Source organism: Luteibacter sp. NPDC031894, assembly GCF_050273135.1.
Lineage (GTDB): Bacteria > Pseudomonadota > Gammaproteobacteria > Xanthomonadales > Rhodanobacteraceae > Luteibacter.
Genome location: NZ_JBNNMV010000003.1, coordinates 1 through 50,916, shown reverse-complemented (window position 1 = coordinate 50,916; position 50,916 = coordinate 1). Strand labels below are relative to the sequence as shown.

The 50,916-nt window shown below is 65.3% G+C and carries 73 protein-coding genes, 1 tRNA gene and 1 pseudogene (1 of these 75 only partly in view); 26 read left to right on the top strand and 49 right to left on the bottom strand.

All coding sequences use genetic code 11. From position 1 onward, the window contains the following. The 12 genes from ACQKIE_RS10135 to ACQKIE_RS10080 all read left to right on the top strand — a co-directional run. A protein-coding gene (locus ACQKIE_RS10135) for a glutamine--tRNA ligase/YqeY domain fusion protein (protein WP_427458591.1) crosses the window boundary here: on the top strand, nucleotides 1-662 show its 3' portion. It extends 1,066 nt beyond the left edge of the window; 662 of the gene's 1,728 nt are visible here — the last part of the coding sequence; the start codon falls outside the window, past its left edge; its stop codon occupies nucleotides 660-662. Then, on the top strand, nucleotides 662-1,219 hold the full coding sequence (locus ACQKIE_RS10130) for a nucleoside deaminase (RefSeq protein ID WP_427458589.1): 558 nt from the start codon (nucleotides 662-664) through the stop codon (nucleotides 1,217-1,219). Before ACQKIE_RS10135 ends, ACQKIE_RS10130 begins: the two co-directional genes overlap by 1 nt. A 16-nt stretch (nucleotides 1,220-1,235) precedes the next feature. Then, nucleotides 1,236-1,943: a TVP38/TMEM64 family protein gene (locus ACQKIE_RS10125; protein ID WP_427458587.1), complete on the top strand. Its 708-nt coding sequence runs from the start codon at nucleotides 1,236-1,238 to the stop codon at nucleotides 1,941-1,943. 75 nt (nucleotides 1,944-2,018) lie between these two features. Then, a complete protein-coding gene (locus tag ACQKIE_RS10120; protein WP_427458585.1) occupies nucleotides 2,019-3,935 on the top strand; it encodes an ATP-binding protein in 1,917 nt (638 codons plus the stop codon). Between the two features lie 88 nt (nucleotides 3,936-4,023). Continuing rightward, complete coding sequence (locus ACQKIE_RS10115) at nucleotides 4,024-4,710, top strand: LuxR C-terminal-related transcriptional regulator (RefSeq protein ID WP_427458583.1); 687 nt, start codon at nucleotides 4,024-4,026, stop codon at nucleotides 4,708-4,710. Nucleotides 4,711-4,803: 93 nt separating this feature from the next. Beyond that, nucleotides 4,804-5,835, top strand: coding sequence for a phosphate/phosphite/phosphonate ABC transporter substrate-binding protein (phnD, locus tag ACQKIE_RS10110; protein WP_427458581.1), 1,032 nt, complete (start codon nucleotides 4,804-4,806; stop codon nucleotides 5,833-5,835). A 472-nt stretch (nucleotides 5,836-6,307) separates the two neighbouring features. After that, the gene (locus ACQKIE_RS10105) at nucleotides 6,308-7,324 is read left to right on the top strand and encodes a sensor histidine kinase (RefSeq protein WP_427459341.1); all 1,017 of its coding nucleotides are present in this window, start codon (nucleotides 6,308-6,310) and stop codon (nucleotides 7,322-7,324) included. 82 nt (nucleotides 7,325-7,406) lie between these two features. Beyond that, complete coding sequence (locus ACQKIE_RS10100; protein ID WP_427458578.1) at nucleotides 7,407-8,351, top strand: DedA family protein/thiosulfate sulfurtransferase GlpE; 945 nt, start codon at nucleotides 7,407-7,409, stop codon at nucleotides 8,349-8,351. 64 nt (nucleotides 8,352-8,415) lie between these two features. Continuing rightward, nucleotides 8,416-8,491 (top strand) — tRNA-Lys (locus ACQKIE_RS10095). A 358-nt stretch (nucleotides 8,492-8,849) separates the two neighbouring features. Further along, nucleotides 8,850-9,047 (top strand): hypothetical protein, encoded by a 198-nt coding sequence (locus tag ACQKIE_RS10090; protein ID WP_427458576.1) that lies wholly within the window; start codon nucleotides 8,850-8,852, stop codon nucleotides 9,045-9,047. A gap of 73 nt (nucleotides 9,048-9,120) precedes the next feature. Further along, nucleotides 9,121-9,711: a hypothetical protein gene (locus tag ACQKIE_RS10085; protein WP_427458574.1), complete on the top strand. Its 591-nt coding sequence runs from the start codon at nucleotides 9,121-9,123 to the stop codon at nucleotides 9,709-9,711. A gap of 111 nt (nucleotides 9,712-9,822) precedes the next feature. Then, on the top strand, nucleotides 9,823-10,017 hold the full coding sequence (locus ACQKIE_RS10080) for a hypothetical protein (RefSeq protein WP_427458572.1): 195 nt from the start codon (nucleotides 9,823-9,825) through the stop codon (nucleotides 10,015-10,017). Nucleotides 10,018-10,221: 204 nt separating this feature from the next. Here the strand turns inward: ACQKIE_RS10080 and ACQKIE_RS10075 are convergent, their stop codons facing one another. Both ACQKIE_RS10075 and ACQKIE_RS10070 read right to left on the bottom strand, forming a co-directional pair. Further along, a complete protein-coding gene (locus tag ACQKIE_RS10075) occupies nucleotides 10,222-10,539 on the bottom strand; it encodes a hypothetical protein (protein WP_427458570.1) in 318 nt (105 codons plus the stop codon). 518 nt (nucleotides 10,540-11,057) lie between these two features. Further along, nucleotides 11,058-11,747, bottom strand: a complete 690-nt coding sequence (locus ACQKIE_RS10070) for an SOS response-associated peptidase (protein WP_427458568.1) — start codon at nucleotides 11,745-11,747, stop codon at nucleotides 11,058-11,060. A gap of 270 nt (nucleotides 11,748-12,017) precedes the next feature. Here ACQKIE_RS10070 and ACQKIE_RS10065 point away from each other — a divergent pair, with 270 nt between their 5' ends. Then, the gene (locus tag ACQKIE_RS10065; protein WP_427458566.1) at nucleotides 12,018-13,145 is read left to right on the top strand and encodes an acyltransferase family protein; all 1,128 of its coding nucleotides are present in this window, start codon (nucleotides 12,018-12,020) and stop codon (nucleotides 13,143-13,145) included. Here ACQKIE_RS10065 and ACQKIE_RS10060 read toward each other — a convergent pair. The 46 genes from ACQKIE_RS10060 to ACQKIE_RS09835 all read right to left on the bottom strand — a co-directional run bounded on the left by ACQKIE_RS10060 (nucleotide 13,118) and on the right by ACQKIE_RS09835 (nucleotide 41,374). Then, nucleotides 13,118-13,558, bottom strand: coding sequence for a tail fiber assembly protein (locus ACQKIE_RS10060; RefSeq protein ID WP_427458564.1), 441 nt, complete (start codon nucleotides 13,556-13,558; stop codon nucleotides 13,118-13,120). The genes ACQKIE_RS10065 and ACQKIE_RS10060 overlap by 28 nt on opposite strands. Continuing rightward, complete coding sequence (locus ACQKIE_RS10055) at nucleotides 13,558-14,544, bottom strand: hypothetical protein (RefSeq protein ID WP_427458562.1); 987 nt, start codon at nucleotides 14,542-14,544, stop codon at nucleotides 13,558-13,560. Before ACQKIE_RS10055 ends, ACQKIE_RS10060 begins: the two co-directional genes overlap by 1 nt. Nucleotides 14,545-14,573: 29 nt before the next feature. Continuing rightward, entirely contained in the window at nucleotides 14,574-15,227 is a 654-nt protein-coding gene (locus ACQKIE_RS10050; protein WP_427458560.1) for a DUF2612 domain-containing protein, read from the bottom strand. Then, nucleotides 15,224-16,369 carry a baseplate J/gp47 family protein gene (locus ACQKIE_RS10045; protein ID WP_427458558.1) on the bottom strand — a complete coding sequence of 382 codons (1,146 nt, stop codon included), beginning with the start codon at nucleotides 16,367-16,369 and terminating at the stop codon, nucleotides 15,224-15,226. Before ACQKIE_RS10045 ends, ACQKIE_RS10050 begins: the two co-directional genes overlap by 4 nt. Nucleotides 16,370-16,371: 2 nt before the next feature. Next, the gene (locus tag ACQKIE_RS10040; protein ID WP_427458556.1) at nucleotides 16,372-16,725 is read right to left on the bottom strand and encodes a hypothetical protein; all 354 of its coding nucleotides are present in this window, start codon (nucleotides 16,723-16,725) and stop codon (nucleotides 16,372-16,374) included. After that, nucleotides 16,722-17,366 (bottom strand): Gp138 family membrane-puncturing spike protein, encoded by a 645-nt coding sequence (locus ACQKIE_RS10035; RefSeq protein WP_427458554.1) that lies wholly within the window; start codon nucleotides 17,364-17,366, stop codon nucleotides 16,722-16,724. Before ACQKIE_RS10035 ends, ACQKIE_RS10040 begins: the two co-directional genes overlap by 4 nt. Continuing rightward, nucleotides 17,356-18,189 carry a phage protein gene (locus ACQKIE_RS10030; RefSeq protein ID WP_427458552.1) on the bottom strand — a complete coding sequence of 278 codons (834 nt, stop codon included), beginning with the start codon at nucleotides 18,187-18,189 and terminating at the stop codon, nucleotides 17,356-17,358. Before ACQKIE_RS10030 ends, ACQKIE_RS10035 begins: the two co-directional genes overlap by 11 nt. Beyond that, nucleotides 18,186-18,503: a phage baseplate plug family protein gene (locus ACQKIE_RS10025; protein WP_427458550.1), complete on the bottom strand. Its 318-nt coding sequence runs from the start codon at nucleotides 18,501-18,503 to the stop codon at nucleotides 18,186-18,188. The genes ACQKIE_RS10030 and ACQKIE_RS10025 overlap by 4 nt, the downstream gene beginning before the upstream one ends. Further along, a complete protein-coding gene (locus ACQKIE_RS10020) occupies nucleotides 18,503-19,273 on the bottom strand; it encodes a phage baseplate protein (protein WP_427458548.1) in 771 nt (256 codons plus the stop codon). The genes ACQKIE_RS10025 and ACQKIE_RS10020 overlap by 1 nt, the downstream gene beginning before the upstream one ends. Further along, nucleotides 19,273-21,075, bottom strand: a complete 1,803-nt coding sequence (locus tag ACQKIE_RS10015; protein WP_427458546.1) for a hypothetical protein — start codon at nucleotides 21,073-21,075, stop codon at nucleotides 19,273-19,275. The genes ACQKIE_RS10020 and ACQKIE_RS10015 overlap by 1 nt, the downstream gene beginning before the upstream one ends. Then, the gene (locus ACQKIE_RS10010; RefSeq protein ID WP_427458544.1) at nucleotides 21,065-21,196 is read right to left on the bottom strand and encodes a hypothetical protein; all 132 of its coding nucleotides are present in this window, start codon (nucleotides 21,194-21,196) and stop codon (nucleotides 21,065-21,067) included. Before ACQKIE_RS10010 ends, ACQKIE_RS10015 begins: the two co-directional genes overlap by 11 nt. 38 nt (nucleotides 21,197-21,234) lie before the next feature. Then, complete coding sequence (locus ACQKIE_RS10005; protein WP_427458542.1) at nucleotides 21,235-21,651, bottom strand: phage tail assembly chaperone; 417 nt, start codon at nucleotides 21,649-21,651, stop codon at nucleotides 21,235-21,237. Further along, complete coding sequence (locus ACQKIE_RS10000; protein WP_427458540.1) at nucleotides 21,651-22,085, bottom strand: phage structural protein; 435 nt, start codon at nucleotides 22,083-22,085, stop codon at nucleotides 21,651-21,653. The genes ACQKIE_RS10005 and ACQKIE_RS10000 overlap by 1 nt, the downstream gene beginning before the upstream one ends. Nucleotides 22,086-22,095: 10 nt before the next feature. Continuing rightward, on the bottom strand, nucleotides 22,096-23,592 hold the full coding sequence (locus ACQKIE_RS09995; RefSeq protein ID WP_427458538.1) for a DUF3383 domain-containing protein: 1,497 nt from the start codon (nucleotides 23,590-23,592) through the stop codon (nucleotides 22,096-22,098). Beyond that, on the bottom strand, nucleotides 23,592-24,101 hold the full coding sequence (locus ACQKIE_RS09990; protein WP_427458536.1) for a phage neck terminator protein: 510 nt from the start codon (nucleotides 24,099-24,101) through the stop codon (nucleotides 23,592-23,594). Before ACQKIE_RS09990 ends, ACQKIE_RS09995 begins: the two co-directional genes overlap by 1 nt. Next, on the bottom strand, nucleotides 24,055-24,423 hold the full coding sequence (locus tag ACQKIE_RS09985; protein ID WP_427458534.1) for a hypothetical protein: 369 nt from the start codon (nucleotides 24,421-24,423) through the stop codon (nucleotides 24,055-24,057). The genes ACQKIE_RS09990 and ACQKIE_RS09985 overlap by 47 nt, the downstream gene beginning before the upstream one ends. Continuing rightward, the gene (locus ACQKIE_RS09980) at nucleotides 24,416-24,892 is read right to left on the bottom strand and encodes a hypothetical protein (RefSeq protein ID WP_427458532.1); all 477 of its coding nucleotides are present in this window, start codon (nucleotides 24,890-24,892) and stop codon (nucleotides 24,416-24,418) included. The genes ACQKIE_RS09985 and ACQKIE_RS09980 overlap by 8 nt, the downstream gene beginning before the upstream one ends. Further along, nucleotides 24,889-25,263 carry a DUF4054 domain-containing protein gene (locus tag ACQKIE_RS09975; RefSeq protein ID WP_427458530.1) on the bottom strand — a complete coding sequence of 125 codons (375 nt, stop codon included), beginning with the start codon at nucleotides 25,261-25,263 and terminating at the stop codon, nucleotides 24,889-24,891. The genes ACQKIE_RS09980 and ACQKIE_RS09975 overlap by 4 nt, the downstream gene beginning before the upstream one ends. A 2-nt stretch (nucleotides 25,264-25,265) precedes the next feature. Continuing rightward, nucleotides 25,266-25,529: a hypothetical protein gene (locus ACQKIE_RS09970; protein WP_427458528.1), complete on the bottom strand. Its 264-nt coding sequence runs from the start codon at nucleotides 25,527-25,529 to the stop codon at nucleotides 25,266-25,268. A 63-nt stretch (nucleotides 25,530-25,592) separates the two neighbouring features. Further along, nucleotides 25,593-26,576 carry a DUF2184 domain-containing protein gene (locus tag ACQKIE_RS09965; protein ID WP_427458526.1) on the bottom strand — a complete coding sequence of 328 codons (984 nt, stop codon included), beginning with the start codon at nucleotides 26,574-26,576 and terminating at the stop codon, nucleotides 25,593-25,595. A gap of 12 nt (nucleotides 26,577-26,588) precedes the next feature. Then, nucleotides 26,589-27,071 carry a structural cement protein Gp24 gene (locus tag ACQKIE_RS09960; protein ID WP_427458524.1) on the bottom strand — a complete coding sequence of 161 codons (483 nt, stop codon included), beginning with the start codon at nucleotides 27,069-27,071 and terminating at the stop codon, nucleotides 26,589-26,591. A gap of 11 nt (nucleotides 27,072-27,082) precedes the next feature. Continuing rightward, a complete protein-coding gene (locus ACQKIE_RS09955) occupies nucleotides 27,083-28,270 on the bottom strand; it encodes a DUF2213 domain-containing protein (RefSeq protein WP_427458522.1) in 1,188 nt (395 codons plus the stop codon). Then, a complete protein-coding gene (locus ACQKIE_RS09950) occupies nucleotides 28,267-29,115 on the bottom strand; it encodes a phage head morphogenesis protein (protein WP_427458520.1) in 849 nt (282 codons plus the stop codon). Before ACQKIE_RS09950 ends, ACQKIE_RS09955 begins: the two co-directional genes overlap by 4 nt. Next, on the bottom strand, nucleotides 29,112-30,503 hold the full coding sequence (locus ACQKIE_RS09945; protein WP_427458518.1) for an anti-CBASS protein Acb1 family protein: 1,392 nt from the start codon (nucleotides 30,501-30,503) through the stop codon (nucleotides 29,112-29,114). Before ACQKIE_RS09945 ends, ACQKIE_RS09950 begins: the two co-directional genes overlap by 4 nt. Continuing rightward, nucleotides 30,500-32,080, bottom strand: coding sequence for a phage terminase large subunit (gene terL / locus ACQKIE_RS09940; RefSeq protein ID WP_427458516.1), 1,581 nt, complete (start codon nucleotides 32,078-32,080; stop codon nucleotides 30,500-30,502). Before terL ends, ACQKIE_RS09945 begins: the two co-directional genes overlap by 4 nt. Then, entirely contained in the window at nucleotides 32,031-32,666 is a 636-nt protein-coding gene (locus tag ACQKIE_RS09935; RefSeq protein ID WP_427458514.1) for a hypothetical protein, read from the bottom strand. The genes terL and ACQKIE_RS09935 overlap by 50 nt, the downstream gene beginning before the upstream one ends. Beyond that, the gene (locus ACQKIE_RS09930) at nucleotides 32,659-33,126 is read right to left on the bottom strand and encodes a hypothetical protein (RefSeq protein WP_427458512.1); all 468 of its coding nucleotides are present in this window, start codon (nucleotides 33,124-33,126) and stop codon (nucleotides 32,659-32,661) included. The genes ACQKIE_RS09935 and ACQKIE_RS09930 overlap by 8 nt, the downstream gene beginning before the upstream one ends. Further along, nucleotides 33,104-33,301 (bottom strand): hypothetical protein, encoded by a 198-nt coding sequence (locus tag ACQKIE_RS09925; RefSeq protein WP_427458510.1) that lies wholly within the window; start codon nucleotides 33,299-33,301, stop codon nucleotides 33,104-33,106. Before ACQKIE_RS09925 ends, ACQKIE_RS09930 begins: the two co-directional genes overlap by 23 nt. Before the next feature lie 46 nt (nucleotides 33,302-33,347). After that, entirely contained in the window at nucleotides 33,348-33,524 is a 177-nt protein-coding gene (locus ACQKIE_RS09920; protein WP_427458508.1) for a DUF2158 domain-containing protein, read from the bottom strand. 44 nt (nucleotides 33,525-33,568) lie between these two features. After that, nucleotides 33,569-33,838 (bottom strand): hypothetical protein, encoded by a 270-nt coding sequence (locus ACQKIE_RS09915; RefSeq protein ID WP_427458506.1) that lies wholly within the window; start codon nucleotides 33,836-33,838, stop codon nucleotides 33,569-33,571. Continuing rightward, nucleotides 33,756-34,250, bottom strand: coding sequence for a hypothetical protein (locus ACQKIE_RS09910; RefSeq protein ID WP_427458504.1), 495 nt, complete (start codon nucleotides 34,248-34,250; stop codon nucleotides 33,756-33,758). Before ACQKIE_RS09910 ends, ACQKIE_RS09915 begins: the two co-directional genes overlap by 83 nt. Beyond that, on the bottom strand, nucleotides 34,231-34,530 hold the full coding sequence (locus ACQKIE_RS09905; protein WP_427458502.1) for a phage holin family protein: 300 nt from the start codon (nucleotides 34,528-34,530) through the stop codon (nucleotides 34,231-34,233). Before ACQKIE_RS09905 ends, ACQKIE_RS09910 begins: the two co-directional genes overlap by 20 nt. Before the next feature lie 38 nt (nucleotides 34,531-34,568). Further along, a complete protein-coding gene (locus tag ACQKIE_RS09900; protein ID WP_427458500.1) occupies nucleotides 34,569-35,198 on the bottom strand; it encodes a glycoside hydrolase family 108 protein in 630 nt (209 codons plus the stop codon). A 139-nt stretch (nucleotides 35,199-35,337) separates the two neighbouring features. Continuing rightward, the gene (locus tag ACQKIE_RS09895) at nucleotides 35,338-35,859 is read right to left on the bottom strand and encodes a GIY-YIG nuclease family protein (RefSeq protein WP_427458498.1); all 522 of its coding nucleotides are present in this window, start codon (nucleotides 35,857-35,859) and stop codon (nucleotides 35,338-35,340) included. Next, the gene (locus ACQKIE_RS09890) at nucleotides 35,856-36,359 is read right to left on the bottom strand and encodes a hypothetical protein (protein ID WP_427458496.1); all 504 of its coding nucleotides are present in this window, start codon (nucleotides 36,357-36,359) and stop codon (nucleotides 35,856-35,858) included. Before ACQKIE_RS09890 ends, ACQKIE_RS09895 begins: the two co-directional genes overlap by 4 nt. Before the next feature lie 17 nt (nucleotides 36,360-36,376). Next, nucleotides 36,377-36,553 carry a hypothetical protein gene (locus ACQKIE_RS09885; RefSeq protein WP_427458494.1) on the bottom strand — a complete coding sequence of 59 codons (177 nt, stop codon included), beginning with the start codon at nucleotides 36,551-36,553 and terminating at the stop codon, nucleotides 36,377-36,379. A 339-nt stretch (nucleotides 36,554-36,892) separates the two neighbouring features. After that, nucleotides 36,893-37,207, bottom strand: coding sequence for a VRR-NUC domain-containing protein (locus ACQKIE_RS09880; protein ID WP_427458492.1), 315 nt, complete (start codon nucleotides 37,205-37,207; stop codon nucleotides 36,893-36,895). Then, nucleotides 37,204-37,998, bottom strand: a complete 795-nt coding sequence (locus ACQKIE_RS09875; protein ID WP_427458490.1) for a hypothetical protein — start codon at nucleotides 37,996-37,998, stop codon at nucleotides 37,204-37,206. The genes ACQKIE_RS09880 and ACQKIE_RS09875 overlap by 4 nt, the downstream gene beginning before the upstream one ends. Then, nucleotides 37,995-38,474 carry a nuclease domain-containing protein gene (locus ACQKIE_RS09870; RefSeq protein ID WP_427458488.1) on the bottom strand — a complete coding sequence of 160 codons (480 nt, stop codon included), beginning with the start codon at nucleotides 38,472-38,474 and terminating at the stop codon, nucleotides 37,995-37,997. Before ACQKIE_RS09870 ends, ACQKIE_RS09875 begins: the two co-directional genes overlap by 4 nt. Further along, on the bottom strand, nucleotides 38,471-38,917 hold the full coding sequence (locus ACQKIE_RS09865) for a hypothetical protein (RefSeq protein ID WP_427458487.1): 447 nt from the start codon (nucleotides 38,915-38,917) through the stop codon (nucleotides 38,471-38,473). Before ACQKIE_RS09865 ends, ACQKIE_RS09870 begins: the two co-directional genes overlap by 4 nt. Beyond that, on the bottom strand, nucleotides 38,914-39,129 hold the full coding sequence (locus ACQKIE_RS09860; RefSeq protein ID WP_427458486.1) for a hypothetical protein: 216 nt from the start codon (nucleotides 39,127-39,129) through the stop codon (nucleotides 38,914-38,916). The genes ACQKIE_RS09865 and ACQKIE_RS09860 overlap by 4 nt, the downstream gene beginning before the upstream one ends. Further along, nucleotides 39,129-39,413: a hypothetical protein gene (locus ACQKIE_RS09855; protein ID WP_427458484.1), complete on the bottom strand. Its 285-nt coding sequence runs from the start codon at nucleotides 39,411-39,413 to the stop codon at nucleotides 39,129-39,131. The genes ACQKIE_RS09860 and ACQKIE_RS09855 overlap by 1 nt, the downstream gene beginning before the upstream one ends. Nucleotides 39,414-39,432: 19 nt before the next feature. Then, nucleotides 39,433-40,290, bottom strand: a complete 858-nt coding sequence (locus ACQKIE_RS09850) for a helix-turn-helix domain-containing protein (protein WP_427458482.1) — start codon at nucleotides 40,288-40,290, stop codon at nucleotides 39,433-39,435. After that, complete coding sequence (locus ACQKIE_RS09845) at nucleotides 40,287-40,625, bottom strand: winged helix-turn-helix domain-containing protein (protein ID WP_427458480.1); 339 nt, start codon at nucleotides 40,623-40,625, stop codon at nucleotides 40,287-40,289. The genes ACQKIE_RS09850 and ACQKIE_RS09845 overlap by 4 nt, the downstream gene beginning before the upstream one ends. 1 nt (nucleotide 40,626) lies before the next feature. Continuing rightward, nucleotides 40,627-41,109, bottom strand: a complete 483-nt coding sequence (locus tag ACQKIE_RS09840) for a phage regulatory CII family protein (RefSeq protein ID WP_427458478.1) — start codon at nucleotides 41,107-41,109, stop codon at nucleotides 40,627-40,629. Nucleotides 41,110-41,179: 70 nt separating this feature from the next. Continuing rightward, nucleotides 41,180-41,374, bottom strand: a complete 195-nt coding sequence (locus tag ACQKIE_RS09835; protein WP_427458476.1) for a hypothetical protein — start codon at nucleotides 41,372-41,374, stop codon at nucleotides 41,180-41,182. 72 nt (nucleotides 41,375-41,446) lie between these two features. On the opposite strand from ACQKIE_RS09835, the gene ACQKIE_RS09830 reads away from it, so the two are divergent. Together ACQKIE_RS09830 and ACQKIE_RS09825 are read left to right on the top strand one after the other, a co-directional pair. Next, on the top strand, nucleotides 41,447-42,172 hold the full coding sequence (locus ACQKIE_RS09830; protein ID WP_427458474.1) for an XRE family transcriptional regulator: 726 nt from the start codon (nucleotides 41,447-41,449) through the stop codon (nucleotides 42,170-42,172). Between the two features lie 24 nt (nucleotides 42,173-42,196). Continuing rightward, nucleotides 42,197-42,307 (top strand): annotated as a pseudogene (locus ACQKIE_RS09825) (DUF4236 domain-containing protein); the annotation flags it as partial. 53 nt (nucleotides 42,308-42,360) lie between these two features. On the opposite strand, the gene ACQKIE_RS09820 reads toward ACQKIE_RS09825, so the two are convergent. Further along, entirely contained in the window at nucleotides 42,361-42,663 is a 303-nt protein-coding gene (locus ACQKIE_RS09820) for a hypothetical protein (protein WP_427459366.1), read from the bottom strand. Between the two features lie 411 nt (nucleotides 42,664-43,074). Here ACQKIE_RS09820 and ACQKIE_RS09815 point away from each other — a divergent pair, with 411 nt between their 5' ends. The 11 genes from ACQKIE_RS09815 to ACQKIE_RS09765 form a co-directional block, all read left to right on the top strand. Continuing rightward, nucleotides 43,075-43,392 (top strand): hypothetical protein, encoded by a 318-nt coding sequence (locus ACQKIE_RS09815; protein ID WP_427458472.1) that lies wholly within the window; start codon nucleotides 43,075-43,077, stop codon nucleotides 43,390-43,392. Between the two features lie 64 nt (nucleotides 43,393-43,456). Further along, entirely contained in the window at nucleotides 43,457-43,759 is a 303-nt protein-coding gene (locus ACQKIE_RS09810) for a hypothetical protein (RefSeq protein WP_427458470.1), read from the top strand. Next, complete coding sequence (locus tag ACQKIE_RS09805; RefSeq protein ID WP_427458468.1) at nucleotides 43,756-43,962, top strand: hypothetical protein; 207 nt, start codon at nucleotides 43,756-43,758, stop codon at nucleotides 43,960-43,962. The genes ACQKIE_RS09810 and ACQKIE_RS09805 overlap by 4 nt, the downstream gene beginning before the upstream one ends. Continuing rightward, nucleotides 43,959-44,162: a hypothetical protein gene (locus ACQKIE_RS09800; RefSeq protein ID WP_427458466.1), complete on the top strand. Its 204-nt coding sequence runs from the start codon at nucleotides 43,959-43,961 to the stop codon at nucleotides 44,160-44,162. The genes ACQKIE_RS09805 and ACQKIE_RS09800 overlap by 4 nt, the downstream gene beginning before the upstream one ends. Continuing rightward, nucleotides 44,159-44,308, top strand: coding sequence for a hypothetical protein (locus tag ACQKIE_RS09795; RefSeq protein ID WP_427458464.1), 150 nt, complete (start codon nucleotides 44,159-44,161; stop codon nucleotides 44,306-44,308). The genes ACQKIE_RS09800 and ACQKIE_RS09795 overlap by 4 nt, the downstream gene beginning before the upstream one ends. Nucleotides 44,309-44,355: 47 nt before the next feature. Continuing rightward, on the top strand, nucleotides 44,356-44,616 hold the full coding sequence (locus tag ACQKIE_RS09790; protein WP_427458462.1) for a KTSC domain-containing protein: 261 nt from the start codon (nucleotides 44,356-44,358) through the stop codon (nucleotides 44,614-44,616). 56 nt (nucleotides 44,617-44,672) lie between these two features. Next, nucleotides 44,673-45,641 (top strand): recombinase RecT, encoded by a 969-nt coding sequence (locus ACQKIE_RS09785; RefSeq protein ID WP_427458460.1) that lies wholly within the window; start codon nucleotides 44,673-44,675, stop codon nucleotides 45,639-45,641. After that, nucleotides 45,641-47,410, top strand: coding sequence for a YqaJ viral recombinase family protein (locus ACQKIE_RS09780; protein WP_427458458.1), 1,770 nt, complete (start codon nucleotides 45,641-45,643; stop codon nucleotides 47,408-47,410). Before ACQKIE_RS09785 ends, ACQKIE_RS09780 begins: the two co-directional genes overlap by 1 nt. A gap of 2 nt (nucleotides 47,411-47,412) precedes the next feature. Continuing rightward, on the top strand, nucleotides 47,413-47,760 hold the full coding sequence (locus ACQKIE_RS09775) for a DUF2528 family protein (RefSeq protein WP_427458456.1): 348 nt from the start codon (nucleotides 47,413-47,415) through the stop codon (nucleotides 47,758-47,760). Between the two features lie 201 nt (nucleotides 47,761-47,961). Beyond that, nucleotides 47,962-50,496: a DNA methyltransferase gene (locus tag ACQKIE_RS09770; protein ID WP_427458454.1), complete on the top strand. Its 2,535-nt coding sequence runs from the start codon at nucleotides 47,962-47,964 to the stop codon at nucleotides 50,494-50,496. A 181-nt stretch (nucleotides 50,497-50,677) separates the two neighbouring features. Then, the coding region (locus ACQKIE_RS09765; RefSeq protein ID WP_427458452.1) for a hypothetical protein at nucleotides 50,678-50,916 on the top strand (239 nt) is incomplete at its 3' end.

Below are 50,916 nucleotides of genomic sequence, written 5' to 3'. Positions count from 1 at the left end.
GCACGGCACCGCGTCGCCTCGCCGTGATCGATCCGCTGAAGCTCGTCATCACCAACCTCGACGAAGGGCACGCGGAATCGCTGACCTTCCCGAACCACCCGAAGGACGAGTCCTTCGGCACGCGCAGCGTTCCGTTTTCGCGCGAGCTGTGGATCGAACGCGAGGACTTCGCGGAAGTGCCGCCCAAGGGTTTCCATCGCCTCAAGCCGGAAGGCGAAGTCCGCCTTCGCGGCGTCGGCATCGTGCGTTGCGACGAGGTGGTGAAGGATGCGGACGGCCAGGTGGTCGAACTGCGTTGCTCACTCGACCCCGAGACGCGCACCGGCATGCCGGGCGCCGACCGCAAGGTGAAGGGCACGATCCATTGGGTGAGCGCACGCGATGCCGTGCCGGCCGTGATCCGTCTCTACGATCGCCTGTTCGACGTCACCGATCCCGACGACGACAGCGACGGCAAGACCTACAAGGATCACATCAACCCGCACTCGCGCCGGATCGCGCACGGTTTCGTCGAACCGGCCGCCGCCGCCGCGGTGCACGAGGACCGCATGCAGTTCGAGCGCCTCGGTTATTTCGTCGCGGACATCCACGACCACACGCGTGCCGCACCCGTCTTCAATCGCGTGGTGACGCTGCGCGACTCCTGGGCGAAGCAGGCCTGATGCTGTACGCGCAGGTCCACCTCACCCTCCCCGCCTGGGTGCACGAGGCGGTGAACACGTCGGTGGATTACGCCGGCGACGAGGCCAAGGTCGCGCTCGCCATCGCGTTGTCGGGGATGAACGTCGACCTCGGCACGGGCGGTCCGTTCGGTGCGGTCGTGTTCGACGGCAACAATCGCATCGTGGCCGTGGGCGTCAATCGCGTTGTCCCGCACAACTGCTCGGTGGCACACGCCGAGATGATGGCGTACATGACCGCCCAGCAGCGCCTGCAGCGTTTCCGCCTCAATGAGGACGGCAACCGTTTCGCCCTCGCGACGAGTTCCCAGCCATGCTGCCAGTGTTTCGGAGCGACGGTGTGGGCCGGCATCGACGAGCTGCTGATTGGCGCCCGTGCCGAGGACGTGGAGGAGCTCACGCCGTTCGACGAGGGTCCGCTCCCCGCGGACTGGATCGGCGAGCTGGAGCGCCGCGGCATCGCGGTCCGCCGCGACATCCATCGCGACGAGGCTCGCGCCGTCCTTCGCCGCTACGGCGAATCGGGCGCGGCGTATTGAACCGCGGACGCGCCAGGTGACCAGCCGCTGGCGTGCGCTGCTGCCGCTGGGCATCTTGCTCATGGCAGGAGCGGCCCTCTTCGCCAGCGGCGCGTTCGACCGCTTCGAGCCGCACCGGCTGCTCGCCGACGAAGGGCAACTGCGCACCGGCATCGCGGCGCATCCCGTCGCTTCGCGCGTCGCTTACGCCAGCCTGCTGACGCTAGGCATCGCCACCGGCGTGCCCGGCACCATCGTGATCGTGCTCGCGGGTGGCCTCCTTTTCGGCGTGGTCGAGGGCACGGCCCTGTCCTCGGTGTCGCTGGTGCTCGGCTCGGTGGCCCTCTACCTCGCCAGCCGCTACGCCTTCCGTGCGGGCCGGCGCGAAGCGCCTCCGCTGGCGCAGCGTTTGCGCCAAGGGTTCGCCGCGCACCCCGTTACTTACACCCTCGCCCTCCGTTTCGTCCCCATCGTGCCCCTGGGGGCGATGACCGTCGCCCTGGCGTGGCTGCGCTGCCCGCCATGGCTTTTCGTCGGTGCCACGTGGCTCGGAGGAACCGTCTCCCTGTTCGTGGAGAGTTCGGTCGGTGCCGGACTCGGCGAGACCTTCGCCAGCGGTCGTCCCGTGAGTGCCGCCGGGCTGCTCGACCATCGGATCCTGCTGCCACTGGCGGCTTTCGCCGTGCTGACCATCTTGCCCCTGGCCGTGCGGACCCTGACGGGCCGCCTGCGCCGGCGCGACTGACGGCACCGGCACCCCCGTTCTGCGCTAGGCTAACCCCTCGCGCCGTCCTGGAGGGACAGCGCAAGGGGAAGCAAAATGCGTGACGTATCGACACCATGGCTGGAAAAGGTCTGGCGACGCACCTCGCTCGTGCAGCGCCTGACCTGTGTCGCCCTGGTGCCGACCGCGATCAGCGCCGTCCTGCTCGTCACCCTGCTGACGCGTCATCAGATGGATACCCTGCACGAGATGGGGCGGTCCACTGCGGACGCCATCGCCCAGCAGGCCGCCAGCGTGTCCGGCGACGCCCTGCGCACCGGCGAGCGGCGCGAGCTGGGTCGGATCGCGCAGTCCATCGTCCAGTTACCGCAGGTCTCGCGCGTTCGCATCAGCGATCGCGACGGCGAGATCGTCGCCGACCGGGTGAACGGTTCCATCATCGTCGATGACGACGACGACGGACTCACCGTGGCGCGCGAAATCCTCGACCCGCTGACGCACCGCGTGGTGGGCTCCGTCACCGTCGACGTGAGTGTGGAAGACGCGGTGGCCGCGCAGCGCGCCAGTGTGCACAACGCGCTGGTCTGGCTGGCCCTCAGCCTGCTGCTCGCCGTGATGATCGGCTGGTCCACCGCGCGCTGGCTCAGCGCGCCGTTGCGCAATCTGGCGATCGCCGTGCGCCAGCTTGGCCTGGGCGATCGCACGGTGGTGGTTCCGGTGACCGACGACACGGAGATCGGCGACCTGCAGCGCGGTTTCAACGGCGCGGCATCGAAGCTGCTGCATGCCCAGATCGGCATGGAGCGCGAGATCGCCACAGCGACCGATGAACTCGCTCGCAAGAACGCCGCGCTGGAGGCCGCCAGCGTCGCCAAGGCGCGCTTCCTCGCCGCCGCGTCGCACGACCTGCGCCAGCCTCTTTACGCGCTCACGCTGTTCTCTTCCGGCCTCGCGGTCGACGAATACGATCCGGTGCGGCTGAACCGTATCGCGCACATCCAGGAATGCGTCGAATCGCTGGACCACCTCTTCGGCGAACTGCTCGACCTGTCCCGTCTCGAAACCGGCGCCATGCCGGCGGTGATCCGGGACGTGCCGCTCGATGCCGTGTTCGAGGAGGTGAGCGTGAACTTCCGCATGGTGGCCGAGCAGCACGACCTCCGACTCGTGGTGCGCACCACGCGCCTGTGGGTGCGCTCGGACCGCATCATGCTCGCCCGCATTCTGAACAACCTGGTGAGCAACGCGCTGCGCTATACGCGCACCGGGGGCGTGCTGGTGGGAGCGCGACGCCAACTGGACGGCTCGGTCCGCGTCGATGTCTGGGACACCGGCCTCGGCATCGCCCAGGAACACCTGCAGCACATCTTCGACGAGTTCTATCGCGTCGAAGGCGGCCCCGATACCGGCCGGCCGGAGGGTACACGGCGCGGGCTCGGACTCGGCCTGTCGACGGTGCAGAAGCTTGCGGGCCTGCTTGGCACGCGCGCCTCGGTCCGGTCGCGCCCAGGCAAGGGCACCTTGTTCTCCATCGTGCTGCCCGAGGTCCAGCCAGGCATGATGGAAGCCATCCCTGTGCCGACCCCCGATCCTGGCATCCCCCGCGACATCGTCGGCATGCGCGTCCTTGTCATCGACGACGAGCCGACGATCCTCGCAGGCATCAGCTACCTGCTGGGCAGCTGGGGCTGCGAGGTAATGACTGCGGAGGATGCCCAGCAGGCCATGGAGGCGGTCCACCAGTGGATGCAGCCGCCGGACATCGTCATCTCGGACCTCCGCCTGCGCGAAGGCACCGGCATGGACGTGATCGCCCTGCTCGACCGCTATTACCGCCGTCGCCCCGGCGATCCGCCGCCATTCGCGCGCGTGCTGATCACGGGCGAGACGCGTGGCGAATTCCTGAAGCACATCGACCAGACGGCCACGCAGGTGCTCTTCAAACCGGTGTCGCCGGAGCGCCTGCACGAGGTAATGGTTTCCGCATGGACTGTCCATCGTGCAGCCGTCTGAGCCGGATGGCCTGCTTGCCGACCGGCGCCCGTAGGGCTATGGTCCGCTCAACGGGGTGGCTCGCAAGCCTGGCGGGCGGAGGAAAGGCATGCGTGTTCTGATCGCGGACGATCACCGACTTATCATCGAGGGCGTGAAGCTGAAGCTTCGCGAGTTGGGCGACGACGTTCAGTTCGTGGAAGCCGAGACGGTGAAAGAGCTTCACCAGCGGCTGGAAGAATCCCCGCAGCCTGACGTAGCCCTTATCGACATGGCGATGCCCGGCGCGGAAGGTGTCGAGCACATCAAGGCCGCCGTGGCGGCCATGCGCGATCCCGACGACGATACCGGCTCGCGTGGCCGGCCGGTGATCGTGCTTTCCGGCACGGAAGACCCCTCGGCGATCCGTCACGTCCTCGGCCTGGGCGTGCAAGGTTATATCCCGAAATCCTCGCCACCCGACGTGATCCTGAACGCGGTTCGCCTCGTCGTGGGCGGAGGCATCTATGTGCCGCCGGAAGCGATGAAGTCCGCCGCCGCGACGGTGACGCCGACGTTTTCGTTCTCGCACGCGAACGACGGACTGACCACCAAGGAACGCCTGGCCACGGTCCTGACCGATCGCCAGATCGACGTCCTGAAACTCCTGGCGAAGGGACGTCCGAACAAGCTCATCGCGCGCGAACTGCAGATCAGCGAGGGCACGGTGAAGATCCACCTGGCCGCGATCTTCCGCGCGCTGCATGTACGCAACAGGCTCGAGGCCCTGGTCGCCGCCCAGCACCTCGGCGATTGACGGGTCATCCATTCGACATCCGCCTGGCGTAAGCTGGGGGAATGGGGTGTGGGCCGCGCGGGGGGCGCGGACAGACAACGCGGGGCAGGCGCGATGCTGGCAGGCATGAACGACGCGGCGAAACGGCGGGTGCGCGGCTGGCTGGCCGCGTGGCTGGTCTGCGCGCTTGCCACCCTGCCCGCCGGCGCCGCGTCGCCGGGCGAGGTCGATCCCCAGGCCCCACTGACCTTCGGGATCCTGCCCATCGGCGGACCGGCGGAATCGCTGGAAGCATGGCGACCGATGCTCGACGACCTGCACAAGACCCTGGACCGACCCATTCGCGCGGTCTCGGTGACGACGTATGAAGGCATCGCCCAGGCGATCAGCGAGCAGCGCGTCGACATCGCCTTCCTGTCGGGCCGTCTCGCGCTGGACGCCGTCACGCGGGAGAACATGCAGGTCATCGGCCAGCTGACGCGCGGGGACGGGTCGCGCGGCTATTACGCGGTGCTGGTGGTGGCGTCGGATTCCCGCCTGCGCACGCTCGACCAGCTCTTCGCCCATCCCGGCAAGTGGCGCTTCGCGCGAGGGGAGGCGCTTTCCGTCTCCGGCTACCTGGTGCCGGAAACCCAGCTGTTCGCCGCGCGCGGCGTCGATTCCGACACCTTCTTCGCCAACGTGCACGTCGACAACCACCAGAACAACGCACTGGCCGTGGCCAACGGCGAGGCGGACGTGGCGACCAACAACACGGCCGACATGGAGCGCTTCAAGCAGCACTTCCCCGAGCAGTTCGCGCGCCTGCGCATCCTGTGGAAGTCGTCGCTGATCCCGCACGCGGTGATCGTCATACGCAACGACCTGCCGTCTTCCCTGCGCGCGCAGGTGGCTGCTTTCATCACGGGCTACGGCAAGGGCAAGGATGGTGCGCGCGAAGCGGCCAACCTCAAGCTGATCCACGATATCAGCGGCTTCGCGCCGGCCGGAAATGCCGACCTCGTCCCCTTCGCCGATATCGAATACGCGCTGGAGCAACGCCGCGCGACCAGCGCGCAATGGGTGAGCGACGGTGCGCGCGAAGCCAGGTTCCGCAAGATCCGCCACGACCATGACGGCCTCGTCGCCCACCTTCGCGGAAAGTAGTAGACCGAACGGCATAGGCCGCCGGATTAGCTCCCCTTGTCTATCGCGCGGCGCATCCGCGTTTCATAGATTTGTCATGGACAATCCGCGTCCCAAGGCCACCATGACCGTCTCGTCGCGATCGCCAGGAAGGCCCGCATCCCTGCGCAGGCAGCTGGTCCTCAAGGGATTGCTGCCAACGACGGTGGTTGCCCTGGCGCTGGCCGCCACGCTCGGCGTGCTGCACCTGCGGGCCACGAACGCCGAAACGAATGCCGTGGCGCGCATCCAGGCCGCGACCATCGCCGCGACGATGGCGGGGTCCTCGAGCGACGACGCCCTCCGCGATGCCCTCGTTCGCGCCCTTGCGCGAAGTTCGCCGACGCAGCAAGCCATCCTCCATCGCCAGGGCGCGGGTGACCTCGTCGTGGACAGCGGGCGCCGGATCGAGCGTGGAGAAACCTTGCGCACGTGGACGAGCACCGACGACGGCATGCTCGAGACGGTATCGGATGCGTCCGCGCTGCACGACCGCCACGTCGCGGGCCTGATCATGACCCTGCTGCTCTGCGCCGGCGTGTCGTGGTTGTTCGCCATCGCCCGGCGCAACCTCGAGCGTGACGTCATGGCTCCCGTCGAGCGCGTGCGTGCCCGCATCGACAAGATCCTGCATCCGCGCGGCGCCTATATCCCAGGCGAAGACGACGAGTTGCACGCCATCGACGCGTTGCTCGACGAACTCGTGGAACTGCGTGCACGCCACGATGCCGCGATGGCGGAAGCCCTGCGCCAGCGATTGCAGGACATCGCCCGGCATACCCGCTTCGTCGAACAGGTCGGCGATCATTTCCGTCAGCCGATGCAAGCGCTTGCGCTGTTCGTCGCGGGCATGCAACCGGGCGAAGACCTGCGGCAACGCGCCGTGCTCGGTCAGATGCGCACCAGCCTCACGCGGCTCAACGAACTGCTCGACGGCTTGCTCGAGATGGCCCGTTTCGATGCGGGCGCGGTGGAACCCGCGGCCGTGGACGTCATCGCTTCCGAACTCTTCGTGCGCGGTCGCACGGCGATCGAGGCGGACGCCGCGCGACTCGGCGTGGATGTGCGCTGGCGCGGTGGGCGAACGCCGCTGCACGTCGACCCGGTGCTGTTCGGGGAGCTGCTGGTCCGGCTCGTGTCGAGCGCCGTGCTCAGCACGCCGCATGGACGCGTACTGGTCGCCATCCGCCGCCGCGGCGGCGCTATCCGCCTCGAGGTTCGCGACAACGGCATGGGCATGGAGCCGGGCATGCAGGCCCGGGTCTTCGAGGAATTCACCCGCCTCCCCGGGCATCCGGGGTACGGGCTTGCGCTGGCCGTGGCGCGCCGTATCGCGGATACGCTCGGCGGTCGGATCGGCGTCCGCTCGAGTCCTGGGCGAGGGAGCCTGTTCTGGGCGGAGCTCGATGGCGCGGCGGCGGGGCCGACGGTACGCCCGGCCCCGGCGCTGCACTGGCATTCCGCGTGGTAGGGACCTGCCGCCCCCTGTCGCGGGTCCAGCGACCGGCGTATCGTTGTCGGGAGCACAGGAACTCCCTTCGAGGAACACGGGCGTGGCGAGCATCAATTGGTCGGACACGGCGCCCATCGTGGCGTTCGCCGGCGTGTTCGCCGGCGCGATCGGCCTGCCCGTGCCGGCAATGCCAACCCTCATCGTGGTTGGGAGCACCCTCGTCGCGGCACGCGACCCGGTTCTGATCATCGGCACCTTCCTCGCCGCGCTTGCGGGCGCGTTCCTCGGCGATGCCGCGTGGTTCCTCACCGGCCGCCGGTTCGGCTACCGCGTGCTCGACGGTCTCTGCCGCGTCTCGCTTTCGCCGGACACTTGCGTGCGTCGCGCCAGCGGGTTCTTCGAGAAGCGTGGCGTGAAGCTGCTGCTCGTCTCCCGGTTCATTCCGGGCCTGTCGCTCGTGGCCATCCCGATCGCGGGGGCCGGCGATACCCGCTTCTCGCGATTCACCCTATACGACCTGCTTGGCGCGGCCCTGTGGATCGTCGTCGGCCTCTCCGCCGGCATGTTGTTCTACCGCCAGATCGACGCCGTGCTGGCACTGCTGCGCCAGTTCGGCATCGGCATGGCGGCGGTGGCGGCGATCGGGCTGCTGGCCTGGATCGCGTTCCGCTACCTGCGACGCACGCTGCTGCTCATGCGCCTGCGCAAGAGCCGCATCTCGGTGGACGAGTTGTCGATGCTGCTGGCCAACGAGCCGGGCGCGCTCATCGTGGACGTTCGTTCGGCGATCAGCCGCCGTGACGATCCCTACGTCATCCCCGGCTCGCGGCTGTTCGACCTCGCGACCGTCGACCGGGAACTCGCGACCCTGCCCCGACACAGCGCCCTGGTGATCTACTGCTCGTGCCCAAACGAGGTCTCCGCCGCCAAGGTCGCCGAACGCCTCAGCAAACTCGGCTTCGCCAACGTCCGTCCCCTCACCGGCGGCCTGGGTGCCTGGCGTGACGCGGGCGGTGACGTCGAAGCCATCGTCGTGACGACCTGAACCGGAATACCCATCGGGTTGTGCCGCACGGCCCCGCCTCGTAAACTTGCCGGTTCTCGCGTGTGGGTCGTTAGCTCAGTTGGTAGAGCAGCGGACTTTTAATCCGTAGGTCGCCGGTTCGAATCCGGCACGACCCACCAGTGAAATCAATGACTTAAGCGTTATGCGCAGTCGATTACTGGACCCAACCGTAAAACTGACCGTAAAAATTGAACCTAAAGGTTGCCGAATCGGCGCCGATAAATAGTTCTATAACGGTCAAGCAGAGGTGCCATACTGAACGTGCGAACTTCACTTGATTGTGAGGGTCTATGCCATCAGATATGTACCGGAATGAAGTCGTGAGGCGCATTCTTATTCTGTGAACGATGTCAAGACCCCGTTGACCGTCACCCGTAAAATTAGTTTAGAATGTTGAGTTCTAAGGGTACAGGCGGCGCCCGCGGTGCGAAATGTCGCTCTACAGGGGATAGGTAGGAAGGTATGACGGAGAATGCTATGAACGCTAAAGCTCGACTGCAGGCCCTCGAGGCCGCGCTTCGTGAGCGCGGCGTTGTGGATGTTAAATTCTTCTTCACGAACACCAATGTCGCGCTGTCCACGATCGCTACGGACGCTGCGGATGCGCTCCAAGCTGTTGTCGAGGGCCGGACGCGTCCGTTCGCTGGCCTGAACGATCACCACGCCGCTGCTTAATTCGGTAGGCGATATACGTATTACTAAGGATGCCGGGTAAAACCGGCATCCTTTTTCATATCAGGGGATAGGGATGCTTGTATCAGTTCAGGACGTACGCCGTTGCCTCGAACAAGTGGTGGAGGTGAGGGACCACTATCGTCAGAACGTGCTCAATGGGGATGCGGTTCGGAAATCGATAGACCAACTTCGTTGGATCATCGAGACGTACCTTCAGAAGGTCGTTAAGGTCGAAGACGTCGAGTGGAAGGCTAAGACGATTGCGGCGATGGCGCTTGCCATCAGGGATGGAAGTTACGAGATCTACATCCTTCAGGGTTTGAGCGATGACGCTCGTCGCTTCGCTTACTGCAAAGAGCTGTTTCACGTCGTCATTGACGAGGTCGAAGCTCGAACGATGAGCATTTATGCGCATCTAGAAGAGGTTCTGGCCACCTTCCCGGTGGATGATTCGCAGCCAAGGAAATCTACCGTTTCCGAGCGGCTTGCCGAGGCCGCTGCTATGGAATTCCTATTCCCATACACAGATCGCCTGCACTTCATCGGTACAGCTAAAGATGGCGTCTTGGACTTCGAAGGCTGTGGCGCGAAGCGTGGTGTACCGCCTCACCTGATCGAACTTTACTGCAGCGATTCCTATATGGACTTCTTTGGTAAGTTCTAAACAAAGAACACGGCATAAAGGCCCAGTAGTCAGTGGGCCTTATCAGTTCGTCACCTAAGACATCCTGTTTTGGTCGCGAACGGTGAGAACGGGTGGCGAGAAAATCGCCACATGGCCACCATGAACCGTCGCAAGTGGATCCGCGATCGTGCGGAGCAATCGATCGAGCCCGTCGCGTTCCAGCGCGCCTCGCTGGCCCTGCGCGGCCGCTGCCGCCGTCACGGTGTCGAGTACCCGCTCAACGTCCTCCGTCGCGGCATCGTCACCGCGAACGGGTGCCCTCACTGCCGGATGGCGCCACGATGATGGGCGGTTACTCCCGCCGCAACGCGCAACGCCGGCGCCAGCAAGCGAGTGAGCGCGAGAACGTCCGCAGGCGGTGTGAGAAGCACGGCTGGTACAACCCTATGCAGAGGACGCTCGGCGGGCGATGGGTATTGGGCCCGTGCCAGGGCTGCGCCGCTGATCGGTACGAGGCGACAATTCGGCGGTGGGCCGAGGAGCGCGACGCTACGAGCGATCGTCCAGCCCCTTAGGCTTACGCGGAAGCGGATCCGAATCCCGCCACGCCTTCCGTGCTGCGGCCAGGGCCTGCACGTCCGGCATGTGGTGGCTTAGGTAGCGCTCGACAAAGTACCGGGCCTGATCCTCGCTGGCGGCGTAGCAGGACAGCTCCCGGTCCACCCACGGCATCACGGCCGCTCGCCAGCGGCCATCATGAAACACCGTCTTCGTCACGTAGCCGACGTCGACACCCTTCACCTGGGCGAACCAGGCGGCGCCCGCCACCGTGGGCTTCCTCCAGTCGATGTCGGCGATGCTGTGCATGGCCGCGGACGATACGCGGGCCGAGTCTCAGAAATGTGGACGGTGCGACGGTCTTGCCGGAACTTTGCATCGCAAGCGCCTGCCAGCGCTAGGGTCATAGCAGCGAAACGGGCGATGGCTCGCCTTGGTCCGGTGGGTGGCCTACCGAACTCGGCCTGTGGGGAAGCGCTCCTGCGCGTTGCCAGCGCCATAGACGTGGTCTGGTTCGACCAGCGGTAGAGTTGGTGCGTCATTGCGGCCGATAACCGGTCCGGGAATGCGCACCCGTAATGCGACGTCCCAGCTTGCCTGCAACTCCGAGCGCATCTTCGCGACCTGCTCTCGCACCCGGAGGTTGGAGTGCTTAAGCTGTTCAAGCAGAAGGAGGGACTCGCGAAGGTTCTGCGCCCCCAGCTCGTAGGCCCATCTGCGGTACATGCTTTACCCTCCCGAACATCGGATTTAGCGACGCGATGCAAACCTCACTATGTCGCACGTGAAACCAATGTCATGAGCCCGCAAAGCGCGAACTGACGGCTCTACGCCTCAGCTGGCTCGACCAATTCCGGCCCCTTGTTGCGCGGGGAGCCGACTGCCTTCGGCACCGGGTGGTAGACGAGGTCTGCCTCTGGCGCGGTGGTAAGCACGGCCTGGGCGTCCGCCGGCGCGCCTTCGGCCCACACCTCCCAAAGGTCGGGCGGCAGGATGACCGGTTGCCGATCGTGGATGTCGCCGGAGACCTTCCCAGGCTCGCCGGTGATCACGGTGTAGGTGTGCACCCACTCGGCGTCGGGCGACTCGCGCCAGCCCTCCCAGAGCCCGGCGAACATGAGCAGGTCGCCGGCGGGGTCGTGAATGAAGTACGGCTGCTTGTTCGGCGACTCGCCCTTCCACTCGAAGTAGCCGCTCGCCGGCACCAGGCAGCGACGCTTCTTGAACGCCTCGCGGAACGAGGGCTTGGTGGTCACCGTGTCGGCGCGGGCGTTGATGGTCTTCGCGCCGAACTTCATGTCCTTCGCCCAGTGCGGCACGAGCCCCCAGCGGTAGGCGCGGACGTGGTAGCGGCCCTCCGCGTGCACGACCACCGGCGCCTTCTGGGTCGGCGCGATGTCGTACTGCGGCTCGCGCTGGTTGATCTCGCTGATGATGTCCAGCTCCATCTGCTCCAGGGTTTCGCGCGCCTGGCGGGAGAGGGAGACGGGTCCGAAGGTGGCATAGCGGCCGCACATGGCGGAAGCCTACCGCGTGGCGATGTCCAACAGAAGTGATTACACCCTGGCGCGCTCTTGTATCGATGAGCCACCAGCACCGAGGCCCGTTGGCCCCTTTTCCATGCGAGATAACCTTCTGGCGATCACTGGTACTGAGGGAGGTCGGCGAGGATCTGGGCGGAGTAGCACATGGGCGCAGGATAGCGCGATGGCGCGAGGACTGCGCCACGCGGTCCAGCTGGGCTTCATCCGGTATTATCGGGGGTCGGAACCCCTAGGAAGGACACGATGAAGACGCTGGGAATGCTGGCCGAGACGCGGCGGAGCGACGAAGACAACAACTTCCTGTTGCTGCGCCTGCTGGGGGCCCTCCTCGTCGTGTACGGGCACTCCTTTTCCCTTTCGGGGCACGACCAGGCGCCGGACTTTCTGGCCTCGCTCGACCCGATGTTTCATACATCCCGCTTGGGCTTGTTCATCTTTTTTACGATCAGCGGGTTCCTCGTTTCAGGAAGCTTCGACCGCGCCAGCTCCGTATGGGCGTTCCTACGCAACCGGGCCCTTCGCATCTTCCCGGGTTTAATGGTCTGCGCATTGATCTGCGGTGCAGTGATCGGCGCACTGTATTCCACGATGCCGCTCGGTGAGTACCTGAGGGACCACCATACATGGCAGTGGATACGACGCACGGCTCTGGCCAGCTACGGCGCGCCTGACCTAACAGGCGTCACGTTCCGAAACACGAGCCTACCAAAAGCGGTCAACGGGAGCTTATGGACTATCCCAGTGGAGGTGCGCTTGTACCTTCTCGCCGGGTTCGTCGGGCTGATCGCCTTCCGCCGCACGCTGGTCGCAACGTTAGTCATCGCGGCTCTCGTTGTCGCCGCTTGGCTCGGCGCTCTACCCATGTTCGTCGCCGGCGGATGGTTTCTCATCCTGTCTGGCATGTTCGGGCTCGGTGCGTTGATGTACCACAACCGCAATTCGATTCCGCTGTCGTGGGGCGGCGTCGCTCTGCTGGCCCTCATCGCATGGCAGAGTCATGGCATGGCGCCGTTCTACTACCTCGTTGCGATCGCGACGGCCTACGGCGTGCTTGTCGCGGCCTATTCGCGTCCGGTGAGACTGCCGAGGTGGGTCGAGGATTACTCCTACGGCACCTACCTCTACGCGTTCCCGATCCAGCAAATGCTGAGCGACGCGTTCCCCAATCTCGGGCCCCACGGTCTCGCTGCATTGGCAATTCCACTCGCGCTGGTCGCAGGCGCAGTCTCGTGGAGATTTGTCGAGCGACCCTTCTTGCGGCTGAAGGCCCGCGCGCCGAGGACCACCAGTGAAGTCGTCGCCGCTCCGGCCATGCCAACGCAAGCGATAGAGGCAGCCCCGCGTCAGGCCGTGACCGAACCCACGGCGTAACTCAAGGGCGCCGGCGATGACGGCCATTCCGGCGAAGCAGCAGTCAAGTCGATCCGGTTCACCGCAACCCGGAACTGCTTCCATGCCGTGAGCAACGTTTGCTCTTGTGCCGACGCGATGCCGAGGTCGACCGCATCTTGTAGCGGTGCTATTGCACGAGCCGCTGCATCCAGATAGCTATTTCGCATCGCCGTATTCGTCGCCAGGACTTCCTCTGGCGACGGAGGAGGGACAGGAGGCGGCGTGAAAGTCCACGCGCCGCCTTCATCCTGCGTCGCGCTGTAGCCGATCGAGCACGCGGTTCCTTCGGTGATCTCCGCCAGCTGCGACCCCTCCGGCGGGGCCCAGGGAGCCTCACCGTCCCACGCGATAGTGTTAACCACATATCCGTTTTCAATGACTGCGTAATCCATCAGCTTAGCTCCCAGACCATTGCTTGACCCGGCGCGCCAGCGCCGCCTGCCTTCGCCGCTTGAACCTGGGAGGTGAGACCACCGGCTCCGGAGCCAGGCGAGACACCAGCGTTCGAAGTAGTCGAACTGTTTCCCAGTCCCGGACCGCCCTCGCCTCCATTACCGCTGCCGCCGCCGTCACCGCCCAACTGAGAGTTGGGCAACAGGAAGCAACGGCCACCCGACGCCCCGGTCGCCTTGTAGACGATTCCGCTACCGGTGATCGACGATCCACCCAAACCTCCGGTCATCAACGCGGCGGTCACGCTCGTCGACAGCACGGACGACGATCCGGGCAAGCCGCCTTCGACGGACAGAAGCGATCCAAACGACGTCGTTCCGCCCTTGCCTGCGCCGGCCCCGCCGGTGCCAGCGGAGCCACCAGTCCCAATAGTCACCATGGCACCACTGAAGCCTGCCGTGTAGTAACCAATGGCAAATGCGCCGCCACCACCGCCTCCGCTGCCGCCCCACTGCCCGCTTCCCGTTGCGGCGACTCCAGGACTTCCACCGCCACCACCCACGAGTGCCACCAATATTGCCTTGGTCCCCGGCGATTCGTTGAACGGACCGGACGACGTGATGATCTTCGGAGGACCGAGCAGTCGACCCACCGTTCCTGCGTCAAACTCATCGCGCGTGACCGACCACCGACCCCAGTCGTTCGTGCTCCCCGCAGCGCCGGGCTGCTTGTTGGTGTTGGCCCGCTTCGAGAGATACGCGTTACCGGCGTACTGCACGTAAGCACCCTGCGGGTAATCCTCGGTTGCCGACCACTCCGGAAGGCCCCGCTGCATGAAATACCGGATGGCCTGATCGGTGCGGTTCGCGAGCGCGTTGAACCACTCCATCGGCGGGATGCCTCCCGTCTGATCGAAGGCGATGCCCCAGCCACGAAGGATGTCCGGAAATGCCTGGACTTCGCCCGCGAGGGCGCTTTCCGCCATGACCAGCTCGTCGGGGCGGTTGTAAGTCGTCATAGGAACCTCGCAAATTTGCCGCTATTGAATCCCTGCGCACCCGGCACGCCGTAGAACCCGAAGGGCGCGGCGTCGGCGACGAGAATGAATCGGATGCGGACGCCTACCGGTCGCGGCAGAATGTCCAGCTTGGTGATGGCGTAGCGTTTGAAGTCGGTCAGCCCCTCGTCGCGAACCACTACCGTGAGGGACATGTCGTACTGGTCGTACGCGTTGGCCTTGTCGCCGAAGATGAAAGCCAGCGCGGCCTCGATGTCCGGCATCGTCCCGGTCATGTAATTCCGGGTGACACGGCACCGGATGAGGAAGCGATAGTCGTCATCGCTCAGCACAACCGAGTCCGCGATGGGGTCGCCAAGGCGATACCACTTACCGCCGCCGTCGCCGCTCAAGCTGAAGCCCTTGGCGCCCTCTGCGCCTTCGAAACCGAAGAGTCCCCGCGGCGTGATTTCGGGCAGGATCCGCGCTTGTCCGACGTGCTTCCCAACCAGGTCGAGGTTGACGCCCACGGCCGTGTCGATGTCCAGCACGCCGCGGAGCGCCGCGAGGCCCGTCCAGGCGTCGCCGAACGAGGACGCCAGAAGATCGGCCGTCGCCTTCGCGCGTGGCCTTCCCTGGTACTGCCAGATCAGGAGGTCGCGATAGCTCATGGGAGGATCACCACCTCGACGTCATCGACGCCGAACCGAGCAAGGCTCCGCGCGTCGACTTCAATGTTGTCGGTGCCGAGGGGGCCACCCACAGGACCGATCAGCAACTCCTGCACCCAGAACCCGGGCACGGTGTTGATCGGCGTGTAGAGGCGACTCAAGAGCACGTCCTCGCCGATGTCGAACTGCAGCGCGGCGAGCGCCGCCTTGATGCCGTCGACGTCGATGGCGGTGAAGTTCGCCGAACGCTTCACGGTCACCTTCGCCGCGCTGGCGACGATCGCCGGGCGGTCGAATCGAATCGGCCGCGTTCCCTGCCCCACAGGCACGTTCACGACGACCTCGCCGCGCATTGCGGTGCCCGCGGTCTTGTTCTGTCGGATCACGACAGCGATGGTCATGTCGTCACCGCCATCCACCACGACGTTGACACCGTGGGCGGGAACACCGTCAGCGTCGACCACGTCGGTGTAGTTCTCAAGGCAGACGACTTGGCGAACGTCCGCCAGCTCCGCGATTCTTGCCTCGATGGCCTCGGCACTGGCCGTTGCCGGCCGGGATCGGCTCCTGAAGAAGCGCGCACGCAGTTCCGGATCCGTCTCCTCCTCCGTGCCCACCTCCGCGGCCGTCAGCGTCGTGGCCGTCTGCCAACCCAGCACCACGGTCTGGATCGCCAGCACCGTGTCGTCGGGGACGATGAACGCGCCGAGGTCTTCGCTGCGAAAGTCGGCCCGGGCAGAGCCGTCGCCGTTCAGGACCGAAGCCGTGACGGAGCGCCAGCGGATGCCGTTGCCATCGGTGACAATCGAGCCCGCGGGAATGATCGCGCCCGGCCTGCCGCTGAGGATCACGTCGCGCAGGTAGCTGTAGCTGGCCAACCTGCGCACCAGCCCCGCGTACGCCGCGCGCTGCTCCAGCCAGGTGCCGCCGGCGTAGTCGGGATCGAGCGAGCGATATATCTGCTCACCGAGTTCCTCGAGGTCGGCTCGCATCTGGCCGATGAGGCCGACCATCTGCCCGTCGGGGCTGTCCGGGTCGAGATTGATGTCGTTGCCGTAGATGCCCCCGAACCCCGTCTCCAGCTTGGACACGATCGCGTCCAGCCGGTCGGCGACATAGCCGGCCGCCGTTACTTGTCCCATGGTCAGGCTCCGGTACTTACGGACGTTTCGACGCCGTAGATGTCGATGATCGTTGTGGCGATGGACAGCTTCCGGGTGGCCGGATCGTTCGCCATCGAAAAAGAGGTGATGCGGGCGACGCCGTCGGTGCGCAGGATCTGCTCCTTCACCGCGCGTTCGACGCGCGCGTAGTCCGCTGGCCGCTTGATCAGATCGAACCATGGAAGCCCGTGCGGCAGATCGAGGAACCAGTCACCCTGGAGCGACAGGAGCCGCGTCTTCACCCGCTGCGCCACTGACTCCGAACGGTCCGCGTAGCTGGCTCGCCCAGCACCGAAGGTCCAGTCGCCGTTCCCGTCAATGCGCCGGACCCTCATTGCTGCGGCTCCCCGGAAAGCGACGATCCGGCCTGCACGCCGGTCGTGAGGTGGTGCTCAAGGCTGACCCCATCGGCCACGATGTCGCCCTCGCCGGTGATGCCGCCGGCGTACTCGATGGGGCAGTCGACGACGAGCTTCGTGCCGCCGATCCGGACGACGCCGGCGGCGTCGATCTTCACGTAGGCCGATCCGTCCAGCTTCCGCAGCGCAACCGCGCCCAGCTCGAAGTTGGGGACGACGTTCTTCTGCGAGGCGATGCCCACTTGTGCCGTCGCGTCGGATAGGTCGTGGATGCGGTAGTCCAGCGGCGCGGAAGGGTTTCCAGATGCCCACCACCCGTCGATGCACCGGTCGTTGAACACCAGCTGGCATTCGTCGCCCTCGCTGATCGGGAAGGTCAGCACGAACCCACCGCCGCGCGGGAAGGTCACCGGAACGTCCTGAAGCACGGGAAGGGGCTGCGTCGTGCCGTCGGCCATCACCTGGTCAATGAGCGGCTGCACCGTGGCGGTCTGTGCGTCCGGATCGAACTTCACGATGACGCCCGGCAGCGCGACACGCAGCCGCTTCGATGACTCGTCCGCGAACGCCGCCGCCGCCGCGCCGAGATCCGCGTTTTCCCATTCGTTATTCGCCATCGTGCTTCACCTTCTGGAAAGCCCCGCCGACGCAGGTCACCTTGCTGTACCACTCGCTACCCTTGAGGTCGCCGCTGTATTCGATGGTCGTGACCTTGAACACGCCGTTGTAGGCGTCGACGATGGATTCCACCTTGACCAAGCCGCCGATGCGGAGGTCAGGGTTGATGAGCGACGTCACCTCGAGCCCGTCATCTGTCGATTCGGGCGAGCCGATCATGCCGGTGCTTTCCGACAGCACGACCGCCTCGTCGGGAAGTACCTGCTTAGCCGGTAGCATCACCAGGTGACCATCCTGAATGGACCAGTCCGCAGCATGGTTGGCCGCGAGTGCCGTCAGGTGGTCGCGCGTGTTCCCCGACAGGATCTTGCCCCGCGGCAATGCACGCTTCGTCGTGAAGCCCGCAGGGCCAGTACCAACACCCGGCATCGTCTTCGCGAGCTCGCCGAAAACCTGTTGATCCGTCGCGCCCGCCGCGAGCGACAACGAAACGTGCGAGTTCTTGTAGGCGGCGTCGCCATCGCCGCATTCCAGTTCGGCGATGAAATCGAGGTTGTCCCTGACCGCCGACGCCCGAATGATGTCGCCCACGAATATCTGTCGAAGCTCGCTGTATCCGGCGAACAGCCTCGCGCGGTCGTACTGTTTGCTGACCAGCAGGTTGAGATGCGGTCGCGAAAGGTTCCACACCCGGATCGTCCCCGGGTTCGGCTTCGGGTCGCTGGTCTTCTTGATGTTCCACGACACGCGGAGGTTGTCGATCACGATGCCATCGGTCTTCGAACCAATCTCCAGCCGGAACTGCCTGCCGAACTGCTTCATACGGGCACCTCGTCCTTCAGGCCCACGTACAGCAGGCAGCGCGTGCTGAGATCCGTCTGGACCATCGGGTCCAGGCCAACGCCGCTTTCGTCGGTGAGCCAGAAGAAATACGGCACCGGCGACCGCCACAGGATCGGGACGCCGACGCACAGGGCCACGCCCTGCACCACCCACGCGTCATCCCTGACGTTGTACACATCGATCGCCCAGTGCTGGCCGACCGAGTTCCACCGCAGCGTGAGCCGCAGCGTGTCGTCACCGATATCGAAGGTCTGTTCCTGTAGAGCGGTGAGGTCGGTCGGGATAAGCCACATCAGAACAGCCCTCCCAGCTTCTTCAGCAGCGATTGCCGCTTGTCTCCCGCGTCATCCGGAGAGGTCTTCCCCTTCTGGGACTTGCCTTCGCCCTGCGCCGCAGTACGGCCCTTCTTCGCCGCCGGCAGCGAGACTCCCTTCACCGTCTTGGTCTGGACGATGAAAAGCTCCCGCAGCGTGACCACCAGCTCGGCCGAACCGTCGACCGTCTGGCGCGCCGCCACCGAGATGATCAGCATGTTGCTGTAGAGCTGGAGCCCGGTCTGCACGTCGATCGTGCCGCCGCTCTTCTGCAGGGCCTTCAGCTGGGCGTACACGCGGGCCACGCGGTCCTCGCTACCCGACGTATCGGCTGCACCGGTGTCGCTGCCGGGTAGCCAGTCAGCGATGGCGCGGGCCGCGCTCTGCGCCTTGTACTGAAGGATCTGCACCTGATCGACGTACGAACTCAGTTGCCGTTGCGCCCGTACTAGCGTTTGCGGGGTGAACGCCGCCACTGGGCCGGGAAGATCGGCCCGGTCCACCAGTGCCTCCGCCTGGCCGAGCAGTGAGTCGTCCGCAGCGATCTCGGGGATGCTCGGCGGCTCGTAGTCCACCACGAGGCCCGACACCGTGATCTGCTGCGGGTCGAGGGTGGCGTGGTCGGCGACGAGCGCGCCCGACTCGACGGGGTTCTCCGTGACCGCCAGGTCGGACTGGTGCGTTTCCTCCGTCACCACGTCCAGGGTGATGGTGCCGATCCGTCGGTTGCTGAGGGTCGTCGTTGCCATCAGAGATTCACCGCGCCGCGGGCGTTGCGAGAGGCCAACCGGGACTCACGTTTGAGGTTGTTCGCCGCAGTATTCCCGGCAAGCGTTGGATCATCCGTGCGGATATCCATCTTCACGTCCTGCTGCACGGTGACCGAGGTGTTGCCTCCTGCCGGCGCCGCACCATTGGCCGCCGCCTGCGCGGCAGTGCTGGATGCCGCCACGACCTTATCGTTCACCGACTGCGTCACACCGGCGACGTCCTCGTTAACGACGCCGAGGGTCTTGCCGATGGACCGGAAGAAGCCCTTCACCTTCTCCACCCCGGCCATGATCCGGCCAACCGTGCGCTGCCAGAACGCCTCGATCTTGTCGAACGCTGCCGAAAAGTTGCCGGTGAGGACGTCCCCCACGACGCCGAACAGCGTCTTGAAGTAGTCGATGGTGGGCGCGAACACTTCGAGCATCGCCGCGAAGGCTTCTTGCGTCCTCGCTGCGATCCAGTCCCACGCGGCCCCGATCCATCCCTTGATCTTGTCGAAGTTCTCGTAGATGACGTAGGCGAGGAGCGCCACCAGCGTGATGATCAGGCCGATGGGGTTCGACATGAACGCAGCGCGGAATACGGCCGCCGCAAGCCGAATGGCCGAAATCAGTGGCCCGGTGAAGAGCCCGATCAGCTTCGCCACCACGAGAATGATCGACTGGTATCCGGCGACCACCTTGCCGAGCGCAAGCCCGGCGAGCACGACGCCGAGCGCCTTGAACGTGTCCACGTTGCCCTGGATGAACGTCTGCGCCTCCCTGGCGTAGTCGATCAGCTTCTGCCAGAAAGGCCCGAACTGCGATTCCCCGCCGTCGAGGTAGGTCATGAAGTCATCGACCAGGGCCACGATCCCTACGAGAGCCGCGGCGAGCAGCACGAAGGGATTGGTCGCGAAGATCAGCGCGAGCGTGGAACCCAGCGCGATCAGCGCCGCCTTCCAGCCGATGGTCTTCGAGATCACCCTGTCGATGGCGCGGAAGAAGTTCCAGAGCGCGCCGCCCGCGGAGACGAGGATCGACACCAGCTTGCCGACGCCGTCCCGGATCACGTCCTTGTTGGCGATCAGGAACGACTTCAGCGTGCCGATGAGCTGGATGAAGGTCGGCGCCAAGCCCACGGCGATATTCGTGCGCACGGCGTTCTGGACCATGCGCAGGCGGTCCATCGCGTCGTTGTACTCGCCGGCGGCGTCGGCGCCGTCTGCCGTGATGACGCCGAGGTCGTGCGCTTCCTGGTAGAACTTCGCCAGCTCGTCGCGGCCGAGCCGCAACGTCTGGATCATCGACTGGTCGATGCCGAGCTTGGACAGGATCGAGAGCTGCTGCTGGGCGGAGAGACCCTTGATCTTGTCCTGCACCTCGCCGATCACCTGGCGGACATTCTTTACCGAGCCGTCCGCGTTCTTCGCCGAGAGGCCCAGCTTCTCGAAGGTCTTCGCACCGCGGCCAAGGCCGTTGGCCGCCTCACCGATCACCTGGGACAGGCCCTCGATCGACGCCGAGGCCTTCTCCACCGAGGAGCCGTTCAGCTGCGCGGCATAGCCGAACTCCTGCACGAACTCGAGGCTCTGGCCGGTGCGGTCGGCGAGATCGTTCATCTCGTCGAGCGCGCCGAGGGCCTCGCCAACGAAGTCGTTGATCTTCGAAAGGGCCGCGCCGACCGCGACGCTGGCGGCTGCGGCGACGCCGCCCAGACCCGCCAGGCCACCTGCGAACTTGGCGATGCCCGAGTCGTCGACCAGGGTGCCGAGACGAACGAGAAACTCGTCAATGATCATGGGGCTTCTCGCTCGCTAGGCGCTGCATTTCGTCCCACTCGGCCATGGCCGTATGGAAGTCGCAGAGGTCGGAAAGGCTGTAGACGGTGCGCAGCTCGTGCGGCGTGCAGTGGCGCCGCATCACCGGCGCCCAGACGAACCAGTCGGTGTAGTGATCGGCTAGGAGGACGTCCCCGGGACCAGACCCTTGAACGCCGCCATGCCGCCAGCGAAAAAATCGCCGTACTGGTACTTCACCCCCTCCACCAGCACCCGGAACAGGTGGCCGCGGTACTGGTTGAAGTGGCTATCCAGCTCATCGGAGAGGCGGTACATCTTGCCGCCGACGTTGGCGACGGTGGCGCCGTAGACGATTGCCTCGACGTCCGCCACGGCGGGCTCACCGAGGTTCGACAGGAGCGTGCCGATCGCGACGGAGGTTTTCCCCTCCTGACCGGCGCCCTTCTTCACCTCCTCGATGTCCACGCCTTTGAACAGCGACGCGGCGCGCTTCAGGGTATTCCACGAGGCCATGGCGTTCGACGGCGTCATGACGTACTGGACACCGTCAATGCTGAACTTCAGTTCGCGTTCCATCAGTTACCGAGCCCCCGTTCCAGCTTGATGTCCAACTTCTCGAAGGCGATGGTCCACACCTCCGCGTTGTGGCCGTTGCCGCGGGTGTAGCTCGGCACCACGGTGAAATAGCCGTTGACGCCGGTCACCACGTCCTCGTTGAGGAGGTCACGGATCTCGAGCGTCATGGGCGTGAACGCCTTCAGCGACTGGCGCTGCTGCGCGAGACGGCCGGCCAGGTACTTGTTGTTGGCCGAGTGCTGCTTGATCTTCAGCGCCACGGTGCCGGACTGGTCCGGGTTGGCGACGAAGACGCCGGAGCCGTTGGCGCCGATGGTGTACGCGCCGGCGTCCGTGGCGTTCTTGGCGTCGATGACGTCCGAGCCGTCGGCCCAGTCGTCGATCAGCACGCCATCGATCAGCACCGATACCTGCTTGGGGTCGAAACGAGACATGCGGTGCTCCTTAGCGGTCGAAGTTCACCAGCACGTCCACCGAGTGGATGGCGCTGGCCAGTTTCAGGGCGACCTGGATGGGAGGCGCCTTGCGGGCCTCGCGATCCGAGGTGGAAAGGTTGTCGACCGTGTCGGCCCACACGTAGAAGCCGTCATCCAGGCGATCGCCCGTCTCCAGCGTGCCGAAGCCGTCGCCGTTCCAGATGCCGGCGGCGAACGCGCCGTTGTTGACGCCTTCACGACCGACCTTCTGGACGCGAGCAATCAGCTTGTGCGTGCCGGCGTCCGTCAGGGGCACCTTCGTCGTGCTGCCATACAGCGCGGAGAAGACTTCCTTCTGGCAGGCATCGACGAACCAGTCGAGGATGTGGATTTCGTCGAAGAAGCGGCCGCCGATGACCGTGCCCTCGGCCACCATCGGCGATTCGTCGAAGTAGGCGTAGAAGTTGATGCCCAGCGCGCGGCACTTGTTCGCCTCGGTCAGCGTAAGTTCGTCGGCCGCCACCCCGGGCAGCTGCTTGAACTTCATCGTGATCGTCGAGCTGTTGGCGGCGAAGTTCACCGACAGCGCCCGGGCGAGCCAGGACAGGATCCCGTAGGAGTCCGTCTTGTCGTAGATCGCGGCGGTGCGGTCGTTGCGCTTGTCGAACAGCTGCCGGAAGACGTTCTCCGGCACATCCTCGATGTGGTCCGGGTTCGTGGTGGTCAGTCCGATGACCTTCCCCGGCGCCGCCTGAATCCAGTCGGAGGCGGCCTCGATCTCGTCGTCGGTCAAGCCGGGATCGGCGATCGCTGCGGCGTACCAGCCCGGATACACATCCTGCAACGCGGCGAAGGCCTCCGGCAGCGTCTCCGCCGGCACGGTTACGGCATTGCTACCGGCCGTCGCCTGAGCCTGGCCATCCTGCAGCATGACCATGCTGCCGATGTATGTACCGGCGCCGCCCTGGTCGGTCACGAAGCCGATGTTGCTGGCCGTGCCGGTGGCGGTCGCGGTCACCACGAAGCGCTTGCCCACCGCGTCCCACGTGATGGTGGTCCCAGCCACCTTGGCCGAGATCAGCGCGGCGACCGCGGGCATGTCGGCAGCGCCGGAGAAATCGAGACCGACGGCGTTGACCGTGGCGGCACCGACCGTGATGCGGAAGCGGCCGTCCTCGATGTCCTTGAAGTCGGCCAGCAGGTCGGTGACGACGCCACCACGCAGGGCCGAAGCGGTCGCGGGGAAGTTGGTTTCGACCTTGTTCCAGCGCGCGATCATCAGCTGCTTGGGCTTGGGCGTCTGCGCCCAGAACCGGCGCGAGGCCTGCGCGGTCTGCGAGTTGGTGCCGAACAGGCCTTCCACCTCGGCCTGGCTGGCGGCGAAGACGTAACGACCCGCGGCGCCGGCGAACGGCGTGCCCGCCTCGGGGCTGAACAGGGCGAGCAGGCCGAAGTCGCGCCGAGCCGCGGAAACCGGCGGGACGTTCAACTGCACGTTGACGATCTGGGAAAGGGGCAGCGACATTACGTGCTCTCCGTGGGGATGATGTCCACCGAGCGGCTGAGCCCGGTATCGGTGTGGGCATCGACCCTCGCCTCGGCGATGCGAAGCTGGTCGGTGACCACGGTGTGCGTGTGGGAAATCTGCAATTCGACGCGGGCGCGCTCTTCGTAGCCGGCGCCGACAATGCCGGTGAGGTCGATGACCTGGCCGGTGGTGACGATCCCGCCACCGATGGCTTTCATGCCGTCGATGCCGGCAGAGGAGGCCAGCACGGACCGCAGCTTCAGCATCAGCTCGTAGGCCTCCGTGCCGAAGGCGTTGATGCTGACGGTGGACAGGTAGGAGCTATGGATCGTCTCCCGCTCTTCCTCTCCGTCGAAGGTCAGCGTCTCGGCACCGAGCGGGTCCGTGCGTAGGCGTTGGACAGTGACGAAAGGTTCGCGCCCGGTGGGTGCCGGCTGATTCGCCGGCCGTACCGTTCCGTCAGGTAACGACAAAAGCAGGCGCACCAGGTTGCGCAGTTCCGTCATGTCGAACCGCGATGCCGTTGTAGTAGCCATATTCCGACCAGTCCGAGAGCTGCGACAGGCGCCACGTATGGCCCTGGTACTCGATGAGGTCGCCGATCCCGATGGGATCGAGGCTCATCACCTTCTTGCAGGGCAAATACCGCTCTCCCTCGGGCAGCAGTTGCAGGTCGTCGGGCTTCACCGGGTGCACGATGGCGGTCGCGATTCCGGGCAGGTAGCCCTGCGTCCACGTGCCGTCGGGCTGGTACTCGCCCTGCCCTCGCTGCACCGGCACGGTCTGTGCGAACTCGGGGTCGGCGAAGATCTCGCTTACGTCAATCATCGCGAACCTCGAACGTCACGGACTGGATCATTTGGCCGGTGTCGATCAGCGGCTTGCTCGAACCCTTCCGTCGGATCGTCTCCGGCTTCAACGGCGCGAGGTCTGCCGTGCGGATCGTCAGCTGGACGTCGCCGGCGGCAACCGCACCGAGGACGCCGAGGGCCTGGGCAACGCTCATGTCTCCGCGAACCACCTTGCGCAGGTTCTGTTCGTTGAGTTTGCGGTACTTGCCCAGGTTGTCCCGTATCGCACGACGCACCACCGATCGCTCAGGGATGCCTTGCTCGGGCGCGCCGAACTCGTGCACGGCGAGGATGCCGGCAGAACCGATCTCATCCTCGTCCGTGCGCCCGTTCTTCCCTTCCGGAATGCCGACCATCACTGCGTGGCCCGCCAGCTCGCCCAAGCGCCTTATCAGTGCCTCGTACTTCTTCGGGTCGATGTCCTTGACCACCGTCACCGGTTTCATGGCGCGACCACCGCGCCCATGCCCGCGAGGCGGCGCAGTGCGAGGAAGCGCTGGCCATACAGGCTGGACGCGAGCCAGACGTCGTCAGACGTCCCGCCCGCGGGCGCCGCGTAGGTCAGGGAGATGTCGCCCGCCTTCTTCGAGGTGATCGCACCAGCGGCGCCAGACTGGCCCCTGCCCGATGCGAGCGATCCCTTTAGGAAGTGCGCGGCGAGCGCGGCGAGGCCTTGCGTGTAGAACCGGCCCCACCGCACCTCCGATAGCCAAGGCACCGCGTCGTCGATCGCGACCTGTACCTGCGCATCGGACGCGACCGCAGCGGTGAACTCGGGGTATCGGACCCGGAATGCCTCCACGGTCAGCGTCGTCATGGTCAGGTGCCCGAATCGCTGCCGCCCGAGCCACCGCTCGAACCACCGCTGTTGCCCGAACCACTGCCGGCGTTGGAGGCCGTCGCGCGGTCCGCCTTCACGGTGGTGAGCCAGCCATTCTTGAACCAGGCCTCGACGGCTTTGTTCTTCTTGGCTTCCTTCAGCGCCTCGCTGTCGATCTCGGCAGTGCCGCCATCGCGCGGGACAGTGATGTCGCCGACGATCAGGTCGCCGACGCGGTTGTTTTGCAGTGTCACATTCGCCATTTCGATGCTCCTGAAACGACGAAGGCGGCCGGAGCCGCCTTTCGTCGCATCGTGGTGGTTGGGTTAGAGGCCGTCGGCGTAGAGCGCCGATTTAGGATAGATGAACTCGACGCCGCCGTACTTGTACTCACCCGGCACCTCGAACAGCAGGCCGTTGGCCTGGGGCGGGAGGAACTTGATCGGCATGGGCACGTGCATCTTCACCTTGCCCGGATCCTTGTTGTAGAGCATCGCGCGCTTCGTGCCGCCGGCGCCTGCGGTGTCCAGCCCATAGCCCGTGCGGATATCGAGCGTGATGTTGCGCTCGGTCTTCGCGATGTTGTTTTCCTTGATGTACTCAAGGATCGTCATGTCGCTGTTGTCGCTGCGCGGCGTCGATGCCAACCAGGCGAGCACGGTGCCCGGCAGGAGGATCGTGTTGAACATCTCGATGTAGTTCGTGTTCGTCCAGCCCTGGACGATCAGGGCGTTGAACGCGGTGAGCACCTGCGCCGGCGTCTTCCCGATCCAGTCCGTGACGCTCGGTGCCACGACCGGGACGAACGGGTTGTTGAACAGCCCGGTCAGTTCGTCCTCGCCGAACAGGGCGACATCGTTGATGTGACGCTCGTAGGCGTCCATCGCGGCTTCGGCGCGCGCCGTGTCGAGCGGCTTGCGCAGGAACGCCGACTGGCGCAGCTCTTCCGTGCTGTAGTCGTAGCCAATCACGCCCAGGACAATCGGCAGGGTCTTCTGCGCGTAGGCGACGTCGACCTTCGGGATGTCCTTCCCGCGACCGCTGTGGCGCTTGCCGCGACCGGCGTAGTCGTACATCTGGTACACGACCGAGGTCGCGTAGTCGCCCGCCGAGGTATCGATCGGCACCAGCTCCTTGTACTGGAGCGCCTGGTGCTCACGCTTGTATACCGTGGCCTCGACATGGGCCAGCTGCGACACGACGAAGGCCATGGCCTCCGGTGCGTCGTTGGTGAGCATGCCGGGGGAGCCCGCCAGCGCACGGGCGACGGCGTCGGTAACCTGCCGACGCTGGATATCTTTGAAGCTCATGGGCAGGTTTCCTTACTTGAGGATGCGGATGACGCCGAGGCCACCGGCCGCGGTGGTGCTATCCCACACGGCGGCGGTGAACGCGGCGGTTTCGTTGGCGACGGTGGCGGAACGGGCGGCGCCCTGCACGCCGGCGCCGGCATAGCGGACGAAGACCGGATCGCCCGGGCTGCAACCGTTCTCGCAGACGACGCGGATGCGACCGATCTCCAGCGCCGGAACCATGGCGTTCTGCAAATAGAGCACGTCGCCATTGATGTCGGCCACGCCGACCGAGTGACGCACGCTGATGCCGACGATCTCGTCGTCGGCAGCGCCCGGCAGCTTGCAGGTATCGGCGGCCGCGCCGCGGGCGACGAACAGGCCGAAGTCGATGCCGGCCGCGCCCTCGTTGCGGTAGTTGAAGATGCTGTGGGTGTTGAGGTCGATCACCTGGCCGGCGTAGCCCTCATCGAGGAGGCGACCGCCGTAGGTGCTGAGGTCAGGACGGGACATGTGGGTGCTCCTTACTTGCCCTTGTAGGCGGTGGTCAGGCGGTTGGCGTAAGCCGCGCGCGGGTCATCCGCGTCGGCCGTGGAATGGCGCTGGCTGGCCAGGGCGCGGGCGACCGCGTCATCGGTGCCATCGTTCGTGTCGGTAGCGGCGGGCGCCGCGGCGGCCAGGACTTTGAAGGCGGTGTCGATGGTCGGCTGGTCGGCATCCGCCGGGGCCTTGCCACCGAGCAGGGCGTCAAGCATCGGCTTCTGCTTCTCGTACGCGCCCATGACCACCTCGCGGCGAATGGCCGCCAGCGGCTTGCCGTCCGTCACGATGGCCGGGACCAGGCGCTTCGCGTCGCCGATGACCTTCGCGGCGGCGGCGATGGCCGCGTCACGTGCCTCGGGAACCTCATCCGCCGAAGCCGTGGCCTTCGCCAGTTCCGCCTTCAGGCGAGTGATCTCCGCAGCCATCTGCTGCGGGGTCATCTGCGTGCCTTCGACATCGGTGGGCGCGGTGGCCGTTTCGAGGTCGGATTCGAGCTGGCTCACCTGCGAGGTGGCGGCCTGGAGCTTGTTGGCGATGCTCTCCACGACGCTGGCTTCGTTCTCTTCCAGCTCGAGGGTGATGCCGTCGCCAACGTTGATGCGGCGCTTTGCCATGGGTGGTTCTCCCGTTCGGGTTTGTGGTTTGCTGTCCGACACCCGGCAAGCAGGGCCGCAGCGGCCGGCGTCCACGATGGCTACGTGGTTGCCTCGGATGCGAGCCTGGATAGCGTCGTACGGTTGCCCGTCCGGCGACACGCCAAGCTCATCGATGTAGTCCGCGCCGTAGCCGGCCGATAGCTCGACCTTGCCCGCCTTGATCTTGTCGATCGCGCTGCGGCGCGTGATGTAGAGGTCGACGACGACGTAGTCGCCTTCGCGCCGCGGGTTCCGTGTGAAGCCGACGGCGTACTGACCCCAGTTGTCCGCGTTGACCGAGACGCCGGGGTGATCGTCCGTGATCGGCAAGCCGTCGAACGAGGCGATTGCCGCTGGGTCGAAAACCTCCGACTCGGGGCGGTACACCTGCACGAGCCGGTCGGGATCGCCGTCCAGGCCGATCTCGTGGGCTAGGTACTCCTGCGTACCGATGCGCGCGATGCGCGCGGGCACGACGAGATAGCCCTCGGCCGTCATGCGGCGAGCGCTTAGAAGATCGAGGGTAAGCTTCATTCGTCGTCGATCTTCACGTAGGGAATCGCTACGCACCGGCAGTTGTAGTCTTCGCCCGGATGCCCGGTATCCGCCGGCGGATCGTCCCAGCGGAACACCTTGCCGTCGTGCTCGGCGTGCGTATCGCGCACCCGTTCATCGCCAGCCGTCTGCCAGGTGTATTCCGTCAGGCCAAGTTCCTGGTGCCGCGCCTTGGTGATCGCGCTGTTCATCTTGGCGGTCTGGTCCCGAGCGATGAACTTCGCCCGCGACTCCGTGACGCCGGTGATCTTCTGGATGTCCTCGGCAAGGTCCGACGCCCGCCTTCCCTGCGTCACGCCGGACAGCACCGCGTTGCCGATCTTGTCGAAGTAGGTGCTGTGCACCGACTTGATCAGCTGGACGTTCGTCACCTTCGCGAGGCTGATAGCCGAGCGCACGTCGGACATGGCCAGCATCGGCCCGATGTCCAGACCGAAGGCGCTCTTCACCGAACTGGCGATGGTGCCGGTGGCCTGCTTGTCCACTCGTCCCGCGGCGGCAGCGGCAACCCGCGCCGCCCACTGGTCGATCCCGCCGAAGCGCCGGGACGCGGCAGACAGCGAGCGCTCCACGGCTTCCACGAAGCTCAGCCCGAACGATCCGCCGCCATCCGCCGGCGCGTCCCTCGTCAGCGCAGGCTCCGCACGTAGCACCGGCATCACCTCCGCCAGCACCGCCGCGTGCATCTGCGCGACGAGGTCGAGGAGGTCAGCCCGGTAGGCCGCCTCCGCCGCCCTGCTCGGCCGGGTCGGTCGAAGCTTCCGCCGCCGGATCCTTCGGCCCTGGTGCTTCAGGAGTTGCGGAAGGGTCAGCATCGGGGTCATCCAAGGGTCCGGCCAACTGCTTCGCCAGCTCCACGTCCTTCGGGGTCATCCAAGGGTCCGGCCAACTGCTTCGCCAGCTCCACGTCCTTCGGGGTCATCTTCGAGTAGGTGCCGTTCTCCAACAGCTCCGCGGCGACGACGCCCTCGCCTACCACGCCGTTGGTCAGGTACGCGACATCACGGTCCGCCCTCGTCTTCTCCAGCGTTGCCTTCTCCGTATCCGACATCTGCCAGAGCGGGTTGAACGTCAGTTCGAGGTCGTCCGGATAAACGCCCATGCTGGCTCGCATGAGGATTTCGTCGATCAGCTCCAGCGGCGGCCGCAATTGGTCTTCCTGATCCGAGTTCACTCGGTCGTAGTAGTTGCGAGCGTCGCTATCGCCCGTGGCGTTCATGCCGTCAGGCGACTTCCCGAACAGGCGGGTCGCCGGAATGTCCGCCGCGCCTGCGATGTCCGTCTTGAACTCCTGCATGACGTCCTTGACGCCGGCGAAGGTGTTCGTTTTCTGGCTGTGGTCATCGTTGCCGTCGATCAGCAGCATGCGGTTGAACGACTTCATCATGGCTGCGAGGCCAAACCGCTTCTTGACCAGCTCGGTTCCCTCGTCGGTGCCGAGCATTTCGCCCAGACCGTCCACCTTCAGTACGTCCACCACCGCCTCGAAGAACATCGAGGCCGTGCCCTGGTTCACCGTGTCGTAGCGCGTCAGCGTGTCGTAAAGGCGTTGGATCACCGAGTCGTGCCAGTAGCCGTTCGTCGTGAACTGCTGCCACGGCAATTCCGCGCCCTGAAACTGGATCATGCGGGTGTGGTGCACCTCGAGGGCGGTCCCGGCGATCCGGAACGTGTCCGGCTGTCCGAACATCTCGCTGATCGGGTCCATCACCACCGCGCCGGCGCCGCGGGTCGCGCGATACCGGTCGAAGACGTGCAGCGACAGCTGCGCACCCCTCTGGATCGTCCCCGGGTCTAGCGGAGTCTTCGGATCCTGGCCCTTCACGTGAACGAAGATGACGGAACCGCCGTAGAGGCGAGCCCAGGCGATCGCGTCGCGAACGTGCTTCTTGACCTTCAGGCGCTTCTCCAGCGCATAGAAGGGCTTCATCTGATCGTCGGAGAGCGCGGTCTTTCGCGTCACCCACGCCCGCGTCATGTCCGACGCGGGGATGTCCACGACCTTTCCGGCGAGCCAGTTCGTGCGATAGAGCGTCTCCAGCTCCTGCTGCTCGATCACCCCGCCCAAGACGTAGCGGCTGTAGCTGGTCTTGTCCCGGGCATCGCCCAGACCAGCGACGAGGTTCACCAGGCTGTCCGAGGCCGAGGTCCGGCGCTTGTCTGCCGCCGGCGGCGCGGTCTTCTGTCCGCCACGGCGGTTGCGTCGGCTCATACCCAGCTGCTCCAGTTGCCGCTGGCCTTCGCCAGCATGTCGTTGATCGCGTCGACCAGCGGGTCGATCTGGTCATCGTGCTCGTGCGTGTCGTCCGCGGTGAAGCCCTCGCACTCGGCGAGGAAGTCACTGACCCATGGCGCGTCCTCGGGCACCAGCACGTAGCCGGACTCGATGTACGACACCACGTCCATGACGCGCGTCAGCTTGTCCGTGGCGCGTTGGATGCCCTCTACCGGAATCACGCCCTTGCCTGGCTCGCCCTTCTTGATGTCTTGGATCAGGCCGGTGCCACTGGCCTTGTCCTCGATCATCAGCTTGCGCAGCGGAGTGCCGAGCTTGTGGTCGTATGGCTTGTGCTTCGCCCAGAAGTCGAAGGCACGGCGCCGTAGCTCCGGCGCTTCCCACTTTCCACGCAGCAGGTCGAGCAGGTAGAGCTTCCCGTCATCGCCCAGGCCGACATGCAGGAACACGCTGTAGTCGTTCCGCTCCGCGGTCTTCTGGGCGGTGTCCGCGAATATCTTCCGGGCCACTAGGCGTGGCAGAACCTTCCACCGGCCGAAATGTGCCGTCTTGATGATGTCGCCGCCCAGCGCGGTGGGCCGCTGCTGGTACTGGGCGTTGAAGACGAAGCGCGACACCTTCGCGCCGTCCTGATCGGCGAAGGCGCCCTTCTCCATCGCCAGCAGGTCAGCCAACGGCTCCTTGTACGGCCAGTAGCTGAAGCGCCCCTTCTCGTCGCGCTCGCTGCTGTCCACCATCTCCCGAATGTGGTCCGGTAGCTTCTCGACATAGGCATCGTCGATCAGCGCGGGGATCACGACGTGACGCCACTCACCCGGCAGGTTGCCCGCGGCAATGAAGCCTGAGACGTCCTGTTCGGCAAGGCGCTGCATGATCACGATGATCGGTGTCTGCGGGTTGGCCTTTCGGCTCTTCACCGTCGACAGCAAGCGCCGGTTTGCCGCCGTGCGCTTCGGCTTGCTGTAGGCGTCCTCCGGCTTCAGCGGGTCATCGATGATGATGGCACCCTGCCACCCGTCATCCATGTGCCCGGCTCGGAATCCGGTGATCTGGCCGCCCAGGCTGACCGCGTAGACGCCGCCGGCCTTCTTGCCATCGACCACGACGTTCCAGCGCTTCTTCGCCTTCGCATCGTCGGCGATAGCTAGCGGCCAAAGGCTCTGGAACTCGTCCGACTGGACCAGCTCCTTCGCCGTTTGCGAATTCAGCAGCGCCAGGTCATCCGAGTACGAGATGTGCAGGAACCGCGCCCGATGGTTCCGCGCGAGGCCGCGCGCCATTAGGTTGATCGCCACCATCTCGGTCTTCGACGAGCCCGGGGGCACGTTGATGACCAAGTTACCCGTCTCACCCAGGAATACCTTCTCGATCTCCTCGGCCAGCAGCACGTGGTGCCAGTTCACGCGGAACTTGATGCCCTGCCGGTGCTTGAAGAACACCCGGGTGAACATCAGGTGGTCCCGCTCGCACTCCTGCTTCAGCACCTCCCGGTATACGGGATCGTCAGAACTCGCTTCGGAGCTTGGCGAGAGCGGTTGCGACTTGCTGCGCATCGACTGCCACCACCTGACCACCACCCGGCGGCGTCTCGCCCCCGGAACCTATGTTGTAGGCGTCGCGCTCCAGCCCGATGAGCTTGTGCAGCGTGTCGCCCAGATCCTTCATCGTCTTCACCCGGCCCGGAAGGCTCAGCACGGCGTTGAAGGTTGCCAGCGCCTTGTCCGGAACGAAGTCCTCGCCGAGCAGTTCGCCCAGCTTCTCCAATTCCGGAACGTTGCCGGTCTGGGCCTGGAGTTCGGACAGCAGGGTCATCGCGAGCGAGCGAGCGGCCCCGATGTCCTTCCGGTGAGTCAGCTTGATGGAGGCAATGACCTCAGCACCCGCCGCGATCACCTCCTTCTCGGAGTACTTATCCTGCCGCGTACCAGTACTGCGTACTTCCTCTCTGCGTACCAATTCCTCAGCGCGGGCACGTACCTTGGCAGCGATGTCCCGCGCCCACTGGTCGCGCTTGGCGCGCTTGCGGATGGCGCCCTCGGTGATGCCGTGGGCACTAGCCATCTCGCGAAGGGAAAGGATGCCGGCGCGGTAATCGACCTCGATCCTTTCCCAATCGGCGGAGACCTTGCGGTCATTCATGAGTCAAGGCCTGCAAGTACGCTCGGATTGAGCCAAGGGGAAGCGGATTGACGCCCGCTAAGGTGCAGGCATCTTCGATCTTGCGGTCGGTGTCGACATCGACCGAGCTCCACATCAGAAAGCGGCGCACGCCCTTGACCTGTCCTTTGAAGGCTATCTGTGTGGCATAGAGCGAGGCCTGGCCTATGCCGGCGACCACGTGGGTGTATCCCTTCGTGCCGTCCTTCACCTCGATCACGGAGACAGTGCCGTCCACATGGAACACCGCAATGTCGAGGCGACCGCAAGGCAACGACATTTCGTAGACAACCGCATCCGTCGCGATATCCATAGCGATTCGCTCGTCCGGTATTCGCCCAGCCATGAGCTGATAGCGCCACAGGAAGACAAGGAAGGCCTCGCCTCCCCTTGCTACTGCCACCTCGATGCGCTCCCAGTCAGGCGCCTTCTTGCCTTCCATTGCCATACGTCTTCGCCTTACCGACCTTCACAACCACGCCGCGGCGCAGTACCTCGTTGACCCTTTCCCAGTCCGGCTCCATACCGGTGAAGCGGGCAAGCCCCGTCAGCACGGCGATGTAGGGACGCACCCACCAACGGAGCCGGGCCGACAGGTTTACCGTGATCGTCGCCATTGTGGGCTCCATAACGAAGAAGCCGCCCGGAGGCGGCTTCGTACTCTCAAATCTTTTTCAGTTCGACGGGGTCAAAGGAATCGCTTTGGAATTCCTTCCCGTCCCACCACCTTGCGGAAATGTAATTGGTAGTCGTCCCTTCGTACGTACCTACATTGACGACCACCATATCCGGCCCGCCTGCCTTATGCTTCACACGATCTCCGGCGCTGAACTCACTCATGTCCTTCTCCTTGTGCCGTCCATTCGGCCGGCCAAGGATACGACTCACGGCCCTGCCTTGCACTCAGCTGGCGGGGCCTCCCGCCTTGCCGTAGAAACCCACCAGACCAGGCAGCGCATCCGCGCCGCGCATCGGTCATAGGCGGCCTCGGCCCTGATCTTGTTCTCTTGGATATCGCCGACCACCAGGGTGGGCTTGAACACAGGGGCCTCGCAGAGCTTCAAGAGGCCATCAGCGGGCTTCCTGTCCTCGAGTACGGTCCGGGTTAGCACCTGCGGCTCCGGGGCACGGGGCGCCGTCGAGCACGCAGCCAAGAGCAGGAGGCACGGCAGTGTCCAGAAGGGCTTTGGCGTCCGCATTCGTCTTCTCCAGCTCGGCGATCTTCTGGCGCACGGTGGCGGCCTTGGTGTCGGCCTTGGCCAGCTCGCCCTGCAATTCGTTCAGGGCCTGGCTATCGATGGACCGCAGACGCTTCAGCTCGGCGATCGCATCGTCCTGGTCCTTGTTGGCGGCGACCGCAGTGCCAAGGTCCTTGCTCACGCCCGTGAGGCGCCCGGAGAGATCGGTAACCCTCTCGGTCAGCCCCTGCACCGTCGCCCGGTTCTGCCACCAGGTGGCGACGGACCAGCTTCCGAGGGCGACCACGGCGACGATCAGGCCGTACTCGAGGATCAGCCGAGCCTTCGAGGTCACGAAAGCCCAGCCACTACGCAGGAGGTTGATCATTGTCCCGACTCCGGTTGAGGCCCAGCTGCTTCCAGACGATCCGCTGGATGACCTGTATCGACGCCTCGGCGCCGAGCCATCCGCTGACCCCGACCGTGACAGCGGTCCACTGAAGGCTCAGCCCAGCGATCTGGCATAGCCACATCGCGAGTAGCCCCACGAAGCCTGACGCGAGCCCCTGCACGCACGTCGGCCAGAATTGAACGGGCTTGCGGGCGTCCATGTCGCGGGCTACGCGACCGAGAACGCCCGCGAGCGTGGCGAAGGCGGCGAAGGCCAAGCCCTGCAACCATCCCTGGTTCGGATCCTCCGGGCCCATCACACCACCACTGCGCTGTAGGTCTTCGGCGTGTAGGTCGCCACCCTGGGTGCGGCGACCGCCCCACCCTTCGCCATCGCCGCCGCGCGGTCGATGACGCCCGTATCGTCGATCTGGCTACCGTCTCGGGCACCCATCACGCGAGCGGTCCAGCCCCGGCCGAAGGTCGGGAAGGTATCCAGACCGCGCAGGTAGGCCATACGAGCCTCGCAGATGGCATCCGACAGCATCACCGTACCCAGCGAGGCACCGAAACGGGTCACGGCCTGGATGGTCGCCGGCCCGATGATGCCGTCCGGCTCCACGGCCACGATCTTCTGGAGCGCGCGGGACGCGGTGCGCACGCCCGAGTTCACCGCGAAGTCGAACACCGCGTAATCGACGCCCGTCGGCAGCTCGTCGGCCCGGACCAGATCCCAGTACCGGCGGCGGTAGATGCCGTCGCGCTCGGCCGTGGTCATCATGCGGACGTCGCGGGTCGGCAGTCGCCGATCGCGCCGATCCTCGTCGTAGACCACCTGGGTTACGCCGCTCATCGTCGCGGCGCCCGGGTCGAGCGGGTGATTCGAATAGCCGCCCTCGTAGGCCAGCGTGAGTTTCAGGCTGGTCGGGAAGTTCGAGGCGGTCATCGGCATCACGTGCGAAATGGGCCCGCGTCATGCGCTGCGGCCCCTAAAACGGAAAAACCCGGCACATGGCCGGGTTTCGAAGCGGTCAATTCAGAGGGAATTCCGCATGATGAAATCATGCGAGTAACCGTCCGAAAAGTCAACACCTCGCGAAGAGTCTTTTCCGCTTCGTTGTGATCGTTACGTCCCGCGCAGGCGCCGGCGCCGTGTAGCACGCTCCCACCGGCACGCCATCGGCGTCGAGGATCGACAGCTTCTCCGCGCCATCGAGCAGCTGCTCCCGGAAGCTGATGCGCCCGCCGCCATAGGGTTGCGGTGTATGGCGCGCGTGCCGCGGCGGATGCGACATCTGGTGCGCGGCAATGTCGTACACGTCCGCCTCCAGGCCACGAATCTCCGCGTCCGTCGCCACACGGCCCCACGGGTCGAACCATTCCCCACGGATCCGCGCATGCGCGTAGGCCTCGTGCATCATCGCCTCTCGCTGCGACGCGGTGAGCTTGTCGCCGACGTCGCAGGAATACACCTGGGTCACCGGGTACGGGCATCCGGTTTGGATCTCGCTCAAGCGCTGCCGGACGCTGCCCGCCCTGCCCAGCTTCACCAGCGTGCGATCGGGCGCCGCGACGAAGATCGCGTAGATGAAGTATTCCAGGCTCATGCCGCTCGCTTCGAGTACATGGCACGCTCCGCACGCTCGACCGCTGCCTCCATGGCCATCCAGAGCCAGCCTTGCGCGATGTCGTAGAGGGTCCGAAAGTCATCGTGAAAGGCGTCGGCAACCTCGCTGACGTCCGGGTGCACACGGGTGCCCACGATCCACTCGTATGCCTGCGTCGCCACGGGCACCATGCGGCCGGCGTTGCGTTCCCCGATCCTGCCGGTGCCGACGGCCAGCTTCTCCGCCAACCAGGCGACCACTTCAGCGCCGTTGTACGGCTGCTGCGTCGCGAGGCTGTAGGCGATGTCCGGGCCCTTGTCCTTGGGGTTACGGCGAGCCATCGCCAGGGCGAGGACGAGCGCGTTCTCGGTCGCCATGCCGCGCGCGGCATAGGGCGTGCCTCCACCTACCCTGCCCGGCTCGCGCCATGCTGTCGTTCCGGCCAGCTGCCCGAGGCGCTCGAGGAAGCCCGCGCGGTCTTTCTGGATTGCGTTATTCATGGTTCCCCTTCTCTCGGTCATCGGGTGGTGTGCTTCTTTCGGCGCTTCAGTTCGAGGCGGATCATGTCGGCGCGGCTTTGCGCGCCCTTGATGTCGTTCTTGGCTTTCGTGAGGAGGTCGCCGAGGATCCCGGTCGGGACGCCTTCGAAGCCGGAACTCGGCCGCCTCGACGCCGCGCTTCTTGAAACAGCCACGGCCGTACCTCCTCCTGCTGCTCCGGCGTCAGCGCATCGATCAGAGGTCCCCACAGCCGCCAGTTCGGCTCCTCGCGGATGATCCGTAGCGCGTGCGCCAGGTGGTGATAGACGGTCATGCACGGCTGGCCTCCACCGCAGACCACACGAAGCGCCGGAGCCTGTTGCCCGTGGGGAACGGCTCACGCTTCGCGCAGCCGCGGATCATGAGTTCGCGCAGGTGCGCGCAGGTGAGGCGTGTAGGCCAACCCAGTTCTGCCGCGACCTCTCCTGTGGTGGCTGGGCCATCGGCAAGTACGGCGAGAACCATTCCGCCCTTGGTCGTTGGTTCCGGCAGGGTCATGCCGCCGCCCTCACTGTGCCGATCGAGCCCACGACGCGGATGGCGTCGTCGACCGACTCGACCACATGCACCTTGCAGCCCTTGGCCAGCGCCTCGGCATGGAAGATGGTTTGCGCCGGCGTCAGCTTGCGGCGGGACGGCGCCTTCTCCCCGTCCTTCACCTCGATCAGCACCCAGCGCCCGCGGTACGCGACGAGGAGGTCTGGGAAGCCAGCACCTACGTGAGAGCAGTCGATCACGTAGGCGCCAATGAGCCGTAGCGCCTTCACGACCTGGCCCTGGTTGTCGTCGACACGTGCGGCGTACTTCATGCGGCAACCTCCTGCGACGCGCGAGCACGCGTCGCTTCGAGGATCTGTGCGTACGCCTCCGGGTGCTGGTCTTCGAAGCGTGGCATGCGGCCCCGCGCCCACCTTCCACCTCCGAGCGGCGCGAGCCAGCCATCCGCTGCACAGAAGCGCCGCGGGTCGACGCTGTGCCCTCGCACGCTCTTCGCCGTCACGAACCCGAAGACCTCAAGATCGGCGAGCACCTTCAGCGCGCCGATCTTCCACGGCGTTAATTGCGTCGGAGCGGGCACGCCGGCACGGACGTGTGGAACAATCTCTGGCAGTACGCACCGGACCGATGGATTCCAATCGAACCAGGCTGTATCCCATTCCATCAGCTCGCCGCACGTAGAGTCGAACTCTCGGCCGTCATCCTGTCGATAGCGACTGACTCGGAAGTGCATTCCTGGGCGCGAACTGACGTGCCTTTCAGGCGCCCAGACCTGCACACCCAAGATGCCAAGCATCTTCGCGATACCTTCGCTCGCATCGCCTACGTAAGGAACGATCACCGCGCGAAAGTCCGGCCCCTGCGCCTCGCCGCCGTACCACGCGTGGATGCCGGGCAATATCTGGTCACACACCTTCGCATTCAGCGCCAACTTCGCCTCAACACCCAGCTGATGCCCCGTGGCGTCGCGGACGAGCAGGATGTCGAAACCTGCTGTCTCCGGATAGATCGTCCACCCGCCCATAGCTCGCATGTCCTCGATGAAGAGGTCGCACAAAGCAGCTTCGGTCGGGAACATCGCCTTAATCTCGGACGCCTTCATGCGGCCATCCCCTTCACGGTGATCAGGCCCTTCGCCACCATGCGCAGCTGCGTGCGCACGAGCGCCCGAAGACAGTAGAAATTCCGCTCCGCCTCGTACGCGGCGCGGTCCGCCGTCTCCGCCGGCGTGGGCGAGTCGGTCCAACGGTTACAGCCGGTGCACGCGTAGACGGCCTGGAGGTCCGTAGGCTTCAGGGAGCCACCGCAGTCACCGAGCCATCGTAGGTGCGCGAGCGCCACTGTCTTCGGGTCGTACAGGCAGGCACCGACCTTCTGGATCGTGCAGCCCTCATCCTTCGCGGACTTCCGCAGCGGTGTCATCTTCGGCCGGGACTTCCGCAGCGCCTTCTTCCGCTTCGGGAAGGCCAGGACGTTCACGGCCTCGGTCGCGCCGTCGGGCTGAGCCATCTTCGGCACGCGTCCGAGCGCCTGGCGGCGCAGCGGCGTATGGCGCTGAAGGCCTTTCGTCGTCTTCATGCCGCCCACCGCTGCTCACCATGGAACGGATCCGGGTCGGGGACATCGATACCCGCCTCGGCGCCGATCTGCTGCACCATCGCGTAGAACGCGGCGAACTCCCGCGTGCCAAGCACGTCGCGCTCGCCCTGCTCGTTCGTCGTTGTCGTGCGGCGCGGGCGGCGCCGCTGCTCGCCGAACAGGTCGACGATCTGCCAGCCGAAGAAGCGGCCGCAAAACTCATGATGCAGTTCCTCGGCGCTGTAGCCGGTGACATCGGTCAGCTTCGGGTAGGCCACGCCCCACAGCGCAGCATTCTGCGGACACGTTCGCTCCTTCCGGGCTTCCTTGATCTCAATGCGCCAGGACTTGTTCACCGGCAGGCGATCGACAAAAGCGTGCAGGTTGGCGAGCACGGAGGCCCGCTCCGGGCCGCCGGCGTTCAGCGTGTATTTCTGGCTCATGCAGCCTCCCAGAGATACGGCGTGGCGCCCGTGCGCGACTTCTCGGCGAAGCCCTTGCGGCGCACCCTGCCGGCGCGCTCAAGGCGATCCATCGCCACGCGCAGGTAGTTGTCCGACGCCGAGACCGCCTCGCCGATCTGGCGAATGGTCATCGGCTTCATGCGGATCACGGCGACGACGCGGTCCGCGATGGTCTCGTGACTGTGGGTCATCACGCGGCCCTCGGCGGTTCGGGATCGTCATCCGGAGTCGGGATACCGAGCGTCCGCCGGATCTCCGCGAACGACCGCACGCGCGCCTCACGCATTGCCTCGTGTTCGATCCTTGGCCTCGCGTGGAACGGGACGATGATGCTCGGAAGCGCTTCGAGGAACTTCTTCGGCGTGGGCCAGCGATCGCAGGTGGTCATCAGCGTGCGGAACGCCTTGCGGAATCGCGGTGCGTCCCGAGCTTCGTCGAACACGCGGTCGCAGCAGATGGCCTCCACCCAAACCATGAGGGTCTTCCCCGTCGTGTCATGGGCCGGCTGTCCTTCCAAGCCGAGCTGGAGGAGCTTCTCCAGGCCCAAGCTCAGTTCGTTGATGAGCCAATCCGGCGGTGTGTTGTTTGATGGCATCGGCGGCTTCTCTCAGGTTCTGCGAGGCGAGTTGCGTGCGGGATTGCGGCACGTTCGGCGGTGGCTGTCCTGGCGGCCCTGCCCGCTTGGGCTCGAGCCATTCGACCTTCAGGGCCTGCCAGTTCCGCAGCACGCACTCCGTGAGGCACTCGTCCACCGTCCAGCCGATCTCCGCCGCGAGGCGCAGCTGCTTTGCCATCGCGGCGATCACGATGGGCGTGACGTCGGCGCGCTTTTTCTTCCGAACGGCCAGCCAGCCGGCGAGGAGATCGGGGCTCGGCGTCGAGGGCCACGAACCGAAGTCGAGGGCCGGCGCCGATGCGCGTGCCTCCTGACGGTTGCTCTTAGTGACGGTTCGTGACGGTTCTTGATGGTTAGTGTGCAGCTGCTGCACCGGTTGGTGCGGGAGATGCACCGGTGGGTGCGCCTGCTGCACCGGTTCCGATGCGGGAGGTGCACCGGTGCGGCTGCTGCACTGGTGCGCCTGCCGCACCGGTGGAGCGAAGTCGGCGGGATTGATGACGTACGTGGTGTGACGACCGTTCACGCGATCAGCCGACAGGATGCCGTGCTGCTCCAACCATGCGATGGCGTCGATCACGGCTCGCTTGCTGAAGCAGGTTCGCTCGGAGATCTTCGCGATGGACGGCCAGCAGTAGCCCTGGTCGTTCGCGTTGTCCGCGAGCGATATCAGGACCGCCTTGGGCGTCGGTGGCATTTGGAGGGGCCAGCAGAGGCCCATCAGGGACGTGCTCACTGCTGTGGCCACCATGTCATGGCCAGCGTGCCGTTGACCGTACAACGGCGCTTCTCGCCTTTGCGGATAGCGCCAGCTGTTTCGCCTTCGGGCAGCCTACGCGCGACCTCATGCCGAGTCAGCTCTGTGTAACGAGCGAGTTCGGCGCTGGTGTGCCCCGGCCGCGCCCGCACGAGATCGACCACGATGGCTACATTGGTGCCGCGCTTGCCGGATGCCGTGTGCTCGCCCGCCGCAATGTGCGACGTCACTGGATCGGTGGCGCGCGCCGCCGGCGTCTCGATCTTGCGAAGCGGACGGTCCCAGATTGATTCCTGGCGGATCGGTTCAGCCATGTCAGACCCCTGCCGCGCTCCCGGCCTGTCGCGCATGCTCGTCGCGAAGACGGCGCAGGAGACCGATCAGCGTGCTTTGGTACGCGAGCGCAGCCCTGCCGAGGGCGCTCATTTCGTTCTGAGTGATGCGGCCGTCAGCCAAGGCATCGTGCAGTTCGCGGGAGAACTCGCCTTCGGCGACGCCAAGATCGAGCATGCCGTGCAACACACCCTGCCCTTCGTCCGGGTCGCCGATCTTCACCAGCGCGTAGCCTTGCTCGGCGGCCATCGCCTGGAGGATCGCGGGGTCCCCGGTGACCGACATCAGCCGGTTTGCTTCAACCAGGGTGAGGTGGTTCGATTTGCAGTTCGGATTGACCTTGTTGCTGAGGACTCCAGCGGTCAGTCCCACGCGCGGCGCGAGCGACGCCGCGCCGCCGGGGTAGTCGGAAACGGTTTGGAGCGCGGCGTCGAGGATGTGCATGAGGGGCGTACTCGGGTTCATGAAGATTCGGCGCGGGGCCGTCTGTAGAGTTCGCGCCATGGAGATCAGCGCGGAGGGAAAATCCAGGGGATCAAGCGGCCTTGATCGACTCGTCGCCGAAGAGGTCCGGCCGCTTGGCCTTTGCCTGCCACTGGCGGACCTCGGGGATCGGCTCGTCCTCAGCCCACTGGCTGACGGCGCCCTTGCTGACGCGGAAGAACCGGGCAAGCTCGATATCGAACCGAAACCCCAGGGCCTGTCGTACGTTGCGCTTGGTCATGTCCATGGGCGCGAGTCTAGTTCTATGAACTCATTGGAGTCAAGCACTCTAGACTGCGAAAAGTTTAGACTTCTAGACATGACTACGATGGGCAGACGGCTTCAGGCCGCACTCGATGCGCGCGGAGAGAAGGCACCCTGGCTGATCGATCGGCTGGGCGTCTCGAAGGGCACCATCTACAACATCCTGAACGACCTGACGACGCCTAAAAAGGTCCGCGCGACAACCGTCGATGGGATCTGTGCAGCTCTGCATATCCGGCGGGAATGGCTGCTCACTGGCGAAACTCCGATGGAAGAGTCAGGCCCTCGCAAGGTCGTCGTCCCAGCTTACGAGATCGAAGCGGTGGAGGATGACGAGGAATTCGACGCGAACAAGGAGGTTTGGGTGCAAGGGGTGGACATCGAGGTCAGCGCTGGGCCCGGGGTAATTACCCCCGAGTTCATCCCCACGAAGTACCGCCAGCGATTCACGCTCGACTGGCTCCGTCGCATGGGGGCGAAGGCCGAAAACCTCCGCATCATGGGTGTTCGCGGGAACAGCATGGAGCGAACGCTCTTTCATGGCGACCGTGCCGTGATCGACCTCGGTGCCACGAAGATCACCAGCGGGCGGGTTTACGTGATTGCGATCGGCGACGAGGTGAAGATCAAACGCCTGTTCAAGACGCCAGACGGCCAGGTTCGGATCGTGTCCGACAACACCGACAAGGCGACCTACCCTGACGAATTCGTTGGCCAGGACTCGGACCGCTTCCTGGTTATCGGCCGAGTCATTGATCGAAGCGGCCCCGGCGGGCTGTGAAATCTGGATTGCGAGGGGCGGCTCATGGGTTTCCGGTTTCGCAAATCGATTAAGATCGCGCCAGGCATTCGCATCAACATCGGGAAGCGAGGCGTCAGTAGCGCGACCATAGGGCCTCGTGGCTCAAGCGTCAGCGTTGGGAAGCGTGGCACTCACGTAAACGCTGGCATTCCCGGAACGGGGGTGAGCTACCGCTCAAGAATCGCCGGGCCAAAGTCGACGGACAAAACGAGCCCGCCTGGCTCAAACCAGCCGAGCCCGGCAGCACAGAAAGCCGCGTGGATCGTCTTGTTGGCGATAGCCGGCGGCGCCCTCTGGACGTGCTCCCACAGCTCGACGTCGACGAAGGCCGCGGCCGAACAAAACACATCTTCAAGCGTGGCCGCATCCTTGCCCACGCTACCGTGGCACGCAATCGGCCCATTCACGCTCGGCATGGGGATCGACGAGGCGAAGCGACGTGGCGCCACGAAGTGCGTGCCGACGCCCAAGGGCCGGGACTGCTCCATTCCTGATGGCAAAGCGTTTGGAGCCCCCTACTCCCGCGGACACGTCGCCTTTTCTGGCACGCCGCTGGTGGCAACCCAGATACGCGTGGGCGTCGATGCGTCGAAGATTCCCGCCGTGATAGGGGTCTTAGGTACGCCATCGATTCGTAAGGGCGGGTCGAGGCAAATCCTCTACTGGAGCCGTGGAGGCGACCTCGTTGTGTCCCGCACGAGCGAGACTCTGACGGTCGAGTCGCAGCCAGGGCTGGCACCCCAACTCATTCCGCAAAAATAAACGAACGCTGAACGATAGTTCATTACTCTGAACCGTAAAAGTTCATTTCCCTTGACTCCGTAGAGTTCATTTCTCTAGACTTCTTTCAACGCCGGACCTGTCCCGGCTTGGAGGAAGCCATGGGCAACGCCCCGCTCCACATCGCCACCGTGACATCCGTGATCGCCGAGGCGGCTGAGTACGTCGGCCAGCACGAAGCGACGGAGCACGAAGACGGCAGCACCCCGCTCGCCGCCGCCCTGATCTCGGCCGGCGCCCGAGTCGAGGCCATGACCGCCGTGGTCACCCTGGCCCGGTCGATGCTCGACAACCGCGCCGTCACCTGCCCGAGCTACCGCGAGCAGCTGGCCGCAGCGCTTCAGCGCGCCGAGACGCCGCCGAACACCCGCGAGCATTACGAAGCCATGGCGCGCGGTGCGCAGCAGGCCCGCGCATGAACACGCTGCGCATCTGCACTGCACTCCTGGCCATCGGCTCGCTCGGGCACGTGGTGGGCCTCGTATGAGCCGCTATTCCGACGCGACCTACGAAGCCGCCATCGACGAAATGATGGGCATGCCGCGGTACATCGCGGACTTCATCTTCGACGGCGCCGAGACGGAAGAACTGGTCCGCCTCCTTCTCTCGCGCGGCCTTCCGCTGCGTGACCGCACGGCCAGCGACGACCGCCTCATCGACAAGTACGACGAGCAGATCACCGCGCTGCGCGACGCCTTTACCAAGTTCGCCCACGGCGGCAAGAGCGCCAAGCGCGCTAGCCGCGTGGACGAGTACCTCGACCGTCAGATGGAGCAAGCCGCATGAGCACCGTCGTCCCCACCACCCACATGCAGTTCGCCCGCCGCGTCCGTCGCGAGGGCCGCAAGTTCGGCGCGTCCGAAAAGGAAATGCGCGCCGCCATCCGTGCTGGCCTGCCGCTCCTGACCGAGCGCTCGCCCGAGTCGGTGTCCTACGAGCAGTCGCGCCGCTTCCGTGGCGTCGTGCCGACCGGGAGCACGGCAGCATGAGCGTCGAACCAAAGACCACGGATCACGTGCTGCTCTGCGTATACGAGCGCCGGATGGGCACGGCATTGACGCTCGGGAGCCAGCGTATCGCTGGACCGAACCTCTCACCCTACGGTCAGCCGGATCGCACATACAAAGTGTCGCTTCGGCAGCTGCGCGAAATCATCGCAAGCGCCGAGCGGACAGGTGAGCCCGAATGAACGCCTTCGACCGCTACCTCGCTGATGTCGGCACGGCCGCTGCGAAACGCAGGCCGATGAGCCGATCCGAATGGATGTCCCTTATCCAGGGCCTCGGCATCCCGCTCATTTTCTTGGCGCTTCTCATCGCGTTCTGCCCGCGCTGATCCACCCCACCCAAGACCGCGCCGGCGGATACCGGCAAGGAATCCGTATGTCCACGCTCACCATCACCATGCAGCCCGTCGAATCCTCGCAAATCCACAGCATCGGCCACGACGCCGCTAGCAACACGCTCGCGATCCGCTTCAAGAACAGCAAGGGCGAGCCCGGCAGCCTGTACCAGTACGACAACTTCACCACTGATGACTTCGCCGCGTTCCAGGGCGCGGAGTCCATCGGGTCGCACTTCGCTAAGCACGTCAAGTCGGCGCCCGAGAAGCACCCGTATCGCCGGGTCAACTTCGAAGGCTGATCGTCGCTCGTCCACCCCTCTCACAACACGCCGGCATCGCCGGCCAAGGAATCCAGATGAACGCCGTCGTCAGTCAAAAGCCGAAGGCCGACACCTTCCCCGCAATGCTCAATGCCTACAAGGCCGAGATTGCCCGCGCGTTGCCACGTCACCTTGATGGCGACCGCATGGCGCGCATCGCACTGACGTGCTTCCGAAGCAATCCCAAGCTCGGCGCGTGTGACCCAAAGAGCGTTTTCGCCTCGATCATCGTCGCCTCGCAGCTTGGCCTTGAGCCTGGGGTCATGGGTCAGTGCTACCTGATCCCGTACAAGGACGAATGCCAGTTGCAGATCGGCTACCAGGGGTTGATTGACCTTGTTCGTCGTACCGGAAAGGTCGTGCGCATTGAGGCCCACGTCGTCCATCAGAACGATACGTTCACCTACCGCACCGGCCTGAACACGGTCCTTGAGCACGAGCCAGCGGTCGATGGCGAACCGGGGACTTCTCGCCTTGCCTATGCCGTCGCAGAGTTCGTAGATGGCGGGTATCACGTGGAAGTTATGTCGCGCCAGCAGATCGAAGCGATCCGCGACCGCAGTCAGAACGTCATCAACGCGAAGAAGTACGGCAAGAAGACTCCTTGGGACACCGACCCGGACGAGATGTGGCGAAAGACTCTCATTCGCCGCATCTGCAAGTACCTGCCGAAGTCCGCCGAGATGGCAATGGCGCTTGCCCTCGACAACGCAGCCGATCGCGGCGGCCAGAAGATCGCCGTCGAGGATGCCATCGAAGGCACCTGGGCGCCCGTTGAGTACTCCGAAGACCAGGCCACCGAGGCGGATGCTCCCCCCGCTGTCGTACTGCCCAACTGCTCCGACGAAACCTTCGAGAAGAAGAAGGCCGGTTGGCGCATGGCCGTCCAGACCGGCAACAAGTCGGTCAACGACCTGATCGCCATGATCCAAACCAAGGAACTGCTTACCAGCGACCAGAAGATCGAGATCGCTTCGTGGGCCAGCAATGGGAGCGCCGAGTAATGAGAATTCACAACCTCGTACAGGGCAGTGATGAGTGGGCGGCGTTCCGCCTGAACCACCACGGCGCGAGCGAAGCCGCCGCCATGCTCGGGCTGTCGAAGCGGACAACCCGCTCCGAACTGCTGCGCATGAAGCACACCGGCACGCCGAAGGAGTTCAGCGATTGGGTGCAGGAGAACATCCTCGACTACGGCCACGAGGTCGAGGCTCTGGCTCGCCCGCTGGTCGAGGAACTCATTGGCGACGACCTCTATCCGGTGACCTGCTCCGACGAAGACACCGGCGGCCACCTGTCGGCGTCCTGCGACGGCCTGACTATGGCGGGCGACACCGCCTTCGAGCACAAGCAGTGGAACGCTGAACTTGCCGCGCTGGTCGCCGCCGGCACGGTGCCGGACGAGCACATGCCGCAGTGCCAGCAGATCATGATGATCACCGGCGCCGGACGCGTGATCTTCACCGTATCCGACGGCACGCCGGACAACTTCGTGTCGACCGAGGTGTGGCCGGACCCGACATGGGCCGAGCGCATCCGCGACGGCTGGGCGCAGTTCGACCGCGACCTGACCGACTACACGCTGCCCGAGCAACAGCCCATGCTTGTCGCCGAAGCGGTCCAGGCACTGCCCGCTGTCGCCGTGCAGGTCATCGGCCAGATCTCCGTGCGCGAGAACTTCAATGCGTTCGAGAACGCCCTCCGCGACTTCCTCGACAACAAGCTGATCCGCGAGCCCCAGACCGACCAGGACTTCGTCGACCTCGACCAGCAGATCAAGGCCATGAAGAAGGCCGAGGACACGCTCAACGCCGCCGAGGCGATGATGCTCGCGCAGATCGAGAGCGTCGATCAGGCGAAGCGCCAGAAGGACATGCTAACCAAGCTGGTGCGCGACAACCGGCTCATGGCGGAAAAGCTGCTGGAGAGCGAGAAGGCGCGCCGTCGCTCGGAAAAGATCGAAGCGGCCCGCAAGGCGTTCTCTGCTCACATGACCGAGCTGCAGCGCGAGATTCGCGACCTCCGCCTGGACGTCGTGATGCCCGACTTTGCCGGCACCATCAAGGGCCTGAAGACGCTCAGCAGCATCGACGACAAGCTGGACACGGCCCTGGCGAACGGCAAGATCGCCGCCGACCGGCAGGCCAACGATTTCCGGGCGAAGCTGGCGTGGGTGCAGGAGCATGCCGCCGAGCATCACGCGCTGCTCGCCGACCTCCAACAGCTGGCAGCGAAGCCGTTGGACGATTTCAAGCTGGCGATCACTGCGCGCATCGAGGCCCACAACAGGGCAGAGGAAGCCCGCCGGGAGGCGGACCGTGAACGCATCCGGCAGGAAGAGGTGGACAAGTTGCGTCGTCAGCACGAGGAAGCGGCAGCGCAGGCCGAGCGTGAACGCGCCGAGGCCGAAGCTGCCGCCGAGCGCGAGCGTGCCGCTGCCGGTGCCGAGCCGCAGCCGCCCGTGGAAGCCGCACCGTCGCCGGCGCCCGCACCCGCGCCGTCAATTGAGGCCGACTTGCGCGCCATGGAAGACCCTCTGCCGTTCGAAGCAGCGCCGACCAGCACTCCGCGCCGCACCGTGAAGCTGGGCGACATCAACGCCCGGATCGCCCCGCTGTCGATCAGCGCCGACGGCCTGGCGTCTATCGGCTTCCAGCCGGTCGCCACCGAGCGGGGCGCGAAGCTCTACGCCGAGAGTGACTTCGTGGCCATGTGTCGCGGTCTCTACAGCGTGATCCAGAAAGCAGCGACCGAACTGCGGCAGGCGGCCTGATCATGAAAAGGCGCCTGAAGTTCGAAACCGGCATGGACATCAGCGTGACGATCGAGGTCGATTACGACGTGCTCACGCCCGAGATGGCCACCGAGATGGTCTCTTTCTGGAGCGGTGGCGATGAGGTCCTCGATGCCTCCGACGGTGACGTCTTCGTCGCCGCCGCCCGCTTCGCCGCTGCGAACCTGATGCGGTTCCTGATCGACGGCTACAACGCAGACGGCGCGATCCGGGAACTGTGCAAGGGCGAGGGCTGGCCGGAGAAGGAAATGCTCGGCATGAGCATCGTGGACAGCGACATCCCGGACTTCGACCCCGCCTATCTCGAACTCGACGAGCTTCACGCCTGATGGCACCGCGCACGCCCGACCTCTTCTCCGGCTGGTTCGACAACCGGACCACCAGGTGCCGCGAGTACTGGGATAACGGCGCAAAGGGCCGGCATGCCCACCGTTCCGCCATCTGCCCGCACAGCGTGCACCCCGAGCTTCGCCCCGCATGGGGAAGCAATCCCGACCTTCCGCAGAACGCACATCAGGAGCTTCGCGCACATGGCTGACCAGTACCGCGAGTTCCTCGAGCGCAAGGTCCGCATGGCACCGTCGGCCGGCTTCGACGTTGCCGACGCGGATATCCACCCGATCCTCCTGCCGCACCAGCGCGCCGCCGTGCGTTGGGCCTGCTCTGGCGGCCGCCGTGCGCTGTTCGAAGCCTTCGGCCTGGGCAAGAGCGTGCAGCAGCTGGAGATCGTTCGGCTGGCCATGGCGCACGCCAGCGGCGCCGGCCTGATCGTTGTTCCTCTGGGTGTCCGGCAGGAGTTCCGCCGCGACGCCGGCATGCTCGGCATCGAGACGCGCTTCATCCGGACCAGCGCGGACGTCGATCCGGAGTTCACCGGCATCCACCTGACGAACTACGAGAGCGTGCGCGACGGGAAGCTGGACCCGAACCTGTTCGCGGTTGCCAGCCTGGACGAAGCGTCGGTCCTGCGCAGCTTCGGCTCGAAGACCTACCAGACGTTCCTCTCGCTGTTCGACCAGGTGCGCTTCCGCTTCGTCGCCACCGCGACGCCTTCGCCGAACCGCTACAAGGAGCTGATCCACTACGCCGGTTTCCTTGGCGTCATGGACACCGGCCAAGCCCTTACGCGCTGGTTCAAGCGGGACAGCACGCAGGCGAACAACCTCACGCTCTACCCGCACAAGGAGCGCGAGTTCTGGCTTTGGGTGGCATCGTGGGCCCTGTTCCTGCAACGGCCGTCCGACCTGGGCTACAGCGACGAAGGCTACGACCTCCCGCCGCTGACCATCCATTACGTGGAGGTGCCCGTAGACCATGGCAGCGCCGAGGCCGACCGGGATGGCCAGGGCAACCTGTTCCGCGATGCGGCGATGGGCCTGCGCGACGCGGCACGAGAGAAGCGCGACACCCTGCCCGCCCGCGTCGCCGCCACCGCACGGATCCTCGAGGACAACGCCGACGATCATTTCCTGATCTGGCACGACCTCGAGGCCGAGCGCCACGCGATCGCGGCGGTCGTGCCCGACGTCGTCAGCGTCTACGGCGACCAGGATCTCGACGAGCGTGAGGAAGCCGTCATCGCCTTCAGCGAAGGCCGGATCGCGCGTCTCTCGGGCAAGCCCGTGCTGATGGGCAGCGGCTGCAACTTCCAGCGGCACTGCCACAAGGCGATCTACGCCGGCATCGGCTTCAAATTCAACGATTTCATCCAGTCCATTCACCGCATCCAGCGATTCCAGCAGGCCTTCCCGGTAGAGATCTGGATCGTCTACGCGGAGAGCGAGCGCGAGGTGCTGGCGACCTTGCAGGCGAAGTGGACCCGGCACAACGAGATGGTGGGAAAGATGAGCGAAATTATTCGGGAATACGGACTTAGTCACGCTGCCATGGCCGACGTGCTGTCGCGGTCGATCGGCGTGGAGCGCATCGAGGTCAGCGGCCGCGATTGGCTGGTCGCGAACAACGATTGCGTCGCGGAGACGAGGGCCATGGAGGATAACTCCGTCGACCTGATCGTGACGTCGATCCCCTTCAGCAACCACTACGAGTACAGCCCGAACTACAACGACTTCGGGCACACCGACGACAACGAGCACTTCTGGGCGCAGATGGACTTCCTGACCGCCGAGCTGTTGCGGATCCTGAAGCCAGGCCGGATCGCCGCCATCCACGTGAAGGACCGTATCGCCTTCGGCAACGTGACCGGCGCCGGTGTGCCGACGGTGAGCCCCTTCCATGCGGAGGCCATCGCGCACTACGCCGGCATGCCTGCCCTCGGCATCAAGGGCCACGGCTTCGACTACCTGGGCCTGATAACCGTCGTCACCGATGTCGTGCGCGAGAACAACCAGACCTACCGCCTGAGCTGGACGGAGCAGTGCAAGGACGGCACGAAGATGGGCGCCGGATCACCAGAGTACATCCTCCTGCTGCACAAGCCGCAGACCGACCGCTCGAAGGGCTATGCCGACGTCCCGGTGCGCAAGGAGAAGATCGCGTACACCCGCGCCCGGTGGCAGATCGATGCGCATGCATTCTGGCGGTCCAGCGGCCAGCGCCTGCCCACGGTTGACGAGCTGGCCAGCCTCGGCCCGGACAAGCTGGCGAAGCTGTTCACGGCGTACAGCCTGGACACTCTCTACGACTACGAGTCTCACGTCCGCATCGGTGAGGCGCTGGAGGCCCGCGGCGCCCTGCCATCGAGCTTCATGTCGCTCGCCCCGGGGAGCAACCACCCGGACGTCTGGCACGACGTTAACCGCATGCTCACCCTCAACGGCGAGCAGACCCGCCGCGGCCTCGAAAACCACATCTGTCCATTGCAGTTCGACATCGTGGACCGGCTCATCAACCGCTTCAGCAACCCGGGCGAACTCGTGTTCGATCCCTTCGGTGGTCTGTTCACCGTGCCGCTGCGAGCGCTCAAGGCCGGCCGTCGCGGCCGTGCCGTCGAACTGAGCACTCCCTACTTCTTCGACGGCGTGAAGCACCTGCAGGCGGCTGAGGTCGCCCTGTCGATGCCGTCACTGTTCGACACCCTTCCCGACATGGAGCAAGCGGCATGACCGCCACCGACAAGCCACGTCGCTCCGCTGCGTTCTTCGAGGGCATCCGACTCCTCGCTGACGACATGCGTGCGGCCCGGCAACGGAACCCGCGTCCCGAGCACGCCTTCAGCACGCCCGAACCTCTCCCGCCGATAACTCCGGCCCCCGCACTCCCTTTCGTCACGAAGGAACCGAAGGCATGAGCACGATGACGTTGGACGATATCCGAGAGCTACTCGAAAGCGCCCAGGCGAGCGGAAATCTTTCGCGCGTAACGCTCCATGTCACGCGCGTGCGCCAAGCGGTGGAGAGCCTGAATGGTCTCATCGCGCAGCAAGCCGCCCAGCCTGCCGAGCAGCCGAGGGGTGACGATATGTGGTTCGAAGATGCGAACGCTCGGGATGCGTGGCGCTATCGACGGCTTCGGTCGGCCCCAGT

Bases quoted from the DNA above. Each gene is read 5' to 3' on its own strand.
- ACQKIE_RS10130 (WP_427458589.1), top strand. From the start codon at position 662: ATGCTGTACGCGCAGGTCCACCTCACCCTCCCCGCCTGGGTGCACGAG.
- ACQKIE_RS10120 (WP_427458585.1), top strand. From the start codon at position 2,019: ATGCGTGACGTATCGACACCATGGCTGGAAAAGGTCTGGCGACGCACC.
- ACQKIE_RS10115 (WP_427458583.1), top strand. From the start codon at position 4,024: ATGCGTGTTCTGATCGCGGACGATCACCGACTTATCATCGAGGGCGTG.
- phnD (WP_427458581.1), top strand. From the start codon at position 4,804: ATGCTGGCAGGCATGAACGACGCGGCGAAACGGCGGGTGCGCGGCTGG.
- ACQKIE_RS10105 (WP_427459341.1), top strand. From the start codon at position 6,308: ATGCTCGAGACGGTATCGGATGCGTCCGCGCTGCACGACCGCCACGTC.
- ACQKIE_RS10090 (WP_427458576.1), top strand. From the start codon at position 8,850: ATGAACGCTAAAGCTCGACTGCAGGCCCTCGAGGCCGCGCTTCGTGAG.
- ACQKIE_RS10085 (WP_427458574.1), top strand. From the start codon at position 9,121: ATGCTTGTATCAGTTCAGGACGTACGCCGTTGCCTCGAACAAGTGGTG.
- ACQKIE_RS10080 (WP_427458572.1), top strand. From the start codon at position 9,823: ATGGCCACCATGAACCGTCGCAAGTGGATCCGCGATCGTGCGGAGCAA.
- ACQKIE_RS10075 (WP_427458570.1), bottom strand. From the start codon at position 10,539: ATGCACAGCATCGCCGACATCGACTGGAGGAAGCCCACGGTGGCGGGC.
- ACQKIE_RS10070 (WP_427458568.1), bottom strand. From the start codon at position 11,747: ATGTGCGGCCGCTATGCCACCTTCGGACCCGTCTCCCTCTCCCGCCAG.
- ACQKIE_RS10065 (WP_427458566.1), top strand. From the start codon at position 12,018: ATGAAGACGCTGGGAATGCTGGCCGAGACGCGGCGGAGCGACGAAGAC.
- ACQKIE_RS10060 (WP_427458564.1), bottom strand. From the start codon at position 13,558: ATGGATTACGCAGTCATTGAAAACGGATATGTGGTTAACACTATCGCG.
- ACQKIE_RS10055 (WP_427458562.1), bottom strand. From the start codon at position 14,544: ATGGCGGAAAGCGCCCTCGCGGGCGAAGTCCAGGCATTTCCGGACATC.
- ACQKIE_RS10050 (WP_427458560.1), bottom strand. From the start codon at position 15,227: ATGAGCTATCGCGACCTCCTGATCTGGCAGTACCAGGGAAGGCCACGC.
- ACQKIE_RS10045 (WP_427458558.1), bottom strand. From the start codon at position 16,369: ATGGGACAAGTAACGGCGGCCGGCTATGTCGCCGACCGGCTGGACGCG.
- ACQKIE_RS10040 (WP_427458556.1), bottom strand. From the start codon at position 16,725: ATGAGGGTCCGGCGCATTGACGGGAACGGCGACTGGACCTTCGGTGCT.
- ACQKIE_RS10035 (WP_427458554.1), bottom strand. From the start codon at position 17,366: ATGGCGAATAACGAATGGGAAAACGCGGATCTCGGCGCGGCGGCGGCG.
- ACQKIE_RS10030 (WP_427458552.1), bottom strand. From the start codon at position 18,189: ATGAAGCAGTTCGGCAGGCAGTTCCGGCTGGAGATTGGTTCGAAGACC.
- ACQKIE_RS10025 (WP_427458550.1), bottom strand. From the start codon at position 18,503: ATGTGGCTTATCCCGACCGACCTCACCGCTCTACAGGAACAGACCTTC.
- ACQKIE_RS10020 (WP_427458548.1), bottom strand. From the start codon at position 19,273: ATGGCAACGACGACCCTCAGCAACCGACGGATCGGCACCATCACCCTG.
- ACQKIE_RS10015 (WP_427458546.1), bottom strand. From the start codon at position 21,075: ATGATCATTGACGAGTTTCTCGTTCGTCTCGGCACCCTGGTCGACGAC.
- ACQKIE_RS10010 (WP_427458544.1), bottom strand. From the start codon at position 21,196: ATGCGGCGCCACTGCACGCCGCACGAGCTGCGCACCGTCTACAGCCTT.
- ACQKIE_RS10005 (WP_427458542.1), bottom strand. From the start codon at position 21,651: ATGGAACGCGAACTGAAGTTCAGCATTGACGGTGTCCAGTACGTCATG.
- ACQKIE_RS10000 (WP_427458540.1), bottom strand. From the start codon at position 22,085: ATGTCTCGTTTCGACCCCAAGCAGGTATCGGTGCTGATCGATGGCGTG.
- ACQKIE_RS09995 (WP_427458538.1), bottom strand. From the start codon at position 23,592: ATGTCGCTGCCCCTTTCCCAGATCGTCAACGTGCAGTTGAACGTCCCG.
- ACQKIE_RS09990 (WP_427458536.1), bottom strand. From the start codon at position 24,101: ATGACGGAACTGCGCAACCTGGTGCGCCTGCTTTTGTCGTTACCTGAC.
- ACQKIE_RS09985 (WP_427458534.1), bottom strand. From the start codon at position 24,423: ATGATTGACGTAAGCGAGATCTTCGCCGACCCCGAGTTCGCACAGACC.
- ACQKIE_RS09980 (WP_427458532.1), bottom strand. From the start codon at position 24,892: ATGAAACCGGTGACGGTGGTCAAGGACATCGACCCGAAGAAGTACGAG.
- ACQKIE_RS09975 (WP_427458530.1), bottom strand. From the start codon at position 25,263: ATGACGACGCTGACCGTGGAGGCATTCCGGGTCCGATACCCCGAGTTC.
- ACQKIE_RS09970 (WP_427458528.1), bottom strand. From the start codon at position 25,529: ATGGCGAATGTGACACTGCAAAACAACCGCGTCGGCGACCTGATCGTC.
- ACQKIE_RS09965 (WP_427458526.1), bottom strand. From the start codon at position 26,576: ATGAGCTTCAAAGATATCCAGCGTCGGCAGGTTACCGACGCCGTCGCC.
- ACQKIE_RS09960 (WP_427458524.1), bottom strand. From the start codon at position 27,071: ATGTCCCGTCCTGACCTCAGCACCTACGGCGGTCGCCTCCTCGATGAG.
- ACQKIE_RS09955 (WP_427458522.1), bottom strand. From the start codon at position 28,270: ATGAAGCTTACCCTCGATCTTCTAAGCGCTCGCCGCATGACGGCCGAG.
- ACQKIE_RS09950 (WP_427458520.1), bottom strand. From the start codon at position 29,115: ATGACCCCGATGCTGACCCTTCCGCAACTCCTGAAGCACCAGGGCCGA.
- ACQKIE_RS09945 (WP_427458518.1), bottom strand. From the start codon at position 30,503: ATGAGCCGACGCAACCGCCGTGGCGGACAGAAGACCGCGCCGCCGGCG.
- terL (WP_427458516.1), bottom strand. From the start codon at position 32,080: ATGCGCAGCAAGTCGCAACCGCTCTCGCCAAGCTCCGAAGCGAGTTCT.
- ACQKIE_RS09935 (WP_427458514.1), bottom strand. From the start codon at position 32,666: ATGAATGACCGCAAGGTCTCCGCCGATTGGGAAAGGATCGAGGTCGAT.
- ACQKIE_RS09930 (WP_427458512.1), bottom strand. From the start codon at position 33,126: ATGGAAGGCAAGAAGGCGCCTGACTGGGAGCGCATCGAGGTGGCAGTA.
- ACQKIE_RS09925 (WP_427458510.1), bottom strand. From the start codon at position 33,301: ATGGCGACGATCACGGTAAACCTGTCGGCCCGGCTCCGTTGGTGGGTG.
- ACQKIE_RS09920 (WP_427458508.1), bottom strand. From the start codon at position 33,524: ATGAGTGAGTTCAGCGCCGGAGATCGTGTGAAGCATAAGGCAGGCGGG.
- ACQKIE_RS09910 (WP_427458504.1), bottom strand. From the start codon at position 34,250: ATGATCAACCTCCTGCGTAGTGGCTGGGCTTTCGTGACCTCGAAGGCT.
- ACQKIE_RS09900 (WP_427458500.1), bottom strand. From the start codon at position 35,198: ATGACCGCCTCGAACTTCCCGACCAGCCTGAAACTCACGCTGGCCTAC.
- ACQKIE_RS09895 (WP_427458498.1), bottom strand. From the start codon at position 35,859: ATGAGCCTGGAATACTTCATCTACGCGATCTTCGTCGCGGCGCCCGAT.
- ACQKIE_RS09890 (WP_427458496.1), bottom strand. From the start codon at position 36,359: ATGAATAACGCAATCCAGAAAGACCGCGCGGGCTTCCTCGAGCGCCTC.
- ACQKIE_RS09880 (WP_427458492.1), bottom strand. From the start codon at position 37,207: ATGAAGTACGCCGCACGTGTCGACGACAACCAGGGCCAGGTCGTGAAG.
- ACQKIE_RS09875 (WP_427458490.1), bottom strand. From the start codon at position 37,998: ATGAAGGCGTCCGAGATTAAGGCGATGTTCCCGACCGAAGCTGCTTTG.
- ACQKIE_RS09870 (WP_427458488.1), bottom strand. From the start codon at position 38,474: ATGAAGACGACGAAAGGCCTTCAGCGCCATACGCCGCTGCGCCGCCAG.
- ACQKIE_RS09865 (WP_427458487.1), bottom strand. From the start codon at position 38,917: ATGAGCCAGAAATACACGCTGAACGCCGGCGGCCCGGAGCGGGCCTCC.
- ACQKIE_RS09860 (WP_427458486.1), bottom strand. From the start codon at position 39,129: ATGACCCACAGTCACGAGACCATCGCGGACCGCGTCGTCGCCGTGATC.
- ACQKIE_RS09855 (WP_427458484.1), bottom strand. From the start codon at position 39,413: ATGGTTTGGGTGGAGGCCATCTGCTGCGACCGCGTGTTCGACGAAGCT.
- ACQKIE_RS09845 (WP_427458480.1), bottom strand. From the start codon at position 40,625: ATGGCTGAACCGATCCGCCAGGAATCAATCTGGGACCGTCCGCTTCGC.
- ACQKIE_RS09840 (WP_427458478.1), bottom strand. From the start codon at position 41,109: ATGAACCCGAGTACGCCCCTCATGCACATCCTCGACGCCGCGCTCCAA.
- ACQKIE_RS09835 (WP_427458476.1), bottom strand. From the start codon at position 41,374: ATGGACATGACCAAGCGCAACGTACGACAGGCCCTGGGGTTTCGGTTC.
- ACQKIE_RS09830 (WP_427458474.1), top strand. From the start codon at position 41,447: ATGACTACGATGGGCAGACGGCTTCAGGCCGCACTCGATGCGCGCGGA.
- ACQKIE_RS09815 (WP_427458472.1), top strand. From the start codon at position 43,075: ATGGGCAACGCCCCGCTCCACATCGCCACCGTGACATCCGTGATCGCC.
- ACQKIE_RS09810 (WP_427458470.1), top strand. From the start codon at position 43,457: ATGAGCCGCTATTCCGACGCGACCTACGAAGCCGCCATCGACGAAATG.
- ACQKIE_RS09805 (WP_427458468.1), top strand. From the start codon at position 43,756: ATGAGCACCGTCGTCCCCACCACCCACATGCAGTTCGCCCGCCGCGTC.
- ACQKIE_RS09800 (WP_427458466.1), top strand. From the start codon at position 43,959: ATGAGCGTCGAACCAAAGACCACGGATCACGTGCTGCTCTGCGTATAC.
- ACQKIE_RS09795 (WP_427458464.1), top strand. From the start codon at position 44,159: ATGAACGCCTTCGACCGCTACCTCGCTGATGTCGGCACGGCCGCTGCG.
- ACQKIE_RS09790 (WP_427458462.1), top strand. From the start codon at position 44,356: ATGTCCACGCTCACCATCACCATGCAGCCCGTCGAATCCTCGCAAATC.
- ACQKIE_RS09785 (WP_427458460.1), top strand. From the start codon at position 44,673: ATGAACGCCGTCGTCAGTCAAAAGCCGAAGGCCGACACCTTCCCCGCA.
- ACQKIE_RS09780 (WP_427458458.1), top strand. From the start codon at position 45,641: ATGAGAATTCACAACCTCGTACAGGGCAGTGATGAGTGGGCGGCGTTC.
- ACQKIE_RS09775 (WP_427458456.1), top strand. From the start codon at position 47,413: ATGAAAAGGCGCCTGAAGTTCGAAACCGGCATGGACATCAGCGTGACG.
- ACQKIE_RS09770 (WP_427458454.1), top strand. From the start codon at position 47,962: ATGGCTGACCAGTACCGCGAGTTCCTCGAGCGCAAGGTCCGCATGGCA.